Origin of the sequence: Marivita sp. (assembly GCF_051859345.1) — a bacterium.
In the GTDB taxonomy this organism is placed as follows: domain Bacteria; phylum Pseudomonadota; class Alphaproteobacteria; order Rhodobacterales; family Rhodobacteraceae; genus Marivita.
Map to the genome: position 1 here is coordinate 1 of NZ_JBHYFV010000028.1, position 49949 is coordinate 49949.

Sequence of the window (49949 nt, forward strand, 5' to 3'; positions counted from 1 at the left end):
ATCGAACCTACGACCAATTGATTAACAGTCAACTGCTCTACCGCTGAGCTACGCCGGAACACGAGGCGGGGTTTAGCAACAGTGGTGGGGCGCGTCCAGAGGCTTTTGTGAAAAAAATGCGTTTGCAGTCACGTCAACGAGAAAGCCACATCAGCGGTCAGCGGGCCATTGGGTGAGACCATTTTTTTCCCATAAAGATCAATGAGATGCGCAAGAACGTTGCGGGTTGCGGCAGGCAGGAGCGGGGCGGGGGTGTCCGTGTAGATCCGCTGCGCCAGTGTCGCGCTGGTGGCGGGTCCGCTGGTCAACGCGTCAAGCACAGCCGCTTCGCGGGACAGGCGGTGGGTGATCAGCCAGTCAAGGCGTTCAGCGGGGGCCGTGATCGGCGCGCCGTGACCGGAATGGAAAACCGACCATGTCCCGTCCTGCAGTCGTCGGCACGACGCCATGAAATCGGTCAGATCCCCATCCGGGGGCGACACGAGAGAGCTGGCCCAGCCCATGACCAGATCACCGCAGAACAAGGTGTCACCCAAGGCAAAACTCAGGTGATTGCCGAAATGGCCGGGTGTGTGGATCGCTCTCAGCGACCAATCCGCGCCTTGAACGGCGTCCCCGTCCGCAAGGCAGATATCCGGTTGAAAGCTGCCATCGACACCTTCGCCGCCATCCACCAGACCGATCTGGGACAGCTGCTGCATGACCACGCTGCGCCCGCCCTTGGCATTCGAGAACGCGTAGATCGGGGCGTTGGTCCTGTCTGCCAGGGCCCTCGCAAGGGGGGAATGATCGACATGGGCATGCGTGACGCAAATCGCGGTCACAGGTGTTTTGCCGACCGCATCAAGAATGGCGCTCAAGTGGCGTGGATCGTTCGGGCCGGGATCAATGATCGCGATGTCCGTTTCACCGACCAGATAGGTGTTGGTGCCGCGATAGGTCATGGGTGACGGATTTGGCGCAAGCACGCGGCGAATACCGGGGGCCAGGGTTTCGGCGATGCCGGGTTCAGGTCGAAAATCTGGCTGCGGATCATGCATGACCGGAACAGCATCAGGCCTTTCGGTGAAATGCAATCCCCGTCGTGCAGGGACATTCCGTTTTCCCGGACGGTAGAGTAGCGTGGCGCCATGACATTCGACTGGCTCAAACGTTACATGCCACGCGGGCTTTACGGGCGCGCGGCGCTCATCCTGATCCTTCCGGTGGTGACACTGCAGCTTGTGGTGTCCGTGGTGTTCATCCAGCGCCATTTCGAAGGTGTGACCGAACAGATGAGTCGCGAGGTTGCGCGCCAGATCAACACCGCGCTTGACCCGAACTGGGTCGATGAACCGGAGATTGGAAAGGCGTTGAGCCTGGATTTCCTGCCCACAACTCTGGGCAACATGCCCGATCAGGATATCCGGCGGTGGTACGATTTTTCGGGGATCGTGGTGATCCGTACGCTTCAGTCACATGTGATCGGGTTTCAGCGGGCGCATCTGCTTGATGACTGGACTGTCTATGTCTGGGTCGCGCGCGAGGACCAACCGCTTCGGATGATCGAGTTTAACCGGGAACGGGCCTCGGCCTCCAATCCGCATCAATTGCTGGTGAACATGGTTGTGTTCGGCGCGTTGATGACGTTGATCGCCTACCTTTATCTGCGCAACCAGTTGCGCCCGATCACCCGTCTGGCCGGTGCCGCCGAGGCGTTTGGCCGGGGGCGCAACCTGCCGTATTCACCGTCCGGCGCGGTCGAGGTGCGGGCGGCAGGACATGCGTTTCTGGACATGCGCAACCGGATTGAACGCCAGATCGAACAACGCACCATGATGCTGTCGGGGATCAGCCATGATCTGCGCACCCCTCTGACGCGTCTGCGGTTGGCGGTGTCGATGCTGTCGGACGAGGACCGCGAACCTTTGGAGCGCGATATCGACGACATGCAAAAGCTGATCGACGCGTTTCTTGATTTTGCACGCGGCAATGCGGACGGTGCGCAACCCGAAATGACCCCGATCCCGGAGTTTGTGCAAATGGTGGTCGATGATTGCGCCCGGTCCGGCGCACCAGTGAATTTGGTTCAGTCCGTCGGAGCAGGGCAGGTGATGCTGCGACAGATGGCGATGCGGCGGGCGATCGAAAACCTGATCGGGAATGCCGAACGGTATGGAACGCGCTGCGAGGTGTCTCTCGCGCTGACCGAAAAGTCGCTGCGTATCCGGATTGAAGACGACGGTCCGGGGATCGCGTCAGACCAGCGCGATGCGGCTGTGCGCCCCTTTGTACGGCTTGATCCCGCCCGCAATCAGAACAAGGGTTCCGGTGTCGGACTGGGGCTTGCCATCGCGGCAGATATCGCGCGCGCACATGGCGGCGTTCTGCGCCTTGGTGAAAGCGACACCCTGGGGGGTCTGCGGGCAGATATCGTCATTGCCCGGTAACGCACCACATGGCGTCGCATGTCCCGCAACATTTATTTTGCTTCCGCAAAAGGCGGTTTTGACAAAAGATGTTGAAAAAAACATCATTCTTATTGAATAAATAGGCACCCGCTGTCGACGGGACCTTTGGAGTGACTTGAACAGGACTTTCCGGGATGCCGGCTTATCACTATGTTCACGATGTTATGCTTCGCGACTGCGAGCCTTCGGGCATCGTTTTTCTACCGCGCTATTTCGAAATGGTACACACTGTCATCGAAAACTGGCTGGACGAGGCGCTTGATTGGCCAATGAGTCAGATTCAGGGCAGCGACGGCCTGTCTTTGCCGTTTGTGAACATCAGCGCCGAGTTTCCCTCGCCAAGCCGCCTTGGCGATCGCCTGACTTGGCGTCTGTCTGTGCGCGAATTGCGCCGCAGCAGCATCTGGCTTGAACTGACCGGAACTACGGGTGCTGACACGCGGGTGTCGATCACGGGGACATTGGTGCTGTCAGAAGCCGCCGCGCTGCGGACACGGCGCTGGCCCGACGCCATCGCAGAGCGCGTCAAGGATTACCTTGTCGCTCCAAGTGCAACTGTGGAAAAGGTGGCTGAATAGACCTAAGTCGTCGCATCCTGCGCGGCGGCATGAAGAAACTCGACCAGCTTGGCCCGGTCAAGCGGCTTGAGCAATAGCTCGATCCCCAATCGTTTGGTTTCATGGCGCAACTGGGCAGAACGTTCGGCCGAGACGATCGCGCAGGGCAGGCGGCCCAGACGTCGGGTCAACTCTTCGAACAGTTCGGTTCCGGACGCCCCGTCGCCAAGTTGGTAATCCAGCAAAAGCGCATCCGGCGTGATTTGCAGGTCCTCCATCAGGTCCAGCGCGCTTTCGGCATTTTCGCTTTCGATCACGCTGATTCCCCAGCTTTCGATCAGGATCGACATGGCACGCCTGAGTTGCGGATCGTTTTCGACCAACAGGACGATCAACCCCGATTTCAGCATGCCCATCGTGGACGCATTGCGTGATTTCACTGGAAGATTGGGGGTGGCCTGCCGCGCCAAGGGAACGTTCAACATAAAGCACGATCCGCGTCCCGGTTCGGACCACAGGCCAAGAGGATGACCCAACCGCGCGCAGGCGCGTTCCACAATCGCAAGACCCAGCCCAAGCCCGTCATTGTTGCTGGCCTTGGTATCCAGACGCCGGAATTCCTCAAAGATCGAATTCTGGTCTTCCTCGGCAATGCCCAGACCTGTGTCCCAAACCTCGATCCGGGCGGAGTCGCCGTTGCGACGCGCGCCGACCACAACGCGCCCGCTGTCGGTGTAGCGGATGGCGTTGGCCAGCAGGTTCTGCACGATACGGCGCAGATAGGCCGGGTCGGATTCAACAACATGCGAACTGCCGACGATCCGCAATTTAAGACCTTTCTTCTCGGCCAGAAGCTCCATCTCGTCGCGCAGGGGATCGAATATTTCGCGTAGCGCCACAGGCCGGATGTCAAAGCTCAGACCATCGGTTTCAAGTTTGGAGATGTTAAGCAGCGCATCAATGATCTGCTCTGCGGCCCCCAGCGCGGTTTCGGCCTTGACCAGCACCGCCTGTTCGCTTGGTGTGTCGATCTTGTCCGAGAGGGCTGCGATAAACAGCTTGGCCGCCGACAGGGGCTGCAACAGGTCATGGCTGGCGGCGGCAACGAACCGTGACTTTGACGCGTTGGCACGCTCGGCGGCACCCAGCGCGTCTTCCAGTTCCAGCGTACGTTCCATCACGCGCTGTTCCAGGATTTCGTTCATTTCATACAGTTTTTGCGCCGCCTCGCGTTCTGCGGTGACATCGGTACAGGAAATGACAAACCCCCGGTCCGGCATTGCCCTGCCAAAGATCTGAAGGATGATGTTGTCACCGCGCTGAACCTCGAATGACACCGGCTGGCGCAATCCCTCCGATACCGCCCAGCGCCGGAACGAGGCACGGTCAATCCCGCGCGTGAAGATGAACGCATCGTCAAGGTCATCCAGCAGTCCGATAAAGGACGCGCCGATCCGCAACCGGCGGGCCGGGATCGACAACAGGCTGCCAAGTTTCTGGTTCCAGCCCACCAGTTGACCGTTTTCATCGAAGATACACACGCCCTGGTTCAGGTGGTCCAGCGTCGCGCGGATCATACGGGCCTGTTTGTCCCGCAGCTTGGCCTGTTCCTGCCGTTCGATCCGCATGATGTCGGTGATGTCGGTCTGCAAGATCACGGTGCCACCATTGGCCGTGCGGTGTTCGGACACTTGCAGCCAGCGGTCATGTGTCAGTTGAACGTTGAACATCACACGCCGGTCGATATGCCGCTTGCGGCGCTGTTTGGCCCAGGTGTTGCGGTCCTGATGGTCCGGCAGGTGCAGATACGAAGATCGGCTCACCCGGTCGACATAGCTGTCAAAGGCAAGACCGGGACGCAGATCGTCCGCCGTGTCGCGGAAATCGCGGCAAAAGCGTGAATTGCACATGACCAGGTAATCGTCCGGATCGAACAGGGCGAATCCCTCGGAAATCGTCTCGATCGCATCGGCAAGGTTTCGGCGTGCAGCCTCGGTCTCTTCGTTGGCGCGGGCCAACTGTGCGTTGGCGTCGTGCAGCAGGTCCAACGTGCGCTCAAGTTCCAGCGTGCGTTCGCGCACCCGCTTTTCCAGCAACGCAGCGCGTTCGAACTGCGCGTAGGCGGCGCCGGATTGCGACGTGCCGTATTCCACCCGGCGCATCAGGCTGTCCGCGATCTTGAGCAGCTTTTCGTTCTGGCGTTCAATGCTGTCGCTGGGATCAATCAGGGACATCGGCCGTCTCGTCGGTCAGGGGCGGGTAGATCGCGACTCCGGTCAGGGTCTGGTTGACGTGCAACCCGCCGATCTGTTCGCCATAGGTGGAAAATCCGACCACGTTATGGGCTTGCAGCACTTCCGACACCGCGCGGGTTTTCTGGATGCGCCCGGCTTCGATCCGACGAAGAATGCAATCACACCCAAGGATGATTTCGGGTGTGCCGTGTTTGGCCAACTGTCCCAACCCACGATCCAGATGCGCGACGATGTCGTCATGTGTCGCAAGGGTCAGGACCATGCCTTCGTTGATCGCGGAAAAGAACACCAGATCGTGGTTTTCCTTGACCTGCTGAATGGCCCGCACATGGTGGGCGTCTCCCAGACGCACGACAACGGGATGTTCGGCAAAGGTGAACTGATCCAGCTGGTTTGGGTCAAGCTCGAGCAGGCGGGCATATTCCAATGCGGCCGGTTCGGCGTTGATTTCATGCACAACCCGATCTTCGGGCGTTGCCGATGTCACCACCATGCGCCTCTCGGTCGGGACAAGATGATCAAGGCTGAACACCCGAACCGGACGATCACAGCGCGCCACAACAACGATGGCGGCGTTCTTCATGATGACGCCATTACGCGCAAGCCATGTCTGGCCAAACCGCGCGCCATCACCTGACGACCCGCCGAACAACGGCGTCGGCCCCAGCCCTGCAGACAGGAAGGCGGTCAATTGCTCTTCCCGAAGGCTCAGCCCGTCCACCATCAGAAACGCAAATTCCGAGGTCCAGTCGGAGGTTTTCTGCGCCAGTGCCAACCGCGCCTCGATCAGCGTCCCTGCGACCGTTTGTTCTTCGATTTGATCAAGATCCTCGATGGCATAGGTCAGGATCTTGAAATGACCGCTGCGGAAGGCGATCGCAATGATCTGTTCTTCTTCATAACCGGCGCGGCCTATCTCGCCGGCTGTGGTGCAGGCCAGGACATCCGCGTCCCCGAACCGAAGCGATGTCGCCGTGACCAAAGCGTCAAAATCCGCCTCTGGCGACACAAACAGACACACCAGCTCGAAAGGTCCCGATCCAAGCTGTCGGGCTATTTGGTCTGCAGAGTCGAGGTCGCCACAATGCACCTGCGCAACGGCAATGACCTCCACCGCGGTTTCAGAACGTTTGGTCTCAGGAAATGTCCTGCGTCCTTCCACTTTGTGGTTCCCAAGTGTTGGCTATCAGGAATGATAGGGGGTTCAGGCGTCGCTTGGCAAGACCCGGTTGAAACGTGCCTCCTGCGCGATCAGCACCGCCTGCGTCCGGCTGTGGACGCCCAGCTTGCGCATGATCGCCGTCACATGTGCCTTCACGGTGGTTTCGGCAATCGACAGATCAAAGGCGATCTGCTTGTTGAGCTTGCCTTCGCAGATCAGGTTGAGGATGCGCGCCTGCTGGTTCGTAAGCGACGCCATGCGGGTCAGCGCATGTTCGGGGCTGTCGCGGCCGCTGTCCTGACCTTGCGGATCAATATAGCCGTCCGGCACAAAACACTGGCCTTCGCGCACTGCATCGAAAGCTTTGCGAAACACCGCCCGCTGCGAATGCTTTGGCACAAAGCCGTTTGCTCCGGCCTTCAGCGCATGGGCGATCATCCGGTTGTCCGCCATTGACGACACGATCAGAATGGTTGCCTTGGGGGCGGCGGTGCGCAAGCGCACCAGCCCGTCAAGCCCGTTGACATCCGGCAGGTTCAGGTCAAGCAGGATCAGATCGAACGCGTCTTGCGCCGCCACCATGTCGAGCGAGGTTTCAAGTGTGCCCGCGGTCTGGATTTCCGCAAAGTCAGCGATGGATCGCAGCGTCAGCATCAGCGCATCACAAAACAGCGGGTGATCATCCACCACCAATGCGGTCAGTGCTGTCGTCGGGCTATCTCGCATGGACCTGCTCACTTCTGTCGTCGTTGCGCGGCAGACGCGGCGCACCTCTGCCAGTCCACCCAGACTAGGCGGTTCTGCCGCTGCCGTCACCTGCCGAAAGGTCTTATACCAAGCGTAGGTGTTCAGCGTTCCGGCAATAGACCTCTTGGGTTGAGACGCAGCACCAGCAACAGGATCACCCCCATGGTCAACAGCCGCATATGCTGCACGCTGTCCAGAAGATGCGCCTTGAGCCACGATCCATCCGCCATGCCCCCCGTGATCAGCGACATCAGCAATTGCCCCATCGGTTCGACCTGCACCCACAGGAACCAGATCAGGAACCCGCCCAGCACCGCGCCAAGGTTGTTGCCGGACCCGCCCACGATCACCATCACCCAGATCAGGAAGGTGTAGCGGAGCGGCTGATAGGTTCCCGGCGTCAACTGGCCATCCAGCGTCGTCATCATCGCACCCGCGATGCCACAGATCGCAGAGCCCAGGATGAAGACCTGCAAATGCCGCGCGGTGACGTCCTTGCCCATGGCGCGTGCGGCGGTCTCGTTGTCGCGGATCGCCCGCATCATACGGCCCCACGGGCTTTTGAGCGCGAGTTGCGACAACACCAGCAATATGATCAGGACAACTGCGAACAGCAGCCCGTATTCCAGTTTGACATACAGTGTCGATGCGGTGGTCGGATCAAACCCCAACCCTGCCGCGCGTTCCACAAAGGTCGGATCGTTCTGCAGATCCACCTCATAGGGCACAGGCCGGGGCAGGCCGATCACATTCTTCACGCCGCGTGCCATCCAGTCCTCGTTCTTGAGGATGGCAATGACGATTTCGGCAATACCCAGCGTTGCAATGGCCAGATAGTCTGACCGCAGGCCCAGCGCCGTCTTGCCAATGACCCACGCGGCACCTGCCGCAAACACGCCACCGACGGGCCAGGCCAGCAGCACAGGCAATCCAAGCCCACCCAGATAACCCGCCAGCGCCGGATCCACGGCTTCGACCGCCTCGACCGCCGGATCAAGCACCAAGCGGTAGACCACCAGCCCGACCAGCAACACCGCCGCTGTGCCCCAACCGCGCAGCTTGCCTGACGTGCGCGACCAGACCAGAACGGCCGCCACAATCGTGGCCGCGCCCAGCGTCAGTCCCAACAGGATGCTGCCACCACCCGCAGACCACGCAGCCCCGACAGGCGGCATGGACACCAGCACAACGGCGATTCCGCCAAGCGCCACAAACCCCATGACACCGACATTGAACAGTCCGGCCAAACCCCATTGCAGGTTCACCCCAAGCGCCATCACCGCGCTGATCAACCCCATGTTCAGGATCAACAGCGCCGAGTTCCAGCTTTGCACAAACCCGGTCCCCAGAATAAGACAGGCCACCACGGCGAAAAGCAGAAAGGTTCTCATAGCGATTTCCCCCGGAACAGTCCGGTTGGCCGGAACAGCAGGACAATCACAAGGATCACAAAGCTGACCGCGAACTTGTATTCGGTGCTCAGGATCTGCACCAAACCTTCAGGTTCAAGTGCCGGGGGCATCAGATACACCAGCACCTTTTTCCACGCATAGGTGATCCCCACCTCGGAAAACGCGATGACAAAGCCCCCCGCAATCGCCCCAAGCGGACTTCCCAGCCCGCCAACGATGGCAGCCGCAAAAATGGGCAACAGAAGCTGGAAATAGGTGAAGGGTTTGAATGACTTGTCCAATCCGTAAAGCACACCCGCAATGGTCGCCAAAGACGCCACGATCAGCCAGGTCACCAGCACGACGCGCTCCGGGTTGATCCCCGACAAAAGCGCCAGATCCTCGTTATCGGAAAAGGCCCGCATGGATTTGCCCGTGCGCGTCTTGTTCAGGAACCAGAACAGCGCGGCAACCACGACAATCGCCGTGATCACCGTGATCACCTGGCTTGTGCGCAGGGACAGACCTTCGGCCAGCCCGGTCATTTCCTTGAAATCGCGGGCCGAGATCACAAAGCGTTCGCCATCCGCAAACCGCTGATCGTCAGGACCGATGATGATGCGGGTAAAGCCATTATAAATGAACATCACCCCCATCGACACGATGACAAGGATCACCGGCTTGGCCTTTTGCGCCCGGTAGAACTTGTAGACATATCTGTCCGTCAGCAAGATCAGTGCGGTCGCCCCGGCGATACCAAAGGGAATGGCCAGCAGCGCTGTCGGGAACGGACCGAGGCTGACACCCATGGATTGCAGACCCCATGTCGCCAGCACCGCGAACATCGTGCCGACTGCCATCGTGTCGCCATGGGCAAAGTTGGAAAAGCGCAGGATGCCGTAAACAAGCGTCACACCCAGTGCGCCAAGCGCCAGCTGGCTGCCATAGGCAATCGCCGGGATCAGCACAAAATTGGCCAGCGCCACGATTCCGTTCAAAAGGTCGATCACAACGCACCTCGTGTCAGAGCAGGGCGGATCCCCGGCTTCTTCTTTTCAAAAATATGCAAATCACACATCTCCACCCGCACTCCCGTCATCCACCCAGGAACGACCGGCGCACATCCGGGTTCGCCAACAGGTCTTTCCCGGTGCCGGAATAGCCATTCGCCCCCTGCACCAGCACATATCCCTTGTCCGCAATTTCAAGAGCTTGCCGCGCATTCTGTTCTACCATCAGGATCGAGATCCCGGTCCGCGCCACCTCGATGATGCGATCGAACAGTTCGTCCATGACGATGGGCGACACACCCGCCGTGGGTTCGTCCAGCATCAGCACTTTGGGTTGCGTCATCAGCGCACGACCCACCGCCACCTGCTGGCGTTGTCCACCCGACAACTCACCCGCCGCCTGAAGGCGTTTTTCGCGCAGGATCGGAAACAGGTCGTAAACCTGCTCCAGCGTGCCATTGAAATCGTCCTCGCGGATGAACGCCCCCATCTCGAGGTTCTCTTCCACCGTCATCGACGTAAAGATGTTCGAGGTCTGGGGCACAAACCCCATGCCGTTGCGCACCCGCGCCTGTGGCGTCAATTGTGTGATGTCCTGACCATCCAGCAGCACCCGGCCCTGACGCAGGTCAAGCATCCCGAACACTGCCTTCATCGCGGTGGATTTGCCCGCGCCGTTGGGGCCCACAATGACCGCGATCTCGCCACGCTCTACCGCGATGGTGCAGTCATGCAGGATATCGGGGCCATTCTTTCCATATCCGCCGGTCATGTGTTCACCGATCAGGAACGGACCACCCGCCTTGCCGGGCATCGGATGCTCTTGCGTGCCGCTTGCGGTCAGGGTTCCCGCGCCATGCGGATTGGTGATCGAGCGATCCCTGTTGCCGCGATCGTCCTGATAAGGCGTGCCGCTCATCCGACCGCTTCCTTGTTCTTGAGTCCGGTGCCCAGGTAGGCCTCGATCACACGCTCGTCGGATTTGATCTCGTCTATGGTGCCCTTCGACAGCACCTTGCCTTGGGCCATGACGATCACCGGATCACACAGGCGCCCAATGAAATCCATGTCATGTTCGATCATGCAGAACGTATAGCCACGTTCCTGGTTCAGCCGGATGATCGCGTCGCCGATGGTGTTGAGCAGGGTGCGGTTCACCCCCGCGCCAACCTCGTCCAGAAACACGATGCGCGCGTCCACCATCATGGTGCGCCCCAGTTCGAGCAACTTTTTCTGACCACCCGACACCTGACCCGCCTTGTGATCGGACAGATGTTCAATGGTCAGGAACTCCAGCACTTCGTCCGCCTTGGCGCGCAGGGCGCGTTCCTCGTCGGCAATGCGCTTGCGACCGAACCAGGTGTTCCAAAGCGTCTCGCCGGTTTGTCCGCCGGGCACCATCATCAGGTTCTCGCGGCAGGACATCGACGCGAATTCATGCGCGATCTGGAAGGTGCGCAGCAGACCCTTGTGAAACAGAATGTGCGGCGGCAGGCCGGTAATGTCTTCTCCGGCCATGAACACCTGACCGGAAGTTGGTGGAAGAACGCCCGCCACGACGTTGAAAAGCGTCGTTTTTCCGGCGCCATTTGGGCCAACAAGTCCAGTGATCGAGCCCGTCTCGATCTCAAGCGTCGCGCCATCCACCGCACGGAAGCCGCCGAAATGCCGATGCAGGTTTCTGACCTCGATCATTCTTTATCCAAAACGTGAAATACGCCCTTTAGCAACTTGAAACGGCGCAGGAAAACCCGCGCCGCCATGAGTGTTTTGTCAACCAGGAGATCAGCGGTAACCAACCACCTTGAGCGCCCCGTCTTCGATGACGTATTCGGCATAGCTGCCCGCCGCTTCGCCCGGACCGACAAGCTCGACCCCGGTTGCGCCGCTGTAATCGACATCACCACCACCTGCGAGGATTTCGATCGCCTTGCCAAGCTCGCCCGGCATGATCATTTCACCCGGCGCGTTGGCGACCATTTCGATCTTGCCGACATAATCCGCCGGATCGCTGGACCCTGCCGCTGCCATCGCCAGCAGCAACAGCGCCGCTGCATCATAGCTTTCGCCGACATAGACACCTGTGCCGTCGATCCCGGCCGCCGTCGCCATTTCGGCGAAAGACGCGCCACCTTCATTGTCGCTGCCCGGTGCGGTGCCGAAAGTGCCGTCAAGGTCACTGCCGAACGTCGCGGTGAGGGAATCACCGATCATGCCGTCGCCCAGGGCGAACATGTCAAAGGCACCGGAATCGAGTGATCCCTGAATAAGGCCCGCGCCGCCCTGATCGACATAGCCAAGGACAACCAGCGCATCGCCGCCGGCAGAGGCCAGAGCGCCGACTTCAGCCGAGTAATCCGCCTTGCCGTCTTCATGCGGCGAGGACAGCGTCACCGATCCGCCAGCGGCTTCGTAAGACGACTGGAACGCATCGGCAAAACCCTTGCCGTAGTCATTGTTGGTATAGGTGACAGCCGCGCTTGTGATGCCTTTTTCAATCAGCAGGTTTGCAAGAACTTCACCCTGGCGGGCGTCGGACGGCGCTGTGCGGAAAAAGAGACCATTGTCCTCGGCTGCGGACAGCGCAGGGGATGTCGCGGATGGCGAAATCATGGCCATGCCGTTCGGAACCGCAACGTTGGCCAGAACCGCGCCGGTAACGCCGGAACAATCCGGGCCGACCATGGCGTTGATGCCATCACTGGTGATCAGACGTTCGGCTGCCGCAGTTGCCGCCGCGCTGTCGATACAGGTCGCATCCGCGCGCACGGGTGTCACAGTTGCGCCACCCAAAAGAGTGCCGGCTTCGTTGACTTCGGCAATCGCCATTTCAGCACCCGCTGCCATTGCCGGTGTCAGGGATTCAATCGGGCCGGTGAAGCTCAGCATCACACCCATCTTGATTTCGCTGGAATGACCGGCTGCAAATGCAGAGCCTGCCACCAATGCGCCAGCCGCTGTGGCCGTCAGAAACTTTTTCATTTTAATCTCCCATGTTGGAACATCGTCGTGTTCTCGGACTGACGATATTCAGATGCCGTTCAAAAGAAAAGGCCTGACGCATCGTCCGCATCTTCTTCTGACAGACGAATTTTTCGCGGGCCGGAAACGTGGCTGCGCCCATCAGGTGTCATTTCTCCAACCACTATCTGTGGTCACAACTGCGTAAGTGCGCTTGCCGCGACGGCAGTGTCCCCCATATCGAAAGGTATTCTGATCAATTCCGGAGACGTGACCCATGTTGACCCTGCGCCATCTTTCCCTTTCGGTCCTGTTGGCCGTGACGTCTGCGTCCGCAGCCACGTCCCAGGTCACATCCGAAACGATACGAACCAGCGCTGGAAACATGCAGGTCTCTGCCGTGGTGACCGGGCTCGACACGCCTTGGGCTTTTGGTTTTTTACCCGACGGTAAAATCGTTCTCACCGAACGCTCCGGAGATGTGCTTTTGATCACGCCTGGTGAAGGGGCCATCACACTGCGCAATCCGCCAGATGTGTATATCGACGGGCAGGGTGGTCTTCTTGATGTTCTGGTGCCGCGCGACTTTGCCCAAAGCCGGGAGCTGTTCTTCACCCATGCCAAGCGGCAGGGACGGGGCAGCGGGACGGCGGTCACCAAGGCGGTTCTGTCGGCGGATGGCACGGCGCTCGGCAATCACGACACGATATTTGAAATCGCCGCCGGGTCCAGTGGCGGGCGCCATTTCGGATCCCGCATCGTCGAGGCTCCGGATGGCACGCTGTTTCTGACGGTTGGGGATCGCGGGGACAGACCGGCCGCGCAAGACACCCTGCGTCACAACGGATCTGTCCTGCGGATCACACGCGATGGCGACGTGCCCGGCGATAATCCGTTTGTCAGCAACGACGCCGCGCTCCCCGAGATCTGGTCCTACGGCCATCGCAACCCGCAAGGTGCCGCGTTTGATGCAAGCGGACAGCTGTGGGTCAACGAACATGGCGCGCAGGGCGGTGACGAAGTGAACCGCATCCAGAAAGGCGCAAATTTCGGCTGGCCTGTCATCTCGTACGGACAGCACTATTCGGGTCGCACAATTGGTGAAGGCACTTCGAAAGACGGCATGCAGCAACCCGCCACCTACTGGGATCCCTCCATCGCACCCTCTGGCATGGCTTTTTACAACGGTGGATCGGTCGGAAGCTGGAATGGCGACATGTTTGTCGGTTCGCTCAAGTTCGACTACATCGCGCGGCTTGAAGGGACACCGCTGCGCGAGGTTGAACAGATCAAGGGTGACAGCACCCAACGCGTCCGGGATCTGCGGCAGGGACCGGATGGGCATCTGTGGTTCCTGAGCGTGGGCAACGGCGCCTTGTACCGGATGTCGGGCGTGGGTTCGTGATCAGTCAACAGACTGCGCGATGACTCTGGGCCAACACCCCCCAATGCAGGGGCCGTTCAAGGATCGAGGTCGCGATGCAGTGTCAGTGTCCATGAAGACACCAGCCCTTACTCCAGCGTGACCACATTGGTGTGTTTCAGTTTGTGTTCGGGTTCGACATGGATCGTCACCTGGGTGTCCGGCACAGCCTTGCCGATGGCCGCTTCGATGCGGTCACAAATTTCGTGCGCGTCAAACACGGTCATGTCGCCGGGCACGACCAGATGAAACTCGACAAAAGTCATACGTCCCGCGTGACGCGTGCGCAGATCATGCGCTTGCACAGCCCCGTCGGCCTGTTCCGAGATCATGTCGCGAATTCGCTCCAGCGTGTTTTCGGGCACCGCTTCGTCCATCAAGCCGCTGAGCGATTCTTTCACCACCCGTGATCCCGACCACAGGATATTGACCGCAACCAACGCGGCCATGATCGGATCGAACAACCACCAGCCCGTCAGAATGGCCAATAGAACGCCAATGGCGACCCCCACCGACGTCAGGACATCGGTCCAGAGGTGTTTTCCGTCCGCGACAAGGGCCGGGGATTTCAGCGCGCGCCCCTGCCGGATCAGCACCCCTGCCCAGACCGCGTTGAGCACGGTGGCAAATCCATTGACCAGCAGCCCCTGGATGGGCGCGTCCAGCGCCCGCGGATCGAAAAAGCCCTGATACGCCTCGCGCAGGATGAAAAGCGCAGCGATGATGATCATCACCCCTTCAAGAACCGCGCTGAAGAATTCGGCCTTGTGATGGCCGAAAGGATGGTTTGTATCCGCCGGTCGCTGCGCCACGCGGATCGCGATCAGCGCCGCAAACGCGGTCGTCAGGTTGACGGTGCTTTCCAGCGCGTCCGACAACAGCGCGACCGATCCCGTCATCCACCACGCCAGGGCTTTCAGTCCAAGCACAACAGCGCCGATCAGCAGGCTTCCAACGGCGAGTTTGAGCGCGGCGGACATGGGCATTCCCCTTTTGAATGGGGTCGCTCTACAGGCTCCGAACTGACCGCTCAAGCCTTTGATTTTGCAATTGATACTGACTTTCAACTGGCCGGCTGGGAAATGCTTCGAAGCATTTCACCGCTTTTCTTCGAAGAAAAGCCGTCCGCTCAGACCGACAGGCGCGACGCATGGGCGCCACGTTCGCGGTAAGGTGTGGTTTCGTAATGCGCGCGGTAACATTTCGAGAAATGCGAGGGCGACGCAAACCCGCAGGCCAGTGCCACGTTGATCACGCTCATATCAGTCTGCATCAGCAGGTTGCGCGCCTTCTGCAGGCGCAGCTCCATGTAGTACCGCTTGGGGCTGCGGCTCAGGTAACGACGGAACAGGCGTTCCAGCTGCCGCGTGGACATGCCCACCTGCTGGGCCAGAACCGACGGGCTGATTGGCTCTTCGATGTTCTGCTCCATCATCTGGATGACTTTGGACAGTTTCGGATGCCGCACACCGATGCGCGTCGGCACGGACAGGCGCTGGGTGTCCTGATCGGTGCGGATGGAATTGTAGATCAGCTGATCCGCCACCGCGCCCGCCAGTTCCTCGCCGTGGTCGTCCGCGATGATCTTGAGCATCAGGTCCACCGAGGCCGTCCCGCCGGCGGTCGTGATGCGGGTGCCGTCAACCACGAAGATCGACTTGGTCAGATTCACTTCCGGGAATTCCTCGGAAAAGCTGTCCTGGTTTTCCCAGTGAATGGTCGCACGTTTGCCATCCAGCAATCCGGCCGTGGCCAATGAGTAGGCCGCCGTACACAGCCCGCCGATCGACAACCCGCGCCGGGCTTCGCGACGCAGCCAGTTGATGACACGCTTGGTGGTGGCGGTCTGCACGTCGATCCCGCCGCACAGAAGCACCACGTCATCGCGGCTCAATTCAATCAGGTCCGAGTCCAGCCGAAACGACACACCGGCAGAACAGGTGACTTCGGTGCCGCCTTCGCCGATGATGGTCCAGTCATAAAGCTTGCGGTTCGCCATTCGGTTCGCAATGCGCAGCGACTCCACGGCTGCCGCAAAACACAGCATGGTGAATTCAGGCAGCAAGGCAAAGACAAACCGGCGTGGCCTGCTTGGCACATGATCAAGTTCAACTGTCTGGCGCGTCGGTAACATGGAATTCTGACCTTCGACTGTGCTCTGCGGCACGTTGCAGGTCACAAGGTCAGAAGTGACGCCCGGGGTCAAGCGTTCGGGGGCGATTCCTTGCTGGTCAGACCGGGGTGGTTTCTGTATAGCGGGCCCGCTAACGCTAACTTACTTGGATTTGACCGGAGTAGAGACGATGACCGAGTGGAAAAAATCAGGCTGGCGCGCGAAACCGCGGGTTCAGATGCCTGACTATACGGATACCGCAAAGCTGGAGGCCGTCGAGGCGCAGCTTTCCAAATATCCGCCGCTGGTTTTTGCAGGCGAAGCGCGCACCTTGAAGAAACAACTGGGGGCGGCGTCGCGCGGCGAGGCGTTTTTGCTTCAGGGCGGTGACTGCGCCGAAGCGTTCGACCAGTTCAGCGCCAATGGCATCCGCGACACCTTCAAGGTGATGTTGCAGATGGCGATGGTCCTGACCTTTGGCGCCAAGGTGCCGGTGGTCAAGGTGGGACGCATGGCGGGCCAGTTCGCCAAGCCGCGCTCGGCCCCGACCGAAGTGGTCGATGGCGTCGAGCTGCCCAGCTACCGGGGCGACATCATCAACGAACTGCCCTTCACACCAGAAGCGCGTAGTCCCGATCCGGCCAAGATGCTGCAAGCCTACACCCAGGCGGCGGCAACGCTGAACCTGCTGCGGGCGTTCTCGACCGGGGGCTATGCCGATGTGCATCAGGTGCATCAGTGGACTTTGGGGTTCACCGAGGGTGAAAAGGCGGCGAAATATCGCGACATGGCGAACCGCATCAGTGACACGCTGGACTTCATGAAAGCCGCAGGTGTCGACAGCGACAGGTCTCATACGCTTCAGACGGTTGATTTCTACACCAGCCATGAATCGCTTCTGCTCGAATATGAAGAGGCGCTGACACGTCAGGATTCGACATCCGGCAAGTGGCTTGCTGGCTCGGGTCACATGATCTGGATTGGCGACCGCACCCGTCAGCCGGACGGCGCGCATGTCGAATTCGCGCGCGGCGTGCTGAACCCGGTAGGTCTCAAATGCGGCCCGACGACGACGGCGGAAGACCTCAAGGTGTTGATGGCCAAGCTGAACCCGGAAAACGAAGCGGGCAAGTTGTCTCTGATCGCGCGGTTCGGGGCGGGCAAGGTGGGTGAACACCTGCCGCGTCTGGTCAAGACCGTGGCCGAGGAAGGCGCAAACGTGACATGGGTCTGCGATCCGATGCACGGCAACACGATCAAATCGTCGACAGGCTACAAGACCCGTCCGTTCGATCTGGTCCTGCGCGAGGTCAAAGAATTCTTCGCGATCCACAACACCGAAGGCACCGTTCCAGGTGGTGTGCATTTCGAGATGACCGGTCAAGATGTGACCGAATGCACCGGAGGTGTCCGGGCGGTGAGCGAGGAAAACCTGAGCGACCGCTACCACACAGCCTGCGATCCGCGCCTCAACGCCTCTCAGTCGCTGGAACTTGCGTTCCTCGTGGCCGAAGAACTGACCGCGCGCCGCGAGGCACAGGTTGCATCCAAGGTCGGCTGACCCATCGCAGTTTTTCTGAATTGGGGCGGGCCTGCGGGTCCGCCCTTTTTCATGACTGGTTATGTCACGGGTTGGAGACGACCAATCGCAGGTGGCCCTTCGCTGGCAATGGTCGGAACGCCCGCCGGGCTGTCGTTTCGATTTCGCAAATGCCGGTCAAATCAAACCGACACGGCGCAGGGCCGGTGTCATCCGTTGGCGCCAAACCGCCCAGGATCTGCGTCACGCGCCCTTGATCGTCGCGCAGCGGATACAGCACCATGCGCGCCGCAACCAAGGGGCGCCCACCTTTGCCAGAGGTGCAAAGCATCAGATCCAGCGCGCTGCGCCGTTTGAAACAACCGGCAAGGGCCGCGTCGAACTCTTTGCGGGACGTTGGATTGAGAAGCGTCGACAGGGGCATTCCGGTCAATTCCCGGCCAAAAAGCCCAGTGACCGATCCGCCTGCCACCCGCAATCGGGCATGTGCGCGCCCCAGTCGATCCGCCAGAAACGCGTATTCCAGTGCGTCCTGAATGGCACCGGGATCAATGGCGGACCAATGCGGCACCCCACCGCCAACAGCCAGCCCATGCCAATATGTCTCCAGAATCCGCAACGCCCGCGCAGCATGGTGCCTCAGCGTTTCCTGCGTCATCGACCTACAGTGCATCATGTCAGCTCCGTTCTGCTCCACCACGGCAAACGCTAACACAATGTTGCCGCAATCCGGTCTCAGATCTTAACAAATGGTTAACACCAAAGGCGGGCCGCATGGCTTGCATCGCTGCTGTGCAAAGCGTAACCCAACGGTCGATAAAATGACGGAAGGGGACACGATGCGCCAATCCATGACGGGCTTTGCCTCGGGGCAGGGCGAGGCACTTGGACTAAGCTGGTCCTGGGATGTCCGAAGCGTCAACGCGCGCGGTCTCGACATTCGGGTGCGCGTGCCGGATTGGATCGACGGATTGGAGCAGGCGTTGCGCGCATTGCTGACCAAACGTCTGGCACGGGGCAGCGTGACGGTTTCCCTGCGTCTGCAAGCCAGCGCAACCGAACCGACGCAAGACCTGAACGAGGCGCATCTGGACAAGGTTCTGAGCGCCATGCTGCGGATCGAATCCGAAGCGATGGTTCGCGGGCTGTCATTGACCGCATCGACGGCGGCGGATCTGATTTCCTTGCGCGGTGTCATGGACGCGACCCAGAACCAAGCCGATCCTGCCGAGGTGCGGACCACGCTGATTGCGGATTTCGAACCGGTTCTTGAGGGGTTCGTTGCCTCGCGCCAAAGCGAAGGCGCGGCGCTGGTCGAGGTGCTGACCGGGCAGGTGGCGCAGATTTCCGATCTTGTTGCACAGGCCGCCATCGTGGCCGAGGCCCGCAAGGGCGAACAGGTCGACCGCATGCGCGCCGCATTGACCCGCGTGATGGACTCGCAGGACAACGTCGATGAACAACGTGTGGCACAGGAACTGGCCCTGATCGCGGTCAAGGCGGATGTGACCGAGGAGATCGACCGCCTGCGCGCCCACATCGACGCGGCGCGTGATCTGATACAGGGTGACGGCGCGGTGGGGCGCAAGCTCGATTTCCTGATGCAGGAATTCAACCGCGAGGCAAACACGCTGTGTTCCAAGGCGCAATCTTCGGCGCTCACGTCGGTGGGGCTGGAATTGAAATCGGTGATCGAACAGATGCGCGAGCAGGTTCAGAATGTGGAGTGAGGCATGATCAACCGTCGCGGATTGCTGATCATCCTGTCGTCGCCCTCGGGCGCCGGGAAAACCACCCTGTCGCGGCAGTTGTTGGAATGGGACGAAAGCCTGAGCTTTTCGGTCTCGGCCACCACCCGCGCACCGCGCTCCGGTGAGGTGGATGGAGAACATTATCACTTTCTCAGCGAAGAGGCGTTCAAGCGCGACGTGAACGCGGGGGACATGCTTGAACATGCGCATGTGTTCGGCAATTTCTACGGCAGCCCGCGCAAGCCGGTGCAAGAGGCGATAGACGTCGGCCATGACGTGCTGTTCGACATCGACTGGCAGGGCGCACAGCAGATCGTCAACTCCGCGCTTGGTCCGCACACCCTGTCCATCTTTATCCTGCCACCTTCGATCGAGGAACTGCGCCGCCGACTGGAAGGCCGGGGGCAGGACAGCCCGGAAACCATCGGCAAACGCATGCTCAAAAGCTGGGATGAGATCAGCCATTGGGGCAGCTATGATTTCGTGCTGGTCAATGACGATCTGGTTCAGACCTTCGAGAAGCTGAAGACCATCGTTACCGCCACCCGCCTGCGCCGTTTGCAACAGCCGGGGCTGGTGGATCATGTCCGCAAGCTGCAACAGGAATTCGAGGATCTGACATGACGCTTTATGCTTTGGACGGAATCACGCCCGAACTGGCCGACGACACATGGATCGCGCCGGATGCGAACCTGATTGGACGTATCATCATCCAGGAGGCGGCCAGCGTCTGGTTCTGTTCCACACTGCGCGGCGACAACGAGGCGATCACCGTGGGCGCGGGCAGCAACATCCAGGAAAACTGCGTGCTGCACACCGATATGGGCTATCCGCTGACCATCGGGCAGGGCTGCACCATCGGTCACAAGGTCATGCTGCACGGCTGCACGATTGGGGACAATTCCCTGATCGGGATGGGCGCCACAGTGCTTAATGGCGCGAAGATCGGCAACAACTGCCTGATCGGGGCAGGGGCGCTGATCACAGAAGGAAAAGAGATCCCGGACGGTTCTTTGGTGATGGGTGTGCCGGGCAAGGTTGTGCGCGACCTGGATGACGCGGCCATCGAAGGGCTGCGCAAAAGCGCGCTTGGCTATCAGACCAACATGCGCCGCTTTCGCGCCGGTTTGCGGCCGCTCTAACCACTTCAATCTCCAGAATTTTGAAACTTTTGCTTGAAGCTCAGCGTGGCTGCATCAGTCTTGCTGGAAAAGAGTTAAAGGATACCTGTGATGAAAACGTTTTGGGTCAGTCTGTGTTTGATGGTTGTGGCAACCTGTGCCGCTGCCCACGAAGTGCGCCCCGCGATCGGCGATCTTGAGGTTGTCGATGGGCAGGTGCAGTTGACCCTGACCCTGAATGGTGAAGCGATTGTCGCAGATGTCAGTCTTGAGGGCATCGACAACACGGATGCGCTTGACCAGTCCGCAGAGGTGGATCGCGCGCGCGCGCTCGATCCCGAAGCAATGCGTGCAGAGCTTGAACCGCGCATGGACGCATTTGCCGACAGTCTTGAACTGGTTGCCGGGCAAGACTCCGTGCCGCTCAGGGTGACCAGAATCGACGTTGCGCCTGTGGGCAATACCGCCCTGCCACGCGACACGGTTCTGCAGCTCGAAGGCCCCGTGGCCGAAACCGCATCCACCATCAGCATGACCTGGCCCGCCGCCTATGGTGCGCTTGTGTTGCGCCAGCAGGGGGTCGAAGAACCCTATACAGGCTACCTTGAGGGTGGTCAGACCAGCGGTGAGATCCAGCTTGGTGGCGGCGATGAGGCCAGCCGATTGGTCACGTTCGGCACCTACATCCCGGTGGGGTTCGACCACATCCTGCCCAAAGGTCTGGACCATATCCTGTTCGTGTTGGGCCTCTTTTTCCTGTCCACGCGTTTTGCACCGCTGCTTTGGCAGGTGACGTCGTTCACGCTGGCGCATACGGTGACACTGGCCATGGCGGTGCTGGGCATCGTGTCGGTGCCTGCCAGCATCGTCGAGCCTCTGATCGCCGCGTCGATTGTCTATGTCGCGGTCGAGAACATCGTGTCCGACAAGCTGCACCGCTGGCGACCTTTCGTGATCTTCGGCTTCGGCCTTTTGCACGGGTTGGGCTTTGCATCCGTGCTGGGCGAATTCGGTCTGCCCGACGGACAGGTGATCCCGGCGCTGATCGGGTTCAATATCGGCGTGGAACTGGGCCAACTGACGGTGATCGCGATTGCGTTCATCCTTGTCTGGTACGCCATCCGCGTGGACCGGGGCGAGGCGGACGTGGCCCCCGCGCAAGGGCTGTACGGCGTGTTGGCCGTGATTTTCGCGGGGCTTGGCATTGCGATGAACACACCCGGATTTCAGGAAGTCATGGGCGCGTCCGCGATGATCTTCTTCTGGCCACTTGCCGCGCTGTCGGTGCTGTGCGCAGTGTCGGCAACCCTGGTCGATCAACTCGACTCCTATCGCCGCTATGTCGCGGTCCCGGCCTCGGCGGCGATTGCGCTGGTCGGTGCCTACTGGTTCGTGGAGCGGGTGTTTCTCTGACCGGGGCACTCCCCGTTCGAACGGGCTTGCACCCAACTCCAACCCTCGCTATACGCGCGCCACTGACACCACAGGCGGGGTCGGGCCTTTGGGGGAGACATCCTCAAACGTCCACCGGTTGGCCACAAGGCTGATACCCCCGCCGAGGATTGAAACCGGAAAGGAAACGACAATGGCTCTTCCAGAGTTCACATTGCGCCAACTGCTTGAAGCAGGCGTACACTTCGGCCACCAGACGCAGCGTTGGAATCCCCGCATGGGCGAATTCATCTACGGCGCGCGCAATGGCATCCACATCATGGACCTCACGCAGACCGTTCCGATGCTCGACGCGGCATTGAACGTGATCCGCGAAACCGTTGCCAAGAACGGCCGCATCCTGTTCGTCGGCACCAAGCGTCAGGCGCAGCAGCCCGTCGCGGACGCCGCCGAGAAATGCGCGCAGTATTACATGAACCACCGTTGGCTGGGCGGCACGCTCACCAACTGGCAGACCGTGTCGAAGTCGATCCAGCGCCTGAAGCAGATCGATGAGCAGATGGAAACCGGTGCCGAAGGCCTCACCAAGAAAGAGCGGCTGGGCATGGAGCGTGAGCAGGGCAAACTGCAGGCGTCCCTGGGCGGTATCCGCGAAATGGGCGGTGTCCCGGATCTTCTTTTCGTCATCGACGTCAAGAAAGAAGCACTCGCCGTTGCCGAAGCCAACAAGCTGGGCATCCCGGTTGTAGCCGTGGTTGACACCAACTGCTCGCCCGATGGCGTGAATTACATCATCCCCGGCAACGACGACGCGGCCCGTGCGATCAGCCTCTACTGTGACCTGGCCTCCCGCGCAGCGCTTGACGGCATGACCGCACAGATGGGTGCAGCCGGTGTCGACCTTGGCGCGCTTGAAGACGCGCCCGTTGAAGAGGTTGTCGCAGAAGCAGACGCGCCCGCAGCCGAAGAAGCATCGGCCAGCTAAGCGTCGCTGCGTCGTTACATTGATATGACAGGGCAGGGCGGTTGCAACATACCGCCCAAACGCCCGATTTTGATACGAGGAGAGCCAAGATGGCGATCACAGCAGCACTGGTAAAAGAACTGCGCGAACTGACAAGCGCGGGCATGATGGATGCCAAGAAGGCGCTGGTTGAAACCGGCGGCGACATGGAAGCGGCAGCGGACTGGCTCCGCACCAAGGGTCTGGCGAAGGCGGCCAAGAAATCGGACCGCACTGCGGCCGAAGGTCTTGTGGCAGTCAAGGTCGATGGCGGCAAAGGCGTTGCGGTCGAAGTGAACTCCGAAACCGATTTCGTCGGCAAGAACGCGGAATTTCAGGCCATGGTCGCCGCAATCGCCGGTGCCGCCCTGAACGTGTCCGATGTCGAGGCGCTCAAGGCTTCGGATATCGGTGGCAAGACCGTCGAAGAAACCATCACCGACAAGATCGCCACCATCGGTGAAAACATGTCCGTGCGCCGCATGGCGGTTCTCGAAGGCGCTCAGGTCTTGTCCTACGTCCACAACGCTGCCGCAGACGGCATGGGCAAGATCGGTGTTCTGGTTGCGCTGTCCGGTGAAAACGAAACCTTCGGCAAGCAGGTTGCGATGCACATCGCGGCTGTAAACCCGGCGTCGCTGTCCGCAGCCGATCTTGATCCGGCGGTTGTCGAGAAAGAGCGTCAGATCCAGATCGACATCGCACGCGAGTCGGGCAAGCCCGAGCAGGTCATCGAAAAGATGATCGAAGGCCGCATGAAGAAGTTCCTTGCCGAGGTTACCTTGCTGGGACAGTCCTTCGTGGTGAATCCCGACCTCACGGTCGAGGCTGCCGCCAAGGAAGCCGGTGTCGACATCACCGGGTTCGTGCGTCTTGAAGTGGGCGAAGGTATCGAGAAAAAAGTCGAAGACTTTGCAGCCGAGGTGGCCAAGGCCGCTCAGGGCTAAGTCCTTACCATATCACTGCAAAAATAAAGCGGCGCTGTTGAAATGAACAGCGCCGCTTTTTTTGCGGGAGCAATCGACTGCCACCAATTTGGGGATGATGCAGTCTCTTGGTGCCGACCGACAAAACCAACCGGGACAGGTCGTTTGTCGTTACCCGCACCAAGCGTCTTTCAAACGAGACCCGCAGAGCCCTTAAATATACGGGATGCGGGTCTCTTGTTCCTCGGCTGAAATTGCCACCACTCACGGAACAGTGACATCATGCCTGTTTACCTCGCGTCAAGGAAGTCAGGATTTCCAGACCTCACAGTTTTTTCACGCCTTATGCGTCGCTTACGAACATCTGGTTCTGCAAAGCGGCCTTGAGAACAGCCTGTGCGGTTGTATCGACATTCAGCGCTTCGCGTGCAAGTCGCAGATGTTTCTCTACGGTCGCCGGCGTCAGCCCCATGATGGTTGCGATGTCCTGCATGGTTTTGCCACTGCCAACCCATTCCAGCGCCTCGCGCTGGCGTTTGGTCAGCGCCTGGTTGGGCGGTGTATAGGGCAGGGTCAGGATCTTGAGATGCACGATATTGTTCATCAGCTGGATCAATTCGCCCCAGCGGTCCCACATCGCATCCACATCTGTCTGTGACAGTCCCGGTTCGGCAATAAGCGCGATGGCGCCTTTGGCGCGGTCTGACAGGCTTCGGAAACTGATGGAAAAGCCTGCGGTGATCCCGTGCTTTGCGTTGAAGTCCAGGATGCGCAGTTCATCATTCGTCACAGTGCCGCTTTGCAACATCATTTGCAGCACGGTCCAACTTGCTGCACCGTCATTGTCGACGGCCCAGCGCACCATAGGGGCCGATTGGTAAAGACCGTTGTGGACGAAGTGCTCGACATAGTCGCTGTCGATATTCGACAGGATGATAAAATCGTTCGGATCGCCAAGCGACGTCGCTGTGCGGAACCGCGTGAAGCCGTAGAGCAAGCGATTGAACCCGAAGTCGGCCATACGTCGACAGTGCAGATCCCACAGCTCTTCGATGCTGGCGGAATGGGTCAGGTCTAAAAGAGCGGAATTATGCTCGGGGGTCATGGGACTATAATACTCAAAACTGTTTGGGGTTTGTATGGGTGGTTAGGTGGTCTTGTCCATCTGGCAGCGCATCATTATATTACATAATACTGATTATAAGAATTCTGGCACCACTTGTAGCGTCGATCATCCGGCTGCCCCCTATATTCTTGTTGTGCCGCACCAATCTGCAATAAACAACGCCATGGCAATCGTAATGCGACGAAGGGATGAAACGCTCACCCGTTCATCATATCCATGAATGTTCTCCGAGATCGGCCCGTAACACAGCGACGGGATATCGTTGTAAAGCCTGTAGACCCGGCAATCGAGATATCCAAGCGTGGTAAAGCTTTCCAACGGTACGCCTGTCGCCGCGTGATGTGCGCGCTCCAAAGCCGCCTCTGCCTCTGATCCCGGCTCTTGCACATAACCTTCCGCAAAGAACCCGTTGAACGTGATTTTTGGTGGCGTGTCAGCAAGATAGCCGTCGGTCTTCGCAAACTCCGCGATGTGGTTTTCGATCTCTGACGCGGCATCTTGTGCCCGGATCCCCGGAAAAATCGCGATGCGGCACTGGATGCGGCACCATGCAGGCACCGATGATCCCCAGTCGCCGCCTTCGATCTTGCCGACATTGAGATTAATTGGATGCGCCAAATCCCTGAAATAAAGCCGTTTATGACGATCCTCGTTCCAACGCGCTTCCAGTTCGCGCAGGCTTGCAATCACGCGATAGGCCGCATCTATGGCATTGGCACCCTCGCCCATCTCGCGCACATGCACCGGCGTTCCGCGCAATTCGACCTCGAACCAAAGCGTGCCGACATTGGCGCGCACCAGCATTTCGTCCTCTGGCTCCGGGATCAGCACTGCATCCGCGGTATGCCCATCCAGAAATGTCATCAACGCACCGTTGCCGGTGGATTCTTCTTCGACGACGGATTGGATTTCGACCCGCGCAGTTGGGCGCAGCCCGGCATCTTTCAGCGCATCCATGGCAAAGATCATGGCGGCATGCCCGGCCTTCATGTCTGCACCACCACGCCCATACAGCCAGTCACCGTCGATCTGCGGATCAAATGGATCAAAGCGCCACATCTCGGCTGGGCCGGTGGGAACGACGTCGGTATGTGATTGCAGAATCAATGACTTCCCGAGCGTTTCCAAAGGGTCGAATGTGCCGATCACAATTGGCGCGTCGGAATGGTCCACACTGAACTTGCCGCCGCCGACATGGTTTTCGATGGCGGCCCGCTCCATCTCAAGACGCTCGGTCGCATAGCCTCGCTGCAACAGGGCATCGAACACGAACTCCTGAACGCCGTGCTCATGGCCGCGAATCGACGCAAACCGCATCAAGTCCTTGGTGAACGCGATCTGCGTGTCGAAACCATCTGTCACCGCACGGGTGATCGCGTCTTTTGTTTCTGGATCAAGCACCTGGTGTCCTTTCGCGCCTCTCTTCTGAAATCCTGCGTATCACACTGATTGATTCCCCGTTTCGGTGGTCGGATCGTTACAATAGACCGACCTTCAAGTCGTCCCGTGCCCGTTTTCCAAGGGCAACGCGCGTTCAGTCAATTCCATCTTGTTGTTTACGCAAAGTCAATTTTCAAAAATTTACCACATGAATCCATGTTGTTACGACTTCGGCTGAAATTCAAACCTGTCGTCCGGGTGACTGTCATAAAACCGTTACGCAACTGTCACAAAAGCATGTCGGAACACCAATAGACCACCGCCAACGGTCATCAGGGGGATGGCCGAGAGATGTCCAAGCAAGGAGCTGACATAATGTCCGTAAAATTCTCTGTATCGGCACTGGCGATCGCTGCCGTTTCCGCAACCGCCGCAGCCGCGCGTGACAACGTGCAGGTTGCAGGGTCGTCCACCGTCCTGCCCTATGCCTCCATCGTGGCCGAAGCATTTGGCGAAAACACCGACTTCCCGACACCGGTCATTGAATCCGGCGGTTCGTCGTCCGGCCTCAAGCGCTTCTGCGAAGGCGTTGGCGAAAACACCATCGACATTGCAAACTCCTCGCGTCCGATCCGCGAAGGTGAAGTTGCGGCATGTGCCGAAGCTGGCGTGACCGACATCATCGAAGTCCGCATCGGCTATGATGGCATCGTGTTTGCATCCCAGCAGTCCGGTCCGGCATTCGACGCATTTGTTCCGTCCGATATCTACAACGCCATCGGCGCGAAGGTCATGAAGGACGGCGCACTGGTCGACAACGACTTCCAGAACTGGTCCGAATTCAACGCCGATCTGCCTGACGCAGAAATCGCGATGTTCATCCCGGGCACCAAGCACGGCACACGCGAAGTCTTCGAAGAGCAGGTTCTGCTGGCCGGCTGTGAAGCCACAGGCGCAATGGAAGCAATGGTTGCAGGCGGCATGTCCGAAGACGACGCCGAGGACGCTTGCCTTGACGTGCGTCAGGACGGCAAGTCGGTCGACATCGACGGCGACTACACCGAGACCCTTGCGCGTATCGACGCCAACACAAACGGCATCGGCGTGTTCGGCCTCGCGTTCTACGAGAACAACACCGACAAGTTGAAGGTTGCGACAATGTCAGGCATCGAGCCGACAACCGACACCATCGCTTCGGGTGAATACCCCGTGTCCCGCCCGCTGTTCTTCTACGTCAAGAAGGCCCATATCGGCGTGATTCCGGGCCTCAAGGAATATGCCCAGTTCTTCATCTCTGACGATCTGGCAGGCGCAAATGGCCCGCTGGCCAACTACGGCCTCGTGTCCGACCCCGAGCTGGCAAAGACACAGCAGATGGTTGCTGATGAAAAGATCATGGGCGCGGACATGTAATCGTCTGACGATCCAACCGATCAGGAGGCGGCGCTGTCTGCCGCCTCCTTTTTCCTTCTGGACTTTCTTCTGAACACTCTGGGGGCTCCATGCCACTACTCTGGCTTTTCCTGATCGTTCTCGCGATTGCCGCTGCGGCGTATGTGCTTGCCCGGTCGCGCGTCCTAGCTCTGTCGGGTCAGGACCGGCGCACCCTGCATTCGCTTCCGATCTATTACGGCAGCAACGCCGCGATGAAATCCGCGATCCCTGCCCTGCTGGTGCTGGTGATCTGGCTGCTTGCGCAACCTTTTTATGTGAACAACGTCGTCTCTGGCATGATCCCCGACACGGCCATCGCCGACAGTTCGTCGCGCGGCCTTGTTCTGGCCGAAGTGCGCCGCGCAGCGGACGGACTGGACCTTGCGGTCGCGACCGGCGGCATGACCGAGGCCGAGGCGCGTGACACAAACGCCGATATCGAGGACGTGACCAACAGCCTGTCCGAGGCCGGTGCCATCGTGACTTCGCAGATCACCCAGCCGATCCTGCGCGCGGCCCAACGGTTCCGCGTGCTCAATAGCAGCGCGTCGCAGATCATGGCCATTGTCGTTCTGCTGATCGCCACCGCTGGCGCACTTTGGGGCATCAAGGAAACCAAACCCGATTTCCGCGCCCGCAACGTGGTCGAGCAAGGGATACGCGCGCTGCTCATCGCCGCCGCCTCTATCGCCATCCTGACCACGCTGGGCATTGTCCTGTCGCTGGTCTTCAACACAATCGAGTTTTTCCGTCTCTACCCGGCATCCGAATTCTTCTTTGGAACAAGCTGGGCACCCAGCTTTTCCGGCCGGGGCGGGGCTTCGGACCTTGGCATTCTGCCACTTCTGTGGGGCACGTTCTACATTTCGATCGTCGCGCTGTTGGTGGCTGTTCCGATTGGCCTGTTTGCCGCGATCTACCTGTCGGAATACGCGGGCAACAGGGTGCGGGCCGTCGCCAAGCCGATGCTCGAAGTCCTCGCCGGTATCCCGACCATTGTCTACGGCCTGTTCGCGCTGTTGACCGTCGGCCCCCTTCTGATGCGTGTCTTCGGGGATGAAGGGCTGGGCTGGATGCAGGCCGGGACCGCCGTGATGACCGCCGGACTGGTAATGGGCATCATGCTGATCCCTTTCGTGTCCTCTTTGTCGGATGACATCATCAATGCCGTGCCGCAGTCGATGCGCGACGGGTCTTACGGGCTGGGTGCCACGCAATCCGAAACCATTCGCCAGGTGGTGATTCCAGCCGCCCTGCCCGGCATTGTCGGCGCGATCCTGTTGGCGGCAAGCCGCGCCATCGGCGAGACGATGATTGTGGTTCTGGGCGCGGGTGCCGCTGCGCGACTGTCGCTCAACCCGTTCGAGGCGATGACAACCGTGACCGCCAAGATCGTGTCGCAGTTGACCGGCGACTCCGATTTCGCCTCACCCGAAGCGCTCGTGGCCTTTGCCCTTGGCATGACGCTTTTCGTCATCACCCTCGGGCTCAATATCTTCGCGCTCTACATCGTGCGCAAATACCGGGAGCAGTACGAATGACCGACGCAAGCATGAACAGCGCCCCGATGAAGGGCCGGCTCACAACCGTCGACGCCCGCACCAAGAAACGCAACGCCGCCGAAAAGCGCTTCAAGGCTTACGGGCTGGCGGCAATTCTCATCGGTCTTTTCTTCCTTGGTGTGCTTGCAATATCCATCCTGCGCTCGGGAATTCCCGCTTTCACCCAAGCGAATGTGCAGGTTGAATTCACCCTGACCCAGGATGAATTCGATGCCGCCGAGAGCCAGATGCTCAAGACCAAGGCGTATGAGAACCTCTTTGTTGCGGCACTTCAAAGCCAGCTTGAAGAGCGTGGACTTGAGGTCGATTTCGATCCCGCCGCCATCGAACGCCTGCTGGGAAAGACCGGTGGCACCATTCGGGAATTCTTCCGCGAAAACCCGGATCGGATCGGCACGCCGGTGGCCTTCAACCTTGCGACATCTTCGCGTGTGGACGGCTATTTCAAAGGCCGCGTGACCCGTGACAGCGTGGTCGACAGCCGCTTCCTGATGGTCAGCGACCTTGATCTGGTGGACGCGCTGGCCGATGCAGGGATCATCACGTCCAGCTTCAACTGGAATTTCATCACCGGATCGGATTCCGGTGTGGACAACCCGGGGGGTGCCGGGATCGGCGTGTCGGTTGTCGGGTCGTTCTTCATGATGCTGGTCGTGCTGGCCCTGGCTTTGCCCATCGGCGTCGCGGCGTCGATCTACCTGGAAGAATTCGCGCCGCAAAACTGGTTTACTGACCTGATCGAGGTGAACATCTCGAACCTGGCGGCAGTCCCGTCCATCGTGTTCGGCATCCTTGGCCTTGCCGTGTTCATCCAGTTCATGCACATGCCGCAATCCGCACCTTTGGTCGGTGGTCTGGTGCTGACGCTGATGACGCTGCCCACCATCATCATCTCGACCCGCGCCTCGCTCAAATCTGTACCGCCGTCGATCCGCGAAGCGGCTCTGGGCGTCGGGGCGTCCAAGATGCAGACGGTGTTTCACCACGTCCTGCCGCTCGCTGCTCCGGGTATCCTGACGGGCACGATCATCGGTCTGGCGCAAGCCCTGGGCGAAACCGCGCCGCTGTTGCTCATCGGGATGGTGGGTTTCATCGCCCGTGCCTATCCTGAAGGGGTTGTCTCCGGCTTTGTCGATCCGAACTCCGCGATGCCCGCGCAGATCTACACCTGGGCGGCACGCGCCGACGCGGGCTTCTATGAAAAGGCCTGGGGCGGAATCGTCATCCTTCTTATCTTCCTTCTGACGATGAACATCATCGCCATCATTCTGCGCCGCCGTTTCGAGCGCCGCTGGTAATCAGGACCTTGTCCCATGTACGATGCACCACACTTCACCACACAGGAGACGGCCGTGACTGACGTCAAAATCAAAGCCAAGGACGTACAGGTCTATTACGGCGACAATCACGCGATCAAGGATGTCTCGGTCGAGATCGAGAACAACACCGTGACCGCCTTCATCGGCCCGTCGGGCTGTGGAAAATCAACCTTTCTGCGCTGCATCAACCGGATGAACGACACCATCGACATCTGCCGCGTCGAAGGGGACATCCTGATCGACGGCGATGACATCTACGACAAGCGGGTCGATCCTGTGCAGCTGCGCGCCAAGGTCGGCATGGTGTTCCAGAAACCCAACCCGTTCCCAAAATCGATCTATGACAACGTCGCTTACGGCCCCAGGATCCACGGCATGGCCCGCAACAAGGCCGAGATGGACGAGATTGTCGAACGCGCCCTGCGCCGCGGTGCCATCTGGGACGAGGTCAAGGACCGGCTTCAGGCTCCGGGCACCGGGCTTTCCGGTGGCCAGCAGCAGCGTCTGTGCATCGCCCGCGCCGTGGCGACCGAACCCGAAGTGCTGCTGATGGACGAACCGTGTTCCGCGCTTGACCCCATCGCCACCGCGCAGGTCGAGGAACTGATCGACGAACTGCGCCAGGACTACGCGGTTGTCATCGTCACGCACTCCATGCAGCAGGCCGCGCGCGTCAGCCAGAAAACCGCGTTTTTTCACCTGGGCAACCTTGTCGAATACGACGAGACATCCAAGATTTTCACAAACCCCGAAGACAGCCGCACCGAAAGCTACATCACCGGACGGATTGGATAAGATCGTGACCCCCAAGCAAGACCACATCTCAAGCGCCTTCGACCGCGACCTTGAAGGCATTCAGGCCCGGATCATGAAAATGGGCGGTCTGGTCGAACAGGCCATCCTTGATTCCGCGCAGGCACTGGAAACCCGCGACCAGGAACTGGCCGACAAGGTCCGCGCCGGGGACAAGGCGATCGACGAGCTTGAAGAGCTTCTGAACGAGGAAGCCGCCCGCGTGATCGCCCTGCGCGCGCCCACGGCCATCGACCTGCGGGTGATCCTGTCGGTCATGCGGATCAGCGCCAATCTCGAACGCATCGGCGATCTGGCCAAGAACCTGGCCAAGCGCAATGCAGTGCTGATGTCGATGCCGGCGATCAGCGGCTCTGCGTCACAATTGCGGCGCATGTCGCGTGATGTGCAGATCATGCTCAAGGATGCGCTCGACGCCTATATCCAGCGCGACGACAAGCTTGCAATGAGCGTGATCGAACGCGATGTCGACATCGACCAGATGTACAACACCCTGTTCCGCGAATTCCTGACCTTCATGCTGGAAGATCCGCGTAACATCACACCCTGCATGCACCTGCATTTCATCGCCAAGAATGTCGAACGCATGGGCGACCATGTCACCTCGATCGCCGAACAGGTGGTGTTTCTTGTCACGGGTGACAAACCGGACGAACCGCGCCAGAAAGAAGACAACACGTCAACCGATGCAAACCTGTCCCAATCCAACGACAGCAAGGTCTGATCCATGAACCGGGTCCAGCCGACAGTTCTGGTCGTCGAAGACGAACCCGCCCAGCGCGAGGTTCTGGGGTACAACCTGGAAGCCGAAGGCTTTCGCGTCGCCAAGGCCGAGAACGGCGAAGAGGCGCTGCTCCTCGTGGACGAGGAACAGCCCGACATCATCGTCCTGGACTGGATGCTTCCCAACGTGTCCGGGATCGAGGTGTGCCGGCAACTCAAGACCCGTGCCGACACGCGCAACGTGCCGATCATCATGCTTTCGGCCCGCTCTGAAGAGGTGGACCGCGTGCGGGGTCTGGAAACCGGCGCGGATGATTATGTGATCAAACCCTACTCCGTCGTCGAACTGATGGCCCGCGTGCGTGCGCAGCTGCGCCGGACCCGGCCGGCGGCGGCAGGCCTGCGTCTTGAATACGAAGATATCGTGCTCGACGCGGAAACCCACCGTGTGACGCGGCACGGGTCCGAGATCAAACTTGGCCCGACCGAATTTCGCCTGCTGTCGACGTTGATGGAAAAACCCGGCCGCGTCTGGTCGCGCGAACAGCTTCTGGATCGGGTCTGGGGCCGTGACATCTATGTCGATACCCGAACGGTGGATGTCCATATTGGCCGGTTGCGCAAATCGCTGACCACTGCCGGAGGAGCCGATCCCCTTCGCACCGTGCGCGGTGCAGGGTATTCTCTGGGCTGAACGGGCCACCGGCGGATGATGCGTCAACGCATCATTTCGTTTCCGTTGACGGAAACGCCCGCCGTCCTCACTCCTGCCGCTGCTCCACTGGCAGGATCACCGTAAACGTCGTGCCCTTGCCCAGCTGGCTGTCCACTTGCAACCGTCCGCGATGGCGGTTGACGATGTGTTTGACGATGGCAAGCCCAAGTCCGGTTCCTCCAAGCTCTCGCGACCGGTGACTGTCGACCCGGTAGAACCGCTCGGTCAGGCGCGGCAGATGCACGGTGTCGATCCCGGCCCCTGTGTCGCTCACCTCGATCCGAACCCCCTGCCCGCGCAGCCGGGTTTCGTAATCCGGCGCGCCAAGGCTCAGCCGGACAAAACTGCCTTTTCCGGAATACTTGATCGCGTTCTCCACCAGATTGGTCAGCACCTGACGCAACTGATCGGCATCGCCGGGGATCACGACGGGCGTATCAGGCAGATGCAGCGAAAGCTCGATCCCCGCCTCATCCGCCAATTGCGCCAGACTGTGCCGCGTCTGCTGGATCACCACACCAAGATCGACAGGATCGACCGGGCGCACCCGCTCATCGGCTTCGACCCGGCTCAGCGACAACAGGTCCGAGACCAGACGGTTCATCCGTCCGGCCTCTGCGCCCATGATTCCGAGGAACCGCTCTTGCGCCTTCGGGTCATTGCGCGCCGGTCCTTGCAGCGTTTCGATAAAGCCCAACAGCGCGGTCAGAGGTGTGCGCAGTTCGTGGCTCACATTGGCCACAAAATCCCGGCGCATCTGGCCCGCCTGCTCCATCGGCGTGATGTCTTCGAATGACACCAAAATGCCCAGCCGTCCCTGCATCGGCACCGGCCCGCAGGTCACACGGTAGGTGATGTCATGCTGCCCGTCATTGGTCAGGTGTCGGGTTTCGTGCCCGGTGCCATCGCGCTGGACCTGTTCGATGGTCTCGATCAGGGCTGGTTGGCGCAGCGCGGTGATGAAATGCCGTCCCTCTATATTCTTGCCCAGCAGCTTTTCAGCAGCGGCATTGACCGCGAAGATCCGTTCATCCGGCGCAATCAGCACCGCCGGGATGCCCAGCACCATCAGGATGTCGCGGGGGGCGGCTGTCATTTTGCGTCTGCCACCGCCGCAAGCCCGGCATCGAAAGCCGCGATCAGCGCGTCCGGGTCTTCCAGACCCACGGATACCCGGAAGAACCCTTCGGTCATGCCCAGCTTGGCGCGCCCCTCGGGTGTCAAACCCCGGTGCGACGAGGATGCTGGGTGCGACAGCGTTGTGCCCACATCTCCCAGCGTCGGAGCAAAGGCGATCTGGTCGGCCCCTTTGGTAAAGGCATTCGCCTCGGCGCGGCCACCATCCAGCTCGAAACTCACCATGTTGCATCCCCGCCCCTGCAACAGCCCTTGCGCGCGGGCGCGGTCCGGGTGGTCGGGACGCGTCGGATAAAGCACCCGCTTGACCAGACCCTGCCCCGCCAGATGGTCTGCCAGTCGCGCCGCCGTTGCCTCGGCCCGGTCAAAGCGCAAATCGAAAGACATCAGTCCGCGCTCGGCCAGCCAGCAATCGAACGGGCTTGGCGTCATGCCGGTGGTGACGGCGAAATCATAGATCGCCTTGGCATCGGCGGCCTCGCGGGCCGCCACCCAGCCCAGCGTCACGTCGGAATGTCCCGCCAGCAGCTTGGTCACGGAATGCAGCACCACATCCGCGCCCAATTCGAATGGCCGCACGGCGCGCGGTGTGGTGAAGGTGTTGTCCACCACCAGAAGCACACCTTTGTCACGGCACAGATCCGCAATCCCCTGCACATCGGCGATCCGCAGCGTCGGATTCGACACCACCTCGATCAGCACCAGCCGCGTGTTTGGCCGCAACGCCGCTGCCACCGCCGCCACATCTGTCGGATCAGCCAGCGTCGTCTCGATCCCCAGCCGGGGCAGATCGTCCCGCATCATGCGCAGGGACCGCCCGTACAACTGATCGCCCCCGACCACATGATCGCCCGCCTTGCACAGCCCCAGCAATACGGCTGTGACCGCCGCCATCCCCGACCCGAGAACCAGTCCGGGTTGCGGTGCATCTTCCATCGCGTCGATCCGGCGCGCCAGTACATCGGCGTTGGGATGGCCCTCGCGCGCATAGGTGTAGCCCGCCGCGCGTCCCTCGTATTGATCGTCAAGCCGGTCAGGCGTTTCGCTGGCATAGACGACAGATGGCATCAGAGGCGTGACCACAGGGGTCGACGCGCTGTGAGGAAAGCCGCGTGGGCGCATCAGGGTGGGTTTCATCATTGTCGCGGAACTCCGTTCAATTCTTGTCCGCAGGCCTGCCACAAAGCACAGGCGGCAACAATGGGCAGCGCGACAGCGCGTTTCGCAATCCCGCTCTTGCGCTGCACCAGCGCTCGGGCGATGACGGTCGTATGACACAGCGTCCTGATATCCTTTGCATCGGCTCTGTCCTCTGGGACGTGATCGGCCGCTCTGACCGCCACATGAAACAGGGCGCCGACGTGCCCGGCCACATTACCCGCCTGCCCGGTGGTGTCGCGATGAACATCGCAATGACTCTCGCGCGGTTCGATCTGCTACCTGCCTTGCTCAGTGTCATTGGCCGCGATGCCGAAGGTGATGAACTGGTCTTGACCTGCGAGCGGATGGGCCTGATCACGGATCACCTTTACCGCTCCGAAGACCTGCCCACCGATCAATACATGGCGATCGAAGCGGCCAACGGCCTGATCGCCGCCATTGCCGACGCGCATTCCCTTGAACAGGCGGGCGACAAGATCCTGCGCCCCCTGATCGACGGTCCCCTGGGATTTGTCGAAGCGCCGTTCCCCGGACCCATCGCGCTGGATGGCAACCTGACCGAAGCGCTGCTGGATCAGATCGTCCGCCACCCGGCGTTTTCCAAGGCCGACCTTCGGATTGCACCGGCCTCTCCCGGCAAGGCGGAACGCCTGTCGCCGTTCATCCGAAGCGGGCACGGTGTTCTTTATGTGAACCTCGAAGAGGCGGGCCTGCTGTGCCAGACCGAATTCGAAAGCGCGCCACAGGCCGGGGCTGCCCTGATCGAACGCGGCGCGGCGCGCGCGCTGGTCACCGATGGCGGCAATGTCACCTGTGACGCCACCAAGGATGGCATCCTGGCCGAACGCCCCCCCGAAGTAATGGTCACCCGCGTCACCGGCGCAGGCGACACCTTCATGGCCGCCCATATCGCGTCCGAACTGCGCGGCGCCGACCGCCCCACCGCGCTGCACCGCGCCCTTGCCACAGCCGCGGCCTACGTCGCCGGAGGAACCTGAAATGACCCATCTGCCGCTTGATATTTCCCCCGCCGTTCAGACCGCGCTTGATGCGCACAGGCCCGTGGTGGCGCTGGAATCGACCATCATCACCCACGGCATGCCCTGGCCGCAGAACCTTGAAACCGCACAGGCCATCGAGGCGACGATCCGCGACAACAAAGCAGAGCCTGCCACCATCGCCGTGATCGACGGTCGTCTTTGCGTCGGCCTGAGCGCCGAACAGCTTGAAACACTGGCGCAGGCCAAACACGTCGCCAAGCTCAGCCGCGCCGACATGGCGGTCTGTATGGCCAAGGGTGGCACCGGGGCAACCACGGTCGCGGCCACCATGATCGCCGCGCACCTCGCCGGGATCATGGTCTTCGCCACCGGAGGCATCGGCGGTGTGCATCGCGGCGCGGATCAAAGTTTCGATATCTCCGCCGATCTTCAGGAACTGGCACATACCCCTGTGACCGTCGTCGCGGCGGGCGCGAAAGCGATCCTCGATCTGCCCAAGACGCTCGAAGTTCTGGAAACACTCGGCGTTCCTGTGATGGCTTATGGTCAGGACACGCTGCCCGCCTTCTGGTCCCGCGCGTCGACCCTCAAGGCACCGCTTCGCGCCGACACGCCGCTTGAAATCGCCAAGGCTCATGTGATGCGCATGGCGCTTGGCCTGCCGGGTGGCCAGCTGATCGCCAACCCGATCCCCGCCGGAGCCGAGATTCCGCACGCCGAGATCCATCCGATGATCACGCGCGCCACACAGGACGCCGAAACCCACGGCATCTCTGGCAAGGCCCTTACACCTTACCTGCTGCAACGCATTTTCGAACTGACTGACGGGCGATCCCTCGATGCCAATATCGCGCTTGTGCTCAACAATGCTCGGCTTGGCGCACAAATTGCACAGGAATTGACGTCGCTGCGTTGAAAATCAGGCTCTTGCGCCGCGCACCCATTGTAGACGCCTGTCGGACGCCCTAGGTTTTCCCGGAACCAGTGACGGACCCGACATGACCACCCCATTCGAAGCCGAACGACGCAAGCCCGGTCTTTTTTCGCGTTTGCGGGCCAGCTTTCTGACCGGAATTGTCGTGATCGCTCCGGTTGCGCTGACGATCTGGCTGATCTGGACGATCATGGGGTGGATCGACGGGTTTGTGCTGCCTCTTGTACCCACCCGGTTCAACCCGGAACAGTATATCGGCATCAACCTGCGCGGGGTCGGGGTCATCTTTTTCCTGGTGTTCACGGTCTTTGTCGGCTGGGTCGCCAAGGGTCTGATCGGACGCTCGCTGATCCGCTTTGCCGAAGGACTGGTGGAACGCATGCCGGTGGTGCGGTCGATCTACAGCGGCGTCAAACAGATCGCCGAGACGATCTTTGCCCAATCCGAACGCAATTTCGAAACGGCCTGCCTGATCCAGTATCCGCGCAAGGGTATCTGGGCCATCGGCTTCATCTCGACCGACGCGCGGGGCGAGGTTGCCGACAGGGCCGAAACCATGGGCAAGCTGATTTCGGTCTTTGTGCCGACCACTCCGAACCCGACATCCGGCTTCCTGCTGTTTTTCCCGCAGGAAGACGTGATCGAGCTTGATATGTCGATCGAAGACGCCGCCAAGCTGGTGATCTCTGCGGGGCTGGTCTACCCCAACGCCAAGGATCCGACCCAGCCCGCCAAGGCCGCATAATATTTCTCGCGCCGACGCTTGAACCACAGGGACAGGCTGCACACCTGTCTGGAACGTCGCGCCGCACCCCCGCGCGCGCCACGCTTAGGAGCTTCCCTTGGACGTGTTTCTGGTGGCCTTCGGGCTGGCTGCGCTGCTGTTTGGCGGCGATCTTCTGGTGCGCGGCGCAGTTGCCGTGGCGCGCCACTTCAACGTGTCACCGCTTGTGATCGGCCTCACGCTGGTGGGCTTCGGCACCTCTGCCCCCGAACTGGTGACCTCGCTCAGCGCCGCCCTGTCTGGTGTGCCCGCCATCGCGTTGGGCAACGTGGTGGGCAGCAACATCGCCAACATCCTGCTGATCCTCGGTGTGGCCGCAGTGATCCGCCCGGTCGCGGCCCATATGCCCGCGCTCCCGCGCGAAGCCGGTTGGGTTGCGGGCAGCGCCCTGCTGTTGGTCGGGCTGGCGGTCTATGGCCAGATCACCTCTCTCACCGGTGCGGTGTTGCTCGCGCTCCTTGGCTTCTACCTCTGGGGGGCGTTCCGGTCCTCGGACACTCCGGATCAGGATCTTTCGATCCCGGCCGACCGGCTGCCGATTGCAGCGCTGATCCTGTTGGCCGGGCTTGCGCTGACCATCGGTGGTGCGATTGCGCTTGTCGATGGCGCAACCGGCATCGCGCGTGCCTATGGTGTGCCGGAAGCGGTGATCGGCCTGACCCTGGTGGCCGTGGGCACCTCCCTGCCCGAACTGGCCACCACCGTGATGGCGGCGCGGCGCGGGCAATCGGATGTCGCCCTCGGCAATATCCTGGGGTCCGGGATTTTCAACATCCTTGGCATCCTGGGCACAACGGCGCTTGTCGTACCCCTGCCCATCGCGACGGATCTCGGGCGTGACATCTGGATCATGCTGGCCGCAACGCTGCTGCTGATCGCAATGCTGTTCCTGACGTCCCGGATCAGCCGCAGCACCGGCGCGGGATTCCTGCTTCTCTATGCCGGCTACATGGCGTGGCTCAGCCAAACATTTTGACCAGATCCGCCGACTGCCGGGTTCCCAGATCCGCCTTGTGACGCGCCAGAAAACCGCCGGCCGCGCGCCGACCGGCGGCTTTCAGTTCCGCGATGACCGATGGCACCGGCACCATCTTGGTTGCCACCGACAGGTCGTTCATCAGGTCGTCATCCGCGATCATATGCACCCGCATGTTCTTCATCGCACCGTCTTTGACCGCGCCCTGCGTGATCAGTCGCTGCACAAATTCGATCGCTCGCAATTCGCGCAGCAACGATGAATTGAAACTGATCTCGTTGATCCGGTTCTGAATCTCGTTCGGCATCACCGGCACGCTGTCACGCACCATCGGATTGATGTTCACGATGACAACGTCGTCCGGCAAACCGCCGTGAAACAATGGAAAAAGCGCCGGGTTTCCGGTATAGCCGCCATCCCAGAACGCCTCTGTCTCCCCGGTTTGCGGGTCTTTCACCTCAACCGCCTGGAACAGGGTCGGCAGACAGGCCGAGGCAAGGATGCTCTGGGTGCTGATGGTAGTACCTTCGAACACCCGCACCTTGCCGTCGCGCACATTGGTGGCACAGACATATAACTTTGGCCCCTCCATCGCACAGACCCGCCCGAAATCGAACTGGGCGACGATCTTTTCCAGCGGATTTTCGTATAACGGGCCCCAGGCATAGGGCGACATCATCCGCCCCAAGGTGTCGCCCAGCATGTAGATCGGTGACAGCTCCATGGATTTGCTGATCGCGCCCGGCGTCGGAAGCCACGCCTGCATCCATTTGGGAACGGCCAGATCGTCCAATCGCGCCACCTGCGCCCAGAGCCAGTCAAGGTTGTCGCGCGCGCCCTGCCGCCCGTCGACCAGCCACCCGGACTTGAGCGCGGCCCCGTTCAGCGCCCCTGCCGAGGTGCCGGTGATCGCGGCAATCTCGATGTCGTCCTCTTCCAGAAGCCGGTCCAGTACACCCCAGGTAAACGCGCCATGCGCCCCGCCGCCCTGTAGCGCAAGATTGATCTTCACCATGCCGGTTTCCTGCTTCTCTGGTTCAACAATATCCTTGGGAGCACGAGGGGCGGACCCCTCGTTCCCCAATTTAGCTTAGGCTCCGCGCTCAGGCAGCCGTCCAGCCGCCATCCACGGCCAGGGATGTCCCGGTGATCTGATCCGCCGCGTCGCTGCAGAGGAACAACACCGTCCCGGCAAGCTGTTCCACGGTCACGAATTCCTTGGAGGGTTGCTTGGCCAGGATCACCTTTTCGACAGCTTCGTCTTCGGAAATCCCGTATTGCTTGGCCGTATCGGGAATCTGCGCCTCAACCAGCGGGGTCAGGACATATCCCGGACAGACGGCGTTGCAGGTGATCGGTTCCTTGGCGGTTTCCAGACCCACGGTCTTGGTCAGCCCCAGAACGCCGTGCTTGGCTGTGACATAGGCCGCCTTGAATGGGGATGCGCGCAGCCCGTGCCCGGAGGCGATATTCACGATCCGGCCCCAACCTGCCTTGCGCATCATCGGCAATGCGGCGGCTGTGGTGTGAAATGAAGACGACATGTTGATCGCAATGATCGCGTCCCATTTCTCGACTGGGAATTCATCCACCGGCGCGACATGCTGGATACCCGCATTGTTTACCAGAATATCGCAGGTGCCGGCCTTTTCGATCAGCGCGCGGCACTGGTCGGGTTTGGACATATCCGCCTGGATATAGCGCACCGTGACGCCATGTTCTTTTGCGATCTCTTCGGCCAGCGCGTGATCTTCGGCAGTGTCCGTGAACGAATTGATCACCACATCCGCCCCGGCGCGCGCCAATTCATGCGCCACACCCAGACCGATCCCGGAATTCGATCCGGTGATGACAGCGGTTTTTCCCTTCAGCGACATGATCGCTCCTTCCTTCGTGTTTGCTTGTGCAGCACGCTACATGCTGCGTTTGCATAATACAAAGCAAGGATCTGTGTGTCAGGCCGCCGGAGGCTGTGCGCCGAAAAAGCCGATGATCTCGGTCAGGCGCCGGTCGGAACCGACACGTCCAATGTCGAGTCCGCTCACCGGAACAGATCCATCCGCCACCACCAGACGCCACGCAAAGCGGATCCGGTCGTGGTGCTGGTCCACACCCGATGTCAGTTCGATTCGCGCCCTCGGAAACTGTGCGTGAACCTGTCCGATATGCCCGACAAGCGATTCGCGTCCCAACGCCTCGCCACTGGGGTCCTGATACAGGCCATTCTCCGCCCATGCGATCTCAAGCAGCGCGCGTCGTTTGTCCGTGTCGGGTTCGCACCACGCGTCCCCATAGGCCTTTAATACGGGCTTCAAACTGTTCATGTCGCTACTCCTCCTGCTGCGTCAGCCTTGCAGATCGAGTGGCGTTCAGACAGAAAAAAACCCCGGCACGAAGCCGGGGTTAAGTTATTGAGGCAGGTTTCATACAGGCAAGAAACCTATCGAGCAGTGACTCCCTTATAGGCAATTCTTCGCAGCGATCCAAGCTAAAAGTTTGAAAAGCCACAAAAGCCCCGTTACCTTCAGGTTCAATAAAACAAGGGCAGACAGGGATTGTTGCGAAAATGAGATCGGATTTTTTCCTAAAACGGCAACTTGTCGTGGCTGCAATTGCAGTCGCGTTAAGCGCGCAATCCGGGGCCGCGGACCCGCAGCACGGCATAGCTATGTATGGCGACCCGGAACTACCACCGGATTTTGTGTCCCTGCCTTATGCCAACCCGGACGCGCCCAAGGGCGGGCGTATCGTCACCGGCGAGGTCGGCAGCTTTGACAGCCTCAATCCGCACATCTCCAAAGGCTCTACCCCGTGGCAGCTTCGGTTCCTGGCCTATGAAAGCCTGATGGGCCGGAATTGGGATGAACCCTTCACGCTGTACGGCCTTTTGGCCGAATCGATTGAGGTGGGTGAGAACCGCGAATGGGTCGAATTTGTCCTGCGCGAAGAGGCTGCGTTTTCGGACGGCACGCCTCTGACCGTGGAAGACGTGATGTGGTCTTACGAAACGCTCGGCACCATCGGCCACCCGCGCTATCACGGCGCGTGGAACAAGATCGCGTCGATGGAACAGACAGGCCCGCGCAGCCTCCGGTTCACCTTCAACGAAGAAGATCCGGAAATGGCGCTCTTGATCGGGATGCGCCCGATCCTGAAAAAGGCCCAGTGGGACGGCAAGGAATTCGACGCCTCCGGCATCGACGAAGTGCCGATCACCACAGCACCTTATGTGGTCGACGACTACGAGGCTGGCCGATTTGTCAGCCTCAAGCGCAATCCCGAATACTGGGGCCAAAGCGTCAACTTCATGCGTGGTCAGGCCAACCTTGATGAAATCCGCCTTGAATTCTACGGTGACGGCACCGCCATGTTCGAGGCGTTCAAGGCCGGTGCGCTGAATTCCAGCCGCGAATTCAATATCGAGAGATGGGACACGCAATACGATTTTCCCGCCATCGACAGCGGCGAAGTCGTCAAATCGGTGATCCCGCATGAACGCCCTTCGGGCATGACCGGTTTTGTGATGAACACCCGCCGCGACGTGTTCGAGGATTGGCGCGTCCGCGATGCCATGCTGCACGCCTTCAACTTCGAATTCATCAACGAAACCATGACCGGCTCCAAACAGCCGCGCATCACGTCCTATTTCTCGAACTCGGTTCTGGGGATGGAGGATGGCCCGGCGGACGGCCGCGTGCGTGACCTGCTGGAACCGTTCGCCGCAGACCTGTTGCCCGGCGCGCTTGATGGATATGCCCTGCCGCAATCTGATGGCACAGAACGCAACCGGGGCAACATCCGCGCGGCCATCGACCTGATGGAACAGGCGGGGTACACGATCTCCGAAGGCAAGATGGTTGGCCCCGACGGGGAACCCTTCACCTTCGAGATCCTGCTGCAACAGGGCAGCAGCGAAGAACAATCCATCATCGACCTATTCACGCAATCGCTCGAACGGGTCGGCATCACCCCGAAAATCACGGCAATCGACAGCGCCCAGTTCAAAGAGCGCACAACCAATTACGATTTCGACATGAGCTACAACCGCTGGGGCATGTCGCTCAGTCCGGGCAACGAACAAAAGCTGTACTGGGGCTGTGACGGTGTCGAAACACCGGGCACGCGCAACTGGATGGGCATGTGTTCCCCGGCGGCAGAGGCGATGATCGACGCAATCCTCAACTCGGACACGCGCGAAGACTTCGTCGCCGCCACGCAGGCGCTGGACCGGGTCCTGACCACCGGCCGCTATGTGATCCCGATCTACCAGTGGAACATCAGCCGCATCGCCCACGCGAAAGAGCTGAAATACCCCGAGGCCATCCCGATCTACGGCGACTGGATCGGCTGGCAGCCAGATGTCTGGTGGTGGGAAGAGGAGTAAGCCATGCGGACTTTGGTTCTTTTGGCGGTGCTTGCAGGCACGCTGAGTGCCTGTGCCACCGTTGACGGTGTCGGACAGGATATTTCGACCGGATCGCGCACCGTCCAGAGCTGGTTCTGACACCGACTGCAACCAAAGTCCGTGGCGCTTTTCTGCCTGCGGTGGAAAAACGCTTTTGCGAATTTGGCACTGTATGCCATCGTATATGGTGCGAGGGGCGTTTGGAGGAACGCCTGATGACCTGGACCGAGATCACTGAAAACTGGCACACGGCCCTTGCACGGCTGGAGTCGCGGTTCCCATTGTTGGACCGCGATGCGTTGAGTATGCCCCCCGAAAGCATGACTGGCCTCTCGGATCATCTCGCGGATACCCACGACCTGACCACGCTGGAAGCGACCGAAGAACTGGCGGATTGGCTGTTTGTTGAATCCCTGGTCCGTCAGGCTGGCGACCTGCGCCTTCATTGACTGTTACTGGTCAGTTCAGCGATGTGACCCACAGGATGTTGGCATCCTCGTCCGACACCGAAATCACATTGTGACCCATCGTGGCATCATAATAGGCGGAATCGCCGCGACGCATGTCGATGGGTTCATAGAATTCGGTATAGAGCCGGATCACCCCGGTCAGGACGTATAGAAATTCTTCCCCGTCATGGCGCACCCAGCCGTCGAATTCGTCGACCGACCGCGCCCGCACCCGAGCGCGATAGGGAAGCATCTGCTTCTTGGTCAGGGACTCCGCCAAAAGCTCGTGTTCATAAGTGGTTGTGGCGTGTTGTTGACCTTGCCCATTGGGCGTCATCACCATCCGGCCATTCACCTTTTCGCGCTGCGGCGGCGTGAACAATTGCGGCACGCTGATCTGAAGGCCAACCGCCAGCTTTTTCAGCGCGTCATAGGTCGGCGACATTTGCCCGTTCTCGATCTTGGACAGGGTCGATCGCGCCAGCCCGGCCTGCTGCGCCGCCTGTTCAAGCGTCCAGTTATGTGCCTTGCGCAGTTCGCGCACGCGCTCCCCAAGGTTCAGCGGCTCCGGTTGATCATGGCTTCCGGTGTCGCGCGCGATACGGATCAGGTTCCTGGGATCATCAGACATGGCGAGGTCTATATCGGCCGGTCACTCGCCCCGCAAGCCGCGCTTGCGACCGGTTGCATTCCACCCTAGGCCTTGCGCATGACGTCCGTGTTCGACCAAAGCCCCTATCCGGCCTGCCCGTCCGGATTCAATCTTGCTGCCCATGTGCTGGCCGCCGCCGACCGTGTGCCCGACAAGATCGCGCTGGCCGTGGTCAAACCCACAGGTGCCCAGCGGTGGAGTTATGCGCGGCTCAAGCAGGCCGTCCTTGGCTGCGCCACCGGGTTTCTGGACAGCGGGCTGAAACCCGGCGACCGCCTGTTGATGCGCGTCGGCAATGCCGTCGAATTCCCCGTCGCCTACCTTGCCGCGATTGCCGTGGGCATCGTCCCGATCCCCACCTCTTCGCAATTGACGGATGCCGAGGTGCAGGTGCTGATCGACATGACCGACCCGGCGGCGGTTCTGCATGACGGGATCACGGCCTGTCCGGACACCGTACGGATGATCGGTACGGTTCAACTGTCCGAATGGGACGGTTTGCCCCCTGCACAGGTCGATTACGGCGATCCGGACCGACTCGCCTATATCATCTTCACCTCCGGCACATCCGGCACACCCCGCGCCGTGTGCCATGCCCACCGCGCCATCTGGGCGCGGGGCATGATGATGGAGGGCTGGTACGGTCTGACCGAAAATGACCGCCTGATGCACGCAGGCGCGTTCAACTGGACCTATACACTTGGCACGGGATTGCTTGACCCGTGGACCAAAGGGGCCACCGCCCTGATCCCGGCGCAGGGCGTCGAACATGTACAGATTGCACTGCTCCTGAAGCGGCACGAAGCCACGATTTTCGCAGCTGCCCCGGGTGTTTACAGGAATATCCTGAAGTCAGACGCATTGAACCTTCCCAGACTTCGCCATGGCCTTTCCGCCGGTGAAAAGCTGCCCCAGGCCATCCGTGACGCGTGGCACACCGCCACAGGCACCCACGTTTACGAAGCGTTCGGCATGTCCGAATGCTCGACCTTCATCTCAAGCGCATCGGGATCGCCATCGCTTGCACCCCAAAGCCTTGGCTGGCCCCAACCGGGACGTCACGTCGCGATCGTGGGTAAAGACGGCACCGTCCCCACCGGCGAAACCGGCATCATCGCTGTTCACAAGTCCGATCCCGGTCTGATGCTGGGCTATCTGAACCAGCCGGACGAGACCGCGACCCGCTTTCACGGCGATTGGTTCCTGACCGGGGATATGGGCGAAATGACTGAAAACAAAGACATTCTCTATCATGGCCGATCCGATGACATGATGAATGCAGGCGGCTATCGTGTCAGCCCACTTGAGGTCGAGGCGGCCCTGCTCACACATCCAGACATCCACGATATTGGCGTTACCGACATCGACATCAAACCCGACACGCGCATCATCGCGGCCTATTATGTCGCTGATCGCGATATCGACGTGGACGAATTGACCACCTTTGCAGCGCAAAACCTGGCGCGCTACAAGCAGCCAAGGCTTTATCAGCGTGTCGAAACCCTACCCCGGAACGCCAACAACAAACTGGTGAGACGGGCGTTGCCGGATCAGGCAACGCTCTGAAAGCAGTTGCTTATCATTCAAGACCTTGTCTGTTAAACGGGGTCAAACGACACAAAGGAAAGACACATGGTCAAGCTCGACATCATGTCCGACCCGATCTGCCCGTGGTGCTATATCGGCAAGACCAATCTGGATCGCGCACTGCAACAACGCCCGGATCATCCGTTCCTGATCACCTGGCACCCGTTTCAGTTGAACCCCGACATGCCCAAAGGCGGAATGGACCGGCGTGAATACTTGGAAACCAAGTTCGGCGGCAAGGACGGCGCGGTCAAAGCCTATGCGCCCGTGGTCGAAAACGCAGAGAAGGCGGGGTTGAAGATCAACTTCGAAGGCATTGAAAAGACGCCGAATACCCTAGACGCACACCGTCTGATCCATTGGGCCGGGATCGAAGAACACCAGACCGAAGTCGTGGACGCGCTGTTTCAGGCCTACTTTGTCGAAGGGCGCGATATTGGCGATCATGATGTGCTGGCCGACATCGCAGACACCTGCGGCATGGATGCCAGCGTGGTGCTGCGCTTGCTGGCCACCGACGAAGACCACCGCGAGATCGTGGACCGCGACGCCGCCGCGCGGGGCATGGGTGTCACTTCGGTGCCCACCTTCATCGTCGCAGGCAAACACGCTGTCCCCGGCGCACAGCCAACCGAATTGTGGTTGCAGGTTCTGGATGACCTCGCACAGGGTGCCTCTCTGGACGCATGACAAACCGCTTTCGCATTGCAACGCTGATCCTGACACTGCTGGCCATCGTCGCGACAGGCACAGCGTTCTTTCGCTGGGCCGAAGGCTGGAGCTGGCTGGATTCGTATTTCTTCACCGTCGTCACCCTGTCGACGGTGGGTTATGGCAGCCTTGTTCCGGCAACCGCGCTTGGCAAGATCGGGACAACGGTGTTCATCTTTGTCGGGCTTGGCGTCTTCGCCGTGTCGATCCAGCAGTTCGGAATGTTCGCCATGCGCAAGCGCGAAGAACATGTCGAATGGATCGTGGGACGCCTTGGACCGCCCAGGGAAAGTGCAAACACCGATGACGATCCGGGCGCGCCGCCCCCGCCTGCCGCGTCACCCGATGCCTGAACCGAGCGAGGCCTGTTCCCTGATCTGACTTGGTGCTAGGGCTGTCGGCACATTCTCAGGACCGCTTCATGCCGAACGCCATGCCCCGCAAAGAATTCATCGCATTAATGGCCATGCTGGCGGCAACGGTGGCCCTGTCGATTGATGCGATGCTGCCTGCGCTGCCGCAGATCGGGCAGGAACTGACCCCGGACAACCTCAATCAGGCGCAGTTGATCCTGACCACATTTGTGCTTGGCATGGGGTTGGGGACGTTTTTCACCGGGCCGCTGTCCGACACCTATGGCCGCAAGAGCGTGATGCTCTGGGGGGCCGCACTTTACACGGTCAGCGCCTATATCGCGTCCACGGCCGAAACGCTTGAGGTGCTGTTGATTGCGCGGGTGTTTCAGGGGCTGGGCGCGGCAGGTCCGCGTGTGGTGGCAATGGCGGTTGTCCGCGACCTCTACATGGGGCGCGGCATGGCGCAGATCGTGTCCTTCATCATGATCGTCTTTACCATCGTTCCGGCCATTGCGCCGCTCTTGGGCGCATTCGTGATCGACGCCTATAGCTGGCGCGCGGTGTTTTACGGGTTCATGGGGTTCTCGGTCATTTCAGCGCTGTGGCTTGCCATTCGCCTGCCCGAGACCCTGCCGCCCGAGCGCCGCCGTCCGTTCCGGTTTCATGCCCTGCGCAGCGCGGTGATCGAGATGTTTGTGCATCCCGTCGTGCGGCTGTCCATCGTGGTGCAAGGCCTGTGTTTCGCCATGCTGTTTTCCATGCTGTCGAGCGTTCAGCAGATTTACGACATCACCTTTGGCCGCGCAGACACATTTGCGCTGTGGTTCGGGTTTGTTGCGGTCATTGCGGCCAGTTCCGGCATTCTGAACGCCAGTCTGGTGATGCGGTTGGGCATGATGTTCCTGGTGCGCGCCATGCTGCTTGCGCAGGTGGGACTGTCTGCACTCATGATTGCCGCAGGTTATGCTGCGACCGCCGGGCATATTTCGAATGACCTCTATTTCGGATGTTTCGTCATCTGGCAGATTTCGCTTTTCTTTCAGGCCGGCATGACGCTTGGCAATCTGGTGGCAATCGCGCAGGAACCGATGGGTCATATCGCGGGCATTGCGGCAAGTGTGGTTGGATCGGTGGCCACGGTATGCGGTGTGATCCTGGCGATTCCGGTCGGTCTGATGTTCGACGGAACACCGACGCCTCTGGCGATTTCCATATTTTTCGAAGCAGCGGCGGCGTTGCTGTTGATGCGCCTGATGATGCAGGCGGATGCGCAGCTTTCACCGTCCCCCATGAATTGACCCGACAACGGAAAGGACCCTCCAATGTCGAAAATCAAAGTTGATAACCCCATCGTTGAAATGGACGGCGATGAAATGACCCGGATCATCTGGGATTTCATCAAGACCAAGCTGATCCAGCCCTATCTCGACATCGACCTGCTATATTACGATCTCGGGATCGAGGAACGCGACCGCACCGAGGATCAGGTGACGGTGGATGCCGCCGAAAAGACCAAGGAGGTGGGCGTCGCTGTCAAATGCGCGACGATCACCCCCGATGAGGCGCGGGTCGAGGAATTCGGCCTCAAGCAGATGTGGCGCAGCCCCAACGGCACGATCCGCAACATCCTGGGCGGCGTGATCTTTCGCCAGCCGATCATCTGCCGCAACGTGCCGCGTCTTGTGCCCGGCTGGACCAAACCCATCGTGGTGGGCCGTCACGCCTTTGGCGATCAGTACAAGGCCACCGATTTCAAGTTCCCCAGCGCGGGCAAGCTGACGATGAAGTTCGTGGGCGAAGACGGAACCGTGATCGAACGCGAAGTCTATGACGCGCCGTCGTCGGGCGTGTTCATGGGGATGTACAACCTTGACGACTCGATCACCGATTTCGCACGCGCATCCCTGAATTATGGTCTCAACATCGGCTGGCCGGTTTACCTGTCCACCAAGAACACGATCCTCAAGCAATATGACGGCCGGTTCCTCGAGATTTTTCAGCACATCTACGACACCGAATTCCGTGAGGCGTTCGAGGCCAAGGGCATCGAATACCAGCACCGCCTGATCGACGACATGGTTGCTTCGGCGCTGAAATGGTCGGGCGGTTTTGTCTGGGCCTGCAAGAATTACGATGGTGACGTGCAGTCCGACACCGTGGCGCAGGGGTTCGGGTCGCTGGGCATGATGTCGTCGATCCTGATGACACCCGATGGCAAGATCGTCGAATCCGAAGCCGCCCATGGCACCGTCACACGGCATTACCGCCAGCATCAGGCAGGCGAACAGACCTCGACCAATTCCATCGCGTCGATCTATGCGTGGACCGGCGCCTTGAAACATCGCGCCAAGCTGGACGAGAACATCAGCCTGCGCGCCTTTGCCGAAACGCTGGAGCGGGTCGTGGTTGAGACTGTCGAAGCCGGGTTCATGACCAAGGATCTGGCCCTGCTGGTTGGACCGCAGCAAAGCTGGCTGACCACGATGGGATTCCTTGAAAAGCTGGATGAGCGGTTGAACGCGGCCTTGACGGGCTGATCCGAGACTTGACTTGTGGCGGGTATGTCATAATTGCTGACCTATGTTTCTGCTCAGCAAACCATCCGCCGACCGGCACACGGTTCTGGAAGACATCCAGGGTATCCTGATCGGCGCCATCCTTGTGGCGCTGGCGATCCAGTTCCTGGCGCAGAGCAATCTGCTGACCGGACAGATCGCCGGGCTGGCGTTGGTGACAAGCTATGTGACCGACTGGTCCTTCGGGCTGGTCTTTTTCGTGCTGAACCTGCCCTTCTACATCCTTGCAGTGTATCAGCTTGGCTGGACCTTCACGCTCAAGACCTTTGCCGCCGTCGCGCTGATGTCCACGATATCCGAGCTGTTCCCATATGTGCTGACGCTCGACACGGTGCATCCGGCACTG

At 60.2% G+C, this 49949-nt stretch carries 49 protein-coding genes; 29 read left to right on the top strand and 20 right to left on the bottom strand.

The features are described 5' to 3' along the window. Positions 1 to 128: 128 nt before the first annotated feature. On the bottom strand, positions 129 to 1040 hold the full coding sequence (locus ACTIEN_RS15930; RefSeq protein ID WP_439524137.1) for an MBL fold metallo-hydrolase: 912 nt from the start codon (positions 1038 to 1040) through the stop codon (positions 129 to 131). 90 nt (positions 1041 to 1130) lie between these two features. Between ACTIEN_RS15930 and ACTIEN_RS15935 the strand changes: the two genes are divergently transcribed. Both ACTIEN_RS15935 and ACTIEN_RS15940 read left to right on the top strand, forming a co-directional pair. After that, positions 1131 to 2429, top strand: coding sequence for an ATP-binding protein (locus ACTIEN_RS15935; protein WP_439524138.1), 1299 nt, complete (start codon positions 1131 to 1133; stop codon positions 2427 to 2429). 155 nt (positions 2430 to 2584) lie between these two features. After that, on the top strand, positions 2585 to 3028 hold the full coding sequence (locus ACTIEN_RS15940) for an acyl-CoA thioesterase (protein WP_439524139.1): 444 nt from the start codon (positions 2585 to 2587) through the stop codon (positions 3026 to 3028). Positions 3029 to 3030: 2 nt separating this feature from the next. Here the strand turns inward: ACTIEN_RS15940 and ACTIEN_RS15945 are convergent, their stop codons facing one another. The 8 genes from ACTIEN_RS15945 to ACTIEN_RS15980 form a co-directional block, all read right to left on the bottom strand. Beyond that, positions 3031 to 5241 (bottom strand): PAS-domain containing protein, encoded by a 2211-nt coding sequence (locus ACTIEN_RS15945; RefSeq protein ID WP_439524140.1) that lies wholly within the window; start codon positions 5239 to 5241, stop codon positions 3031 to 3033. Continuing rightward, positions 5228 to 6376, bottom strand: coding sequence for an FIST N-terminal domain-containing protein (locus tag ACTIEN_RS15950; RefSeq protein ID WP_439524141.1), 1149 nt, complete (start codon positions 6374 to 6376; stop codon positions 5228 to 5230). The genes ACTIEN_RS15945 and ACTIEN_RS15950 overlap by 14 nt, the downstream gene beginning before the upstream one ends. 90 nt (positions 6377 to 6466) lie before the next feature. Next, positions 6467 to 7150, bottom strand: coding sequence for a response regulator (locus tag ACTIEN_RS15955; protein WP_439524142.1), 684 nt, complete (start codon positions 7148 to 7150; stop codon positions 6467 to 6469). Positions 7151 to 7272: 122 nt separating this feature from the next. Beyond that, the gene (locus ACTIEN_RS15960; RefSeq protein ID WP_439524143.1) at positions 7273 to 8562 is read right to left on the bottom strand and encodes a branched-chain amino acid ABC transporter permease; all 1290 of its coding nucleotides are present in this window, start codon (positions 8560 to 8562) and stop codon (positions 7273 to 7275) included. Continuing rightward, complete coding sequence (locus ACTIEN_RS15965; RefSeq protein ID WP_439524183.1) at positions 8559 to 9569, bottom strand: branched-chain amino acid ABC transporter permease; 1011 nt, start codon at positions 9567 to 9569, stop codon at positions 8559 to 8561. Before ACTIEN_RS15965 ends, ACTIEN_RS15960 begins: the two co-directional genes overlap by 4 nt. Positions 9570 to 9657: 88 nt before the next feature. Next, on the bottom strand, positions 9658 to 10491 hold the full coding sequence (locus ACTIEN_RS15970) for an ABC transporter ATP-binding protein (RefSeq protein ID WP_439524144.1): 834 nt from the start codon (positions 10489 to 10491) through the stop codon (positions 9658 to 9660). Next, positions 10488 to 11267, bottom strand: coding sequence for an ABC transporter ATP-binding protein (locus ACTIEN_RS15975; RefSeq protein WP_439524145.1), 780 nt, complete (start codon positions 11265 to 11267; stop codon positions 10488 to 10490). Before ACTIEN_RS15975 ends, ACTIEN_RS15970 begins: the two co-directional genes overlap by 4 nt. A gap of 90 nt (positions 11268 to 11357) precedes the next feature. After that, positions 11358 to 12554 carry an ABC transporter substrate-binding protein gene (locus tag ACTIEN_RS15980; RefSeq protein ID WP_439524146.1) on the bottom strand — a complete coding sequence of 399 codons (1197 nt, stop codon included), beginning with the start codon at positions 12552 to 12554 and terminating at the stop codon, positions 11358 to 11360. 256 nt (positions 12555 to 12810) lie between these two features. Between ACTIEN_RS15980 and ACTIEN_RS15985 the strand changes: the two genes are divergently transcribed. Then, positions 12811 to 13938 carry a PQQ-dependent sugar dehydrogenase gene (locus ACTIEN_RS15985; RefSeq protein ID WP_439524147.1) on the top strand — a complete coding sequence of 376 codons (1128 nt, stop codon included), beginning with the start codon at positions 12811 to 12813 and terminating at the stop codon, positions 13936 to 13938. A 107-nt stretch (positions 13939 to 14045) separates the two neighbouring features. On the opposite strand, the gene ACTIEN_RS15990 is transcribed toward ACTIEN_RS15985, so the two are convergent. Together ACTIEN_RS15990 and ACTIEN_RS15995 are read right to left on the bottom strand one after the other, a co-directional pair. After that, a complete protein-coding gene (locus ACTIEN_RS15990) occupies positions 14046 to 14936 on the bottom strand; it encodes a cation diffusion facilitator family transporter (RefSeq protein WP_439524148.1) in 891 nt (296 codons plus the stop codon). Between the two features lie 149 nt (positions 14937 to 15085). After that, positions 15086 to 16090 (bottom strand): GlxA family transcriptional regulator, encoded by a 1005-nt coding sequence (locus tag ACTIEN_RS15995; protein ID WP_439524149.1) that lies wholly within the window; start codon positions 16088 to 16090, stop codon positions 15086 to 15088. Between the two features lie 169 nt (positions 16091 to 16259). On the opposite strand from ACTIEN_RS15995, the gene ACTIEN_RS16000 reads away from it, so the two are divergent. After that, a complete protein-coding gene (locus tag ACTIEN_RS16000) occupies positions 16260 to 17630 on the top strand; it encodes a class II 3-deoxy-7-phosphoheptulonate synthase (RefSeq protein ID WP_439524150.1) in 1371 nt (456 codons plus the stop codon). A 64-nt stretch (positions 17631 to 17694) separates the two neighbouring features. On the opposite strand, the gene ACTIEN_RS16005 is transcribed toward ACTIEN_RS16000, so the two are convergent. Continuing rightward, the gene (locus tag ACTIEN_RS16005) at positions 17695 to 18285 is read right to left on the bottom strand and encodes a PAS domain-containing protein (RefSeq protein WP_439524151.1); all 591 of its coding nucleotides are present in this window, start codon (positions 18283 to 18285) and stop codon (positions 17695 to 17697) included. Positions 18286 to 18430: 145 nt separating this feature from the next. On the opposite strand from ACTIEN_RS16005, the gene ACTIEN_RS16010 reads away from it, so the two are divergent. The 6 genes from ACTIEN_RS16010 to tsf all read left to right on the top strand — a co-directional run bounded on the left by ACTIEN_RS16010 (position 18431) and on the right by tsf (position 23823). Then, positions 18431 to 19339 (top strand): YicC/YloC family endoribonuclease, encoded by a 909-nt coding sequence (locus ACTIEN_RS16010; protein ID WP_439524152.1) that lies wholly within the window; start codon positions 18431 to 18433, stop codon positions 19337 to 19339. A 3-nt stretch (positions 19340 to 19342) separates the two neighbouring features. Then, on the top strand, positions 19343 to 19984 hold the full coding sequence (gene gmk, locus ACTIEN_RS16015) for a guanylate kinase (RefSeq protein WP_439524153.1): 642 nt from the start codon (positions 19343 to 19345) through the stop codon (positions 19982 to 19984). Beyond that, the gene (locus ACTIEN_RS16020) at positions 19981 to 20502 is read left to right on the top strand and encodes a gamma carbonic anhydrase family protein (RefSeq protein WP_439524154.1); all 522 of its coding nucleotides are present in this window, start codon (positions 19981 to 19983) and stop codon (positions 20500 to 20502) included. Before gmk ends, ACTIEN_RS16020 begins: the two co-directional genes overlap by 4 nt. Before the next feature lie 90 nt (positions 20503 to 20592). Further along, on the top strand, positions 20593 to 21894 hold the full coding sequence (locus ACTIEN_RS16025) for a HupE/UreJ family protein (protein ID WP_439524155.1): 1302 nt from the start codon (positions 20593 to 20595) through the stop codon (positions 21892 to 21894). 172 nt (positions 21895 to 22066) lie between these two features. Further along, positions 22067 to 22858, top strand: a complete 792-nt coding sequence (gene rpsB / locus ACTIEN_RS16030; protein ID WP_439524156.1) for a 30S ribosomal protein S2 — start codon at positions 22067 to 22069, stop codon at positions 22856 to 22858. Positions 22859 to 22947: 89 nt separating this feature from the next. Then, positions 22948 to 23823, top strand: a complete 876-nt coding sequence (tsf, locus tag ACTIEN_RS16035; RefSeq protein ID WP_439524157.1) for a translation elongation factor Ts — start codon at positions 22948 to 22950, stop codon at positions 23821 to 23823. A 322-nt stretch (positions 23824 to 24145) separates the two neighbouring features. On the opposite strand, the gene ACTIEN_RS16040 is transcribed toward tsf, so the two are convergent. Together ACTIEN_RS16040 and ACTIEN_RS16045 are read right to left on the bottom strand one after the other, a co-directional pair. Continuing rightward, entirely contained in the window at positions 24146 to 24907 is a 762-nt protein-coding gene (locus ACTIEN_RS16040; protein WP_439524158.1) for a LuxR family transcriptional regulator, read from the bottom strand. A 141-nt stretch (positions 24908 to 25048) separates the two neighbouring features. Continuing rightward, positions 25049 to 26329, bottom strand: a complete 1281-nt coding sequence (locus ACTIEN_RS16045; protein ID WP_439524159.1) for an ArgE/DapE family deacylase — start codon at positions 26327 to 26329, stop codon at positions 25049 to 25051. A gap of 354 nt (positions 26330 to 26683) precedes the next feature. On the opposite strand from ACTIEN_RS16045, the gene ACTIEN_RS16050 reads away from it, so the two are divergent. The 6 genes from ACTIEN_RS16050 to phoB all read left to right on the top strand — a co-directional run bounded on the left by ACTIEN_RS16050 (position 26684) and on the right by phoB (position 32853). Continuing rightward, the gene (locus ACTIEN_RS16050) at positions 26684 to 27721 is read left to right on the top strand and encodes a substrate-binding domain-containing protein (protein ID WP_439524160.1); all 1038 of its coding nucleotides are present in this window, start codon (positions 26684 to 26686) and stop codon (positions 27719 to 27721) included. 89 nt (positions 27722 to 27810) lie between these two features. Further along, positions 27811 to 29283: a phosphate ABC transporter permease subunit PstC gene (gene pstC, locus ACTIEN_RS16055; RefSeq protein ID WP_439524161.1), complete on the top strand. Its 1473-nt coding sequence runs from the start codon at positions 27811 to 27813 to the stop codon at positions 29281 to 29283. Next, on the top strand, positions 29280 to 30602 hold the full coding sequence (pstA, locus tag ACTIEN_RS16060; RefSeq protein WP_439524162.1) for a phosphate ABC transporter permease PstA: 1323 nt from the start codon (positions 29280 to 29282) through the stop codon (positions 30600 to 30602). The genes pstC and pstA overlap by 4 nt, the downstream gene beginning before the upstream one ends. A gap of 15 nt (positions 30603 to 30617) precedes the next feature. Continuing rightward, a complete protein-coding gene (gene pstB, locus ACTIEN_RS16065; RefSeq protein ID WP_439524163.1) occupies positions 30618 to 31418 on the top strand; it encodes a phosphate ABC transporter ATP-binding protein PstB in 801 nt (266 codons plus the stop codon). 4 nt (positions 31419 to 31422) lie between these two features. Beyond that, positions 31423 to 32160 carry a phosphate signaling complex protein PhoU gene (phoU, locus tag ACTIEN_RS16070; protein ID WP_439524164.1) on the top strand — a complete coding sequence of 246 codons (738 nt, stop codon included), beginning with the start codon at positions 31423 to 31425 and terminating at the stop codon, positions 32158 to 32160. 3 nt (positions 32161 to 32163) lie between these two features. Beyond that, entirely contained in the window at positions 32164 to 32853 is a 690-nt protein-coding gene (phoB, locus tag ACTIEN_RS16075; RefSeq protein ID WP_439524165.1) for a phosphate regulon transcriptional regulator PhoB, read from the top strand. Positions 32854 to 32920: 67 nt separating this feature from the next. On the opposite strand, the gene ACTIEN_RS16080 is transcribed toward phoB, so the two are convergent. Both ACTIEN_RS16080 and ACTIEN_RS16085 read right to left on the bottom strand, forming a co-directional pair. Then, positions 32921 to 33970: an ATP-binding protein gene (locus ACTIEN_RS16080; RefSeq protein WP_439524166.1), complete on the bottom strand. Its 1050-nt coding sequence runs from the start codon at positions 33968 to 33970 to the stop codon at positions 32921 to 32923. Then, a complete protein-coding gene (locus ACTIEN_RS16085) occupies positions 33967 to 35148 on the bottom strand; it encodes a trans-sulfuration enzyme family protein (protein WP_439524184.1) in 1182 nt (393 codons plus the stop codon). The genes ACTIEN_RS16080 and ACTIEN_RS16085 overlap by 4 nt, the downstream gene beginning before the upstream one ends. Before the next feature lie 134 nt (positions 35149 to 35282). Between ACTIEN_RS16085 and ACTIEN_RS16090 the strand changes: the two genes are divergently transcribed. From ACTIEN_RS16090 to ACTIEN_RS16105, 4 genes are all read left to right on the top strand, one after another. Then, complete coding sequence (locus tag ACTIEN_RS16090; RefSeq protein ID WP_439524167.1) at positions 35283 to 36170, top strand: PfkB family carbohydrate kinase; 888 nt, start codon at positions 35283 to 35285, stop codon at positions 36168 to 36170. Between the two features lies 1 nt (position 36171). Further along, positions 36172 to 37089 carry a pseudouridine-5'-phosphate glycosidase gene (locus ACTIEN_RS16095; RefSeq protein ID WP_439524168.1) on the top strand — a complete coding sequence of 306 codons (918 nt, stop codon included), beginning with the start codon at positions 36172 to 36174 and terminating at the stop codon, positions 37087 to 37089. An 82-nt stretch (positions 37090 to 37171) separates the two neighbouring features. Further along, positions 37172 to 37852 (top strand): DUF502 domain-containing protein, encoded by a 681-nt coding sequence (locus ACTIEN_RS16100; RefSeq protein WP_439524169.1) that lies wholly within the window; start codon positions 37172 to 37174, stop codon positions 37850 to 37852. 103 nt (positions 37853 to 37955) lie between these two features. Beyond that, positions 37956 to 38867 (top strand): calcium/sodium antiporter, encoded by a 912-nt coding sequence (locus ACTIEN_RS16105; protein WP_439524185.1) that lies wholly within the window; start codon positions 37956 to 37958, stop codon positions 38865 to 38867. On the opposite strand, the gene ACTIEN_RS16110 is transcribed toward ACTIEN_RS16105, so the two are convergent. From ACTIEN_RS16110 to ACTIEN_RS16120, 3 genes are all read right to left on the bottom strand, one after another. After that, complete coding sequence (locus ACTIEN_RS16110; RefSeq protein ID WP_439524170.1) at positions 38851 to 39882, bottom strand: patatin-like phospholipase family protein; 1032 nt, start codon at positions 39880 to 39882, stop codon at positions 38851 to 38853. The genes ACTIEN_RS16105 and ACTIEN_RS16110 overlap by 17 nt on opposite strands. A gap of 88 nt (positions 39883 to 39970) precedes the next feature. Then, positions 39971 to 40744, bottom strand: coding sequence for a 3-hydroxybutyrate dehydrogenase (locus ACTIEN_RS16115; protein WP_439524171.1), 774 nt, complete (start codon positions 40742 to 40744; stop codon positions 39971 to 39973). 78 nt (positions 40745 to 40822) lie between these two features. After that, positions 40823 to 41191 (bottom strand): hypothetical protein, encoded by a 369-nt coding sequence (locus ACTIEN_RS16120; RefSeq protein WP_439524172.1) that lies wholly within the window; start codon positions 41189 to 41191, stop codon positions 40823 to 40825. Positions 41192 to 41433: 242 nt separating this feature from the next. Here ACTIEN_RS16120 and ACTIEN_RS16125 point away from each other — a divergent pair, with 242 nt between their 5' ends. The 3 genes from ACTIEN_RS16125 (at position 41434) to ACTIEN_RS16135 (ending at position 43721) form a co-directional block, all read left to right on the top strand. Then, complete coding sequence (locus ACTIEN_RS16125) at positions 41434 to 43251, top strand: extracellular solute-binding protein (protein ID WP_439524173.1); 1818 nt, start codon at positions 41434 to 41436, stop codon at positions 43249 to 43251. 3 nt (positions 43252 to 43254) lie between these two features. Further along, entirely contained in the window at positions 43255 to 43371 is a 117-nt protein-coding gene (locus tag ACTIEN_RS16130; RefSeq protein WP_439524174.1) for an entericidin EcnA/B family protein, read from the top strand. A 116-nt stretch (positions 43372 to 43487) separates the two neighbouring features. Next, positions 43488 to 43721, top strand: coding sequence for a hypothetical protein (locus ACTIEN_RS16135; protein ID WP_439524175.1), 234 nt, complete (start codon positions 43488 to 43490; stop codon positions 43719 to 43721). A 10-nt stretch (positions 43722 to 43731) separates the two neighbouring features. On the opposite strand, the gene ACTIEN_RS16140 is transcribed toward ACTIEN_RS16135, so the two are convergent. Next, the gene (locus ACTIEN_RS16140; RefSeq protein WP_439524176.1) at positions 43732 to 44352 is read right to left on the bottom strand and encodes a helix-turn-helix domain-containing protein; all 621 of its coding nucleotides are present in this window, start codon (positions 44350 to 44352) and stop codon (positions 43732 to 43734) included. Positions 44353 to 44430: 78 nt separating this feature from the next. Here ACTIEN_RS16140 and ACTIEN_RS16145 point away from each other — a divergent pair, with 78 nt between their 5' ends. The 6 genes from ACTIEN_RS16145 to ACTIEN_RS16170 form a co-directional block, all read left to right on the top strand. Beyond that, positions 44431 to 45939, top strand: a complete 1509-nt coding sequence (locus ACTIEN_RS16145; RefSeq protein WP_439524177.1) for a class I adenylate-forming enzyme family protein — start codon at positions 44431 to 44433, stop codon at positions 45937 to 45939. Between the two features lie 66 nt (positions 45940 to 46005). After that, positions 46006 to 46650, top strand: coding sequence for a DsbA family oxidoreductase (locus ACTIEN_RS16150; protein WP_439524178.1), 645 nt, complete (start codon positions 46006 to 46008; stop codon positions 46648 to 46650). Continuing rightward, positions 46647 to 47024 carry a potassium channel family protein gene (locus ACTIEN_RS16155; RefSeq protein ID WP_439524179.1) on the top strand — a complete coding sequence of 126 codons (378 nt, stop codon included), beginning with the start codon at positions 46647 to 46649 and terminating at the stop codon, positions 47022 to 47024. The genes ACTIEN_RS16150 and ACTIEN_RS16155 overlap by 4 nt, the downstream gene beginning before the upstream one ends. Positions 47025 to 47092: 68 nt before the next feature. After that, entirely contained in the window at positions 47093 to 48325 is a 1233-nt protein-coding gene (locus ACTIEN_RS16160; protein ID WP_439524180.1) for a multidrug effflux MFS transporter, read from the top strand. Positions 48326 to 48349: 24 nt separating this feature from the next. Then, positions 48350 to 49564, top strand: coding sequence for an NADP-dependent isocitrate dehydrogenase (locus tag ACTIEN_RS16165; protein ID WP_439524181.1), 1215 nt, complete (start codon positions 48350 to 48352; stop codon positions 49562 to 49564). Between the two features lie 43 nt (positions 49565 to 49607). Beyond that, positions 49608 to 49949, top strand: a 342-nt coding sequence (locus tag ACTIEN_RS16170) for a YitT family protein (RefSeq protein ID WP_439524182.1), incomplete at its 3' end; no start/stop codon positions are given.

What these genes read in the sequence shown, in the direction of transcription:
- ACTIEN_RS15930 (WP_439524137.1), bottom strand. Translation starts at nt 1,040, where the DNA reads ATGCATGATCCGCAGCCAGATTTTCGACCTGAACCCGGCATCGCCGAA.
- ACTIEN_RS15935 (WP_439524138.1), top strand. Translation starts at nt 1,131, where the DNA reads ATGACATTCGACTGGCTCAAACGTTACATGCCACGCGGGCTTTACGGG.
- ACTIEN_RS15940 (WP_439524139.1), top strand. Translation starts at nt 2,585, where the DNA reads ATGCCGGCTTATCACTATGTTCACGATGTTATGCTTCGCGACTGCGAG.
- ACTIEN_RS15945 (WP_439524140.1), bottom strand. Translation starts at nt 5,241, where the DNA reads ATGTCCCTGATTGATCCCAGCGACAGCATTGAACGCCAGAACGAAAAG.
- ACTIEN_RS15955 (WP_439524142.1), bottom strand. Translation starts at nt 7,150, where the DNA reads ATGCGAGATAGCCCGACGACAGCACTGACCGCATTGGTGGTGGATGAT.
- ACTIEN_RS15960 (WP_439524143.1), bottom strand. Translation starts at nt 8,562, where the DNA reads ATGAGAACCTTTCTGCTTTTCGCCGTGGTGGCCTGTCTTATTCTGGGG.
- ACTIEN_RS15970 (WP_439524144.1), bottom strand. Translation starts at nt 10,491, where the DNA reads ATGAGCGGCACGCCTTATCAGGACGATCGCGGCAACAGGGATCGCTCG.
- ACTIEN_RS15975 (WP_439524145.1), bottom strand. Translation starts at nt 11,267, where the DNA reads ATGATCGAGGTCAGAAACCTGCATCGGCATTTCGGCGGCTTCCGTGCG.
- ACTIEN_RS15980 (WP_439524146.1), bottom strand. Translation starts at nt 12,554, where the DNA reads ATGAAAAAGTTTCTGACGGCCACAGCGGCTGGCGCATTGGTGGCAGGC.
- ACTIEN_RS15985 (WP_439524147.1), top strand. Translation starts at nt 12,811, where the DNA reads ATGTTGACCCTGCGCCATCTTTCCCTTTCGGTCCTGTTGGCCGTGACG.
- ACTIEN_RS15990 (WP_439524148.1), bottom strand. Translation starts at nt 14,936, where the DNA reads ATGTCCGCCGCGCTCAAACTCGCCGTTGGAAGCCTGCTGATCGGCGCT.
- ACTIEN_RS15995 (WP_439524149.1), bottom strand. Translation starts at nt 16,090, where the DNA reads ATGTTACCGACGCGCCAGACAGTTGAACTTGATCATGTGCCAAGCAGG.
- ACTIEN_RS16000 (WP_439524150.1), top strand. Translation starts at nt 16,260, where the DNA reads ATGACCGAGTGGAAAAAATCAGGCTGGCGCGCGAAACCGCGGGTTCAG.
- ACTIEN_RS16005 (WP_439524151.1), bottom strand. Translation starts at nt 18,285, where the DNA reads ATGATGCACTGTAGGTCGATGACGCAGGAAACGCTGAGGCACCATGCT.
- ACTIEN_RS16010 (WP_439524152.1), top strand. Translation starts at nt 18,431, where the DNA reads ATGACGGAAGGGGACACGATGCGCCAATCCATGACGGGCTTTGCCTCG.
- gmk (WP_439524153.1), top strand. Translation starts at nt 19,343, where the DNA reads ATGATCAACCGTCGCGGATTGCTGATCATCCTGTCGTCGCCCTCGGGC.
- ACTIEN_RS16020 (WP_439524154.1), top strand. Translation starts at nt 19,981, where the DNA reads ATGACGCTTTATGCTTTGGACGGAATCACGCCCGAACTGGCCGACGAC.
- ACTIEN_RS16025 (WP_439524155.1), top strand. Translation starts at nt 20,593, where the DNA reads ATGAAAACGTTTTGGGTCAGTCTGTGTTTGATGGTTGTGGCAACCTGT.
- rpsB (WP_439524156.1), top strand. Translation starts at nt 22,067, where the DNA reads ATGGCTCTTCCAGAGTTCACATTGCGCCAACTGCTTGAAGCAGGCGTA.
- tsf (WP_439524157.1), top strand. Translation starts at nt 22,948, where the DNA reads ATGGCGATCACAGCAGCACTGGTAAAAGAACTGCGCGAACTGACAAGC.
- ACTIEN_RS16040 (WP_439524158.1), bottom strand. Translation starts at nt 24,907, where the DNA reads ATGACCCCCGAGCATAATTCCGCTCTTTTAGACCTGACCCATTCCGCC.
- ACTIEN_RS16050 (WP_439524160.1), top strand. Translation starts at nt 26,684, where the DNA reads ATGTCCGTAAAATTCTCTGTATCGGCACTGGCGATCGCTGCCGTTTCC.
- pstC (WP_439524161.1), top strand. Translation starts at nt 27,811, where the DNA reads ATGCCACTACTCTGGCTTTTCCTGATCGTTCTCGCGATTGCCGCTGCG.
- pstA (WP_439524162.1), top strand. Translation starts at nt 29,280, where the DNA reads ATGACCGACGCAAGCATGAACAGCGCCCCGATGAAGGGCCGGCTCACA.
- pstB (WP_439524163.1), top strand. Translation starts at nt 30,618, where the DNA reads ATGTACGATGCACCACACTTCACCACACAGGAGACGGCCGTGACTGAC.
- phoB (WP_439524165.1), top strand. Translation starts at nt 32,164, where the DNA reads ATGAACCGGGTCCAGCCGACAGTTCTGGTCGTCGAAGACGAACCCGCC.
- ACTIEN_RS16080 (WP_439524166.1), bottom strand. Translation starts at nt 33,970, where the DNA reads ATGACAGCCGCCCCCCGCGACATCCTGATGGTGCTGGGCATCCCGGCG.
- ACTIEN_RS16085 (WP_439524184.1), bottom strand. Translation starts at nt 35,148, where the DNA reads ATGAAACCCACCCTGATGCGCCCACGCGGCTTTCCTCACAGCGCGTCG.
- ACTIEN_RS16090 (WP_439524167.1), top strand. Translation starts at nt 35,283, where the DNA reads ATGACACAGCGTCCTGATATCCTTTGCATCGGCTCTGTCCTCTGGGAC.
- ACTIEN_RS16095 (WP_439524168.1), top strand. Translation starts at nt 36,172, where the DNA reads ATGACCCATCTGCCGCTTGATATTTCCCCCGCCGTTCAGACCGCGCTT.
- ACTIEN_RS16100 (WP_439524169.1), top strand. Translation starts at nt 37,172, where the DNA reads ATGACCACCCCATTCGAAGCCGAACGACGCAAGCCCGGTCTTTTTTCG.
- ACTIEN_RS16110 (WP_439524170.1), bottom strand. Translation starts at nt 39,882, where the DNA reads ATGGTGAAGATCAATCTTGCGCTACAGGGCGGCGGGGCGCATGGCGCG.
- ACTIEN_RS16115 (WP_439524171.1), bottom strand. Translation starts at nt 40,744, where the DNA reads ATGTCGCTGAAGGGAAAAACCGCTGTCATCACCGGATCGAATTCCGGG.
- ACTIEN_RS16120 (WP_439524172.1), bottom strand. Translation starts at nt 41,191, where the DNA reads ATGAACAGTTTGAAGCCCGTATTAAAGGCCTATGGGGACGCGTGGTGC.
- ACTIEN_RS16125 (WP_439524173.1), top strand. Translation starts at nt 41,434, where the DNA reads ATGAGATCGGATTTTTTCCTAAAACGGCAACTTGTCGTGGCTGCAATT.
- ACTIEN_RS16130 (WP_439524174.1), top strand. Translation starts at nt 43,255, where the DNA reads ATGCGGACTTTGGTTCTTTTGGCGGTGCTTGCAGGCACGCTGAGTGCC.
- ACTIEN_RS16135 (WP_439524175.1), top strand. Translation starts at nt 43,488, where the DNA reads ATGACCTGGACCGAGATCACTGAAAACTGGCACACGGCCCTTGCACGG.
- ACTIEN_RS16140 (WP_439524176.1), bottom strand. Translation starts at nt 44,352, where the DNA reads ATGTCTGATGATCCCAGGAACCTGATCCGTATCGCGCGCGACACCGGA.
- ACTIEN_RS16145 (WP_439524177.1), top strand. Translation starts at nt 44,431, where the DNA reads ATGACGTCCGTGTTCGACCAAAGCCCCTATCCGGCCTGCCCGTCCGGA.
- ACTIEN_RS16150 (WP_439524178.1), top strand. Translation starts at nt 46,006, where the DNA reads ATGGTCAAGCTCGACATCATGTCCGACCCGATCTGCCCGTGGTGCTAT.
- ACTIEN_RS16155 (WP_439524179.1), top strand. Translation starts at nt 46,647, where the DNA reads ATGACAAACCGCTTTCGCATTGCAACGCTGATCCTGACACTGCTGGCC.
- ACTIEN_RS16160 (WP_439524180.1), top strand. Translation starts at nt 47,093, where the DNA reads ATGCCGAACGCCATGCCCCGCAAAGAATTCATCGCATTAATGGCCATG.
- ACTIEN_RS16165 (WP_439524181.1), top strand. Translation starts at nt 48,350, where the DNA reads ATGTCGAAAATCAAAGTTGATAACCCCATCGTTGAAATGGACGGCGAT.